Source organism: Ensifer sp. Root954 (genome assembly GCF_001429005.1).
Lineage (GTDB): Bacteria > Pseudomonadota > Alphaproteobacteria > Rhizobiales > Rhizobiaceae > Ensifer > Ensifer adhaerens.
The window spans coordinates 55,932-101,346 of sequence record NZ_LMJM01000048.1; the positions used below are offsets into that span (position 1 = coordinate 55,932).

At 58.2% G+C, this 45,415-nt stretch carries 32 protein-coding genes and 3 pseudogenes (1 of these 35 running past the window's edge); 10 read left to right on the top strand and 25 right to left on the bottom strand.

What is annotated here, in order from left to right:
* Positions 1–82 carry the 3' end of a hypothetical protein gene (locus ASE71_RS27630; RefSeq protein WP_244496880.1) on the top strand. The gene continues 101 nt to the left of window position 1, outside the view, so the window shows 82 of its 183 coding nt (coding positions 102–183); the start codon falls outside the window, past its left edge; the stop codon is at positions 80–82.
* A 3-nt stretch (positions 83–85) separates the two neighbouring features.
* Here ASE71_RS27630 and ASE71_RS37165 read toward each other — a convergent pair.
* The 6 genes and pseudogenes from ASE71_RS37165 to ASE71_RS27655 form a co-directional block, all read right to left on the bottom strand.
* Positions 86–190 (bottom strand): annotated as a pseudogene (locus tag ASE71_RS37165) (antirestriction protein ArdC); the annotation flags it as partial.
* A pseudogene (locus ASE71_RS35305) lies at positions 190–587 on the bottom strand (hypothetical protein); the annotation flags it as partial. The pseudogenes ASE71_RS37165 and ASE71_RS35305, both read right to left, overlap by 1 nt.
* 566 nt (positions 588–1,153) lie before the next feature.
* Complete coding sequence (locus ASE71_RS37675; RefSeq protein ID WP_060634988.1) at positions 1,154–1,552, bottom strand: hypothetical protein; 399 nt, start codon at positions 1,550–1,552, stop codon at positions 1,154–1,156.
* Positions 1,539–1,715: a hypothetical protein gene (locus ASE71_RS36570; RefSeq protein WP_029742947.1), complete on the bottom strand. Its 177-nt coding sequence runs from the start codon at positions 1,713–1,715 to the stop codon at positions 1,539–1,541. Before ASE71_RS36570 ends, ASE71_RS37675 begins: the two co-directional genes overlap by 14 nt.
* 15 nt (positions 1,716–1,730) lie before the next feature.
* Positions 1,731–1,943: a hypothetical protein gene (locus tag ASE71_RS36645; protein ID WP_156400721.1), complete on the bottom strand. Its 213-nt coding sequence runs from the start codon at positions 1,941–1,943 to the stop codon at positions 1,731–1,733.
* A 63-nt stretch (positions 1,944–2,006) separates the two neighbouring features.
* Positions 2,007–2,318 carry a DUF736 domain-containing protein gene (locus tag ASE71_RS27655; RefSeq protein WP_060520075.1) on the bottom strand — a complete coding sequence of 104 codons (312 nt, stop codon included), beginning with the start codon at positions 2,316–2,318 and terminating at the stop codon, positions 2,007–2,009.
* Positions 2,319–2,769: 451 nt separating this feature from the next.
* On the opposite strand from ASE71_RS27655, the gene ASE71_RS27660 reads away from it, so the two are divergent.
* Positions 2,770–2,973: a hypothetical protein gene (locus tag ASE71_RS27660; RefSeq protein ID WP_060520073.1), complete on the top strand. Its 204-nt coding sequence runs from the start codon at positions 2,770–2,772 to the stop codon at positions 2,971–2,973.
* 220 nt (positions 2,974–3,193) lie between these two features.
* On the opposite strand, the gene ASE71_RS27665 is transcribed toward ASE71_RS27660, so the two are convergent.
* Positions 3,194–4,045 carry a DUF932 domain-containing protein gene (locus tag ASE71_RS27665; protein WP_060520160.1) on the bottom strand — a complete coding sequence of 284 codons (852 nt, stop codon included), beginning with the start codon at positions 4,043–4,045 and terminating at the stop codon, positions 3,194–3,196.
* 934 nt (positions 4,046–4,979) lie between these two features.
* Here ASE71_RS27665 and repA point away from each other — a divergent pair.
* The 3 genes from repA to repC all read left to right on the top strand — a co-directional run bounded on the left by repA (position 4,980) and on the right by repC (position 8,682).
* Positions 4,980–6,242 (top strand): plasmid partitioning protein RepA, encoded by a 1,263-nt coding sequence (gene repA, locus ASE71_RS27670; RefSeq protein ID WP_089045425.1) that lies wholly within the window; start codon positions 4,980–4,982, stop codon positions 6,240–6,242.
* Positions 6,239–7,255: a plasmid partitioning protein RepB gene (repB, locus tag ASE71_RS27675; protein WP_060520071.1), complete on the top strand. Its 1,017-nt coding sequence runs from the start codon at positions 6,239–6,241 to the stop codon at positions 7,253–7,255. Before repA ends, repB begins: the two co-directional genes overlap by 4 nt.
* Positions 7,256–7,467: 212 nt before the next feature.
* On the top strand, positions 7,468–8,682 hold the full coding sequence (repC, locus tag ASE71_RS27680) for a plasmid replication protein RepC (RefSeq protein ID WP_060520069.1): 1,215 nt from the start codon (positions 7,468–7,470) through the stop codon (positions 8,680–8,682).
* Between the two features lie 1,201 nt (positions 8,683–9,883).
* Here repC and ASE71_RS27685 read toward each other — a convergent pair.
* Together ASE71_RS27685 and ASE71_RS27700 are read right to left on the bottom strand one after the other, a co-directional pair.
* Complete coding sequence (locus ASE71_RS27685) at positions 9,884–11,719, bottom strand: PAS domain S-box protein (RefSeq protein WP_060520159.1); 1,836 nt, start codon at positions 11,717–11,719, stop codon at positions 9,884–9,886.
* Between the two features lie 560 nt (positions 11,720–12,279).
* Positions 12,280–13,194, bottom strand: a complete 915-nt coding sequence (locus tag ASE71_RS27700; RefSeq protein WP_060520067.1) for a recombinase family protein — start codon at positions 13,192–13,194, stop codon at positions 12,280–12,282.
* An 897-nt stretch (positions 13,195–14,091) separates the two neighbouring features.
* Between ASE71_RS27700 and ASE71_RS27705 the strand changes: the two genes are divergently transcribed.
* From ASE71_RS27705 to ASE71_RS27715, 3 genes are all read left to right on the top strand, one after another.
* A complete protein-coding gene (locus ASE71_RS27705; protein ID WP_060520065.1) occupies positions 14,092–15,600 on the top strand; it encodes a metallophosphoesterase in 1,509 nt (502 codons plus the stop codon).
* A gap of 40 nt (positions 15,601–15,640) precedes the next feature.
* Positions 15,641–19,906 (top strand): trypsin-like serine peptidase, encoded by a 4,266-nt coding sequence (locus ASE71_RS27710; RefSeq protein WP_060520063.1) that lies wholly within the window; start codon positions 15,641–15,643, stop codon positions 19,904–19,906.
* A 217-nt stretch (positions 19,907–20,123) separates the two neighbouring features.
* Positions 20,124–21,809: a hypothetical protein gene (locus tag ASE71_RS27715; protein WP_060520061.1), complete on the top strand. Its 1,686-nt coding sequence runs from the start codon at positions 20,124–20,126 to the stop codon at positions 21,807–21,809.
* An 8-nt stretch (positions 21,810–21,817) separates the two neighbouring features.
* Here ASE71_RS27715 and ASE71_RS27720 read toward each other — a convergent pair whose 3' ends face one another.
* The 7 genes from ASE71_RS27720 to ASE71_RS37465 form a co-directional block, all read right to left on the bottom strand.
* On the bottom strand, positions 21,818–23,542 hold the full coding sequence (locus ASE71_RS27720; protein WP_082566383.1) for a UvrD-helicase domain-containing protein: 1,725 nt from the start codon (positions 23,540–23,542) through the stop codon (positions 21,818–21,820).
* Positions 23,539–25,395, bottom strand: coding sequence for an ATP-dependent nuclease (locus tag ASE71_RS27725; RefSeq protein ID WP_060520059.1), 1,857 nt, complete (start codon positions 25,393–25,395; stop codon positions 23,539–23,541). Before ASE71_RS27725 ends, ASE71_RS27720 begins: the two co-directional genes overlap by 4 nt.
* Positions 25,396–25,612: 217 nt before the next feature.
* Positions 25,613–26,503 (bottom strand): hypothetical protein, encoded by an 891-nt coding sequence (locus tag ASE71_RS27730; protein WP_060520057.1) that lies wholly within the window; start codon positions 26,501–26,503, stop codon positions 25,613–25,615.
* 25 nt (positions 26,504–26,528) lie between these two features.
* The gene (locus tag ASE71_RS27735; RefSeq protein ID WP_060520055.1) at positions 26,529–27,824 is read right to left on the bottom strand and encodes a HEPN/Toprim-associated domain-containing protein; all 1,296 of its coding nucleotides are present in this window, start codon (positions 27,822–27,824) and stop codon (positions 26,529–26,531) included.
* 3 nt (positions 27,825–27,827) lie between these two features.
* Entirely contained in the window at positions 27,828–28,778 is a 951-nt protein-coding gene (locus ASE71_RS27740) for a nucleotidyl transferase AbiEii/AbiGii toxin family protein (protein ID WP_060520053.1), read from the bottom strand.
* A complete protein-coding gene (locus tag ASE71_RS27745) occupies positions 28,768–29,613 on the bottom strand; it encodes a type IV toxin-antitoxin system AbiEi family antitoxin domain-containing protein (protein WP_060520157.1) in 846 nt (281 codons plus the stop codon). The genes ASE71_RS27740 and ASE71_RS27745 overlap by 11 nt, the downstream gene beginning before the upstream one ends.
* 397 nt (positions 29,614–30,010) lie before the next feature.
* Positions 30,011–30,145, bottom strand: coding sequence for a hypothetical protein (locus ASE71_RS37465; RefSeq protein ID WP_274533439.1), 135 nt, complete (start codon positions 30,143–30,145; stop codon positions 30,011–30,013).
* A 304-nt stretch (positions 30,146–30,449) separates the two neighbouring features.
* Here ASE71_RS37465 and ASE71_RS37170 point away from each other — a divergent pair.
* A pseudogene (locus ASE71_RS37170) lies at positions 30,450–30,605 on the top strand (restriction endonuclease); the annotation flags it as partial.
* Positions 30,606–30,804: 199 nt separating this feature from the next.
* On the opposite strand, the gene ASE71_RS27755 reads toward ASE71_RS37170, so the two are convergent.
* The 9 genes from ASE71_RS27755 to ASE71_RS27795 form a co-directional block, all read right to left on the bottom strand.
* On the bottom strand, positions 30,805–31,578 hold the full coding sequence (locus ASE71_RS27755; protein WP_060539267.1) for a matrixin family metalloprotease: 774 nt from the start codon (positions 31,576–31,578) through the stop codon (positions 30,805–30,807).
* The gene (locus ASE71_RS35320; RefSeq protein ID WP_082566381.1) at positions 31,575–32,816 is read right to left on the bottom strand and encodes a S1 family peptidase; all 1,242 of its coding nucleotides are present in this window, start codon (positions 32,814–32,816) and stop codon (positions 31,575–31,577) included. The genes ASE71_RS27755 and ASE71_RS35320 overlap by 4 nt, the downstream gene beginning before the upstream one ends.
* 157 nt (positions 32,817–32,973) lie before the next feature.
* On the bottom strand, positions 32,974–34,812 hold the full coding sequence (locus ASE71_RS27765; protein ID WP_060520045.1) for a cytochrome c: 1,839 nt from the start codon (positions 34,810–34,812) through the stop codon (positions 32,974–32,976).
* Between the two features lie 2 nt (positions 34,813–34,814).
* Positions 34,815–36,005, bottom strand: coding sequence for a catalase family protein (locus ASE71_RS27770; RefSeq protein WP_060520042.1), 1,191 nt, complete (start codon positions 36,003–36,005; stop codon positions 34,815–34,817).
* Between the two features lie 30 nt (positions 36,006–36,035).
* The gene (locus ASE71_RS27775) at positions 36,036–37,835 is read right to left on the bottom strand and encodes a di-heme-cytochrome C peroxidase (RefSeq protein WP_060520040.1); all 1,800 of its coding nucleotides are present in this window, start codon (positions 37,833–37,835) and stop codon (positions 36,036–36,038) included.
* A gap of 58 nt (positions 37,836–37,893) precedes the next feature.
* Positions 37,894–39,249 carry a peptidoglycan-binding domain-containing protein gene (locus ASE71_RS27780; RefSeq protein ID WP_113588675.1) on the bottom strand — a complete coding sequence of 452 codons (1,356 nt, stop codon included), beginning with the start codon at positions 39,247–39,249 and terminating at the stop codon, positions 37,894–37,896.
* Between the two features lie 38 nt (positions 39,250–39,287).
* Entirely contained in the window at positions 39,288–40,511 is a 1,224-nt protein-coding gene (locus tag ASE71_RS27785; protein WP_060520035.1) for a S1 family peptidase, read from the bottom strand.
* Complete coding sequence (locus ASE71_RS27790) at positions 40,511–41,359, bottom strand: hypothetical protein (protein ID WP_060520033.1); 849 nt, start codon at positions 41,357–41,359, stop codon at positions 40,511–40,513. The genes ASE71_RS27785 and ASE71_RS27790 overlap by 1 nt, the downstream gene beginning before the upstream one ends.
* Positions 41,360–41,364: 5 nt before the next feature.
* Positions 41,365–42,915: a DUF2272 domain-containing protein gene (locus tag ASE71_RS27795; RefSeq protein WP_082566380.1), complete on the bottom strand. Its 1,551-nt coding sequence runs from the start codon at positions 42,913–42,915 to the stop codon at positions 41,365–41,367.
* 494 nt (positions 42,916–43,409) lie between these two features.
* On the opposite strand from ASE71_RS27795, the gene ASE71_RS27800 reads away from it, so the two are divergent.
* Positions 43,410–45,113 (top strand): phospholipase D-like domain-containing protein, encoded by a 1,704-nt coding sequence (locus tag ASE71_RS27800; RefSeq protein ID WP_060520031.1) that lies wholly within the window; start codon positions 43,410–43,412, stop codon positions 45,111–45,113.
* Positions 45,114–45,415: the final 302 nt, after the last annotated feature.

The following is a 45,415-nucleotide window of genomic DNA, read 5'->3' on the forward strand; positions in this document are numbered from 1 at the left end:
CATCATCGCACAAGGTCTCAAGGAGCCGTTGGATACGGATCAGGCGGCCGCCACCGGTGGTGACGGCCGCGCTCAAGCATGAACATCATGCCGCTGCCTTCACTTCCGCCTCTGGCTGCAACGAATGCATGAAGCTGACGGCCCGCTGCGCGTGAGCCGCCGCCTGGAAAATCGCCTGTTTGTCGTTGGCACTGCGCCCTCCGCTGCCATTCTGAGCGCGTGGGACTGGACCTCCATGTCGGCCGCGAACTCCCGCTTGCGTTGGGCGGCGCTGTCATAGCCAACCGGGCCATCGAGGTCCTCGTCGCGGGCATCGTTGGACGCCTTGGCGGTGGCGTCGCGCGGCTCGGTCACGGCGCGGGAGTAAAACTGTCCAGCGCCGTGCGCCGATCCGACAAAGGTCCCGACGATGCGCTGCAGATGGATCTGCATGGCCTTTTAGCCCAGGCCTTCGGAGAGGCACTTGGAAGTGTGGATGATCAACCGTTCATGAAGGCTGCGGATGCCATCGCTGTCGACGACTGCTGTCCGAAGCTTTCGGCGATCTTCAATGCCTGGGTGGCGTGGGGGCAGGAAAGGCGGACCATTGCGAGGGTGGTGCCGCGGCGAGGTTGCGATGACCTGGTGTTGGCAATCCGGTTCGGGCCCGATATCAGTTCCAGACCGAGAGAAGGCGACATGGCCAAGCGCGGCATGCCGACCGAAACCGGGCAAGTGTAGCACTGGCGCCGTCGTCTCAGGTCCGCCTATTCCCGCCTGTACCTCACAGCCGCATGATCGCGATACTCAAGCTCGCCGATAACCTGCTTGCCTGTTTGCAACGGCGTCGAGTTCCCGCCATCATTCGAAGGTCAGCAGATGCGAGAGACGGAGATTGGATCGGCGCCTTTCCGGCTCCGGACCTTCACCGTCGTCGCCTGTCTTTCGGCAGGCTCCGCAATCTGCCGGGTCAGGGCAATCGAGATGCCGCTGCGCGTCATCGTCGCAAGCGGCCGACGGACAGCGACAGCACTCACGAGACAGGTAAAGGCGCTGGATGCCGTGACTATATATCCAGCACCAGATCACCAATGCGGGCAACGGCCAAAACATCCGCGCTGCTGGAAAACTCCACCCCCGTGGGTGATGCGATGTTCGATTGAATGGCGGAGGGTCATGCTGCAGCCCTCTTATCGATGTCATGATCATTCTTCTCGTCGGCTGGTAGAACTGCATCCAGTGGATCGCCATCGACCGCGTCGTCGTGATCCTCTTCGGCGGGATCGTGCCCATCGCCGACGCCACATTCTGAGGTCCCGCGCCAATGATATCGGTCGCAGCGCCGGCGCGGACCCAGCTCGTCGGCTGGCGGCGCGAAGCGGCCCAACGCATGGACGAAGTGCTCGTTTGCGAAATGCTCGACGAGCGCCGCACGGGTTTCACGTACCTTCGGCCGGGGCTGGACGGACGCCTCCGCGCAAGAGCCTTCCAGCGCCTGGCGCGACAGGCATAACAAGAACTCCTCCGAACCCATGTTCGGCAGAAATTCGTCGGGAGGCTCAATGAGCCGCAAAGGGATAGAGCTCGTGGATGACCTCAAGGTCATCGCCAGCGTCGATCTCGTCAGAGGGAAGGACGCCGTATTCGCCGTCGACTTCGAAGACGGTGACCGGGACCATCAGGTCGCGGGAAAGCTGGAACGCGTGGGCCTGTGCAAGAGAAAGGTCGTGCGACATATGGAAGGCTCCATCTCAGGAGCGGGCCAATTCCCGATCGACGGCGTCCTGGCTCAGGGCCGGATCTCTTCGAATGCCGGTCATTTCATGCTGCGCTTCAGATCGAAAATCTGGATCATAGCGGTCGAATTTCGACCGCGAAATTGCAGGATTCATCAATGGACCAACGACGCCAGGAAGCAGCGCGCATTCCTGATTTCGGCCCGCGTTGCCCAATGTACTGTTCAATGGTCATTGTCGGCTCCCGGCGTTGGAAGAGGGGCCCCGCCTGGCGGCGGGGCCTGCTGCTTGTTAGTCCCAGTTCGGGCGCGACCAGATCAGCTGGTAGCCATCTTCACCTTCACCCCCCGCAAGTGTCGCGTAGATCGGAGCAGGAAAGCTTGGATCATCGAGTTTCACCGAGAGGTAGTCTTTACCGGTCTGCTCGGAGCTCTTCTGCCAGGCCGCGCCGAACTCGACGTTGCCGGCATAGATGCGGAAGTGGGGGCCCTTGTCGGAGGGAGATTCGATCCGGGCGATGCGAGCCTTGACGTTGAGGGCCAGGGTGCGGATCGAGCCGTTGAAGCCATTTTCAGTGGAGGTGAAAGTGCCGATGGTAGCCATGTCGAAGTTCCTTTCTGTTTTTTCGGGCCGCGCCCTTCGCGGCCTCGATGGCTGTCGAAAGGACCGGGGACGATCGGACCGCACCCATTGGGCCGCAATGAAATGGAGGACGGCAAGGGACACTTTTGTTGGTTGGCGGGGAATGGCGGCCTGGGCCGCCAGGGGCAAGAAAAGTGCGCTTGCCGTTGCGGGCGGACGATCGAGGCGTCAGCCGTTTTCCGGTCAGACACGCCCCATCGAGCCCGCGCAGGGAGCGGCCCGAGGCACGGAAGAAACATCTCCATGGCAACGAAGCAGGCCAACACTGATCAAAACGTTCGGCGGTCGTCCACAACCTGCGAATGCCGCCGGAACCGACTTTCGCCGTTACTGTCTCCATCCTCGATCAAGGCCCAGCTGCCAATCCCGTCGCGCGAATTCGTTTGATCGCGACCCGTCCAATGGTGGAGACATGCGCCAGCAGACAAGACCGTTCATCGTTGAAATCAAGCAGTCCAGAAAGCCGCAGAACAAGGCGCAAAAGGCTTCGATCTGGGGAAAAATGGACCTGCGCGTGACCGACGAACCCATTGCAGCCATTCCGGCAGAACAGGGCCCGTCCGCGGCCACCGATGTCGTCGCTCACCGTCAGAGCGAGCGTCCTTCAGTTGCCTGATGGATGCCCATGGGCGCTTGTCCCAATCCAGCGTTGCTGCACATCCAGTGCCAGACCGACCAGGCAAACTGTCCAGGTCGACGCGAGCGTCCTTCGCGCTGGCGTCTTCCGGGTGGGCAGGGGAGTTTGAGGGGCGGGGCTTTGGGGCGCCCCTCAAGGCACGCGATCGTCTCGCGTCCAGATGGATACCGGACGCGAGGAGATCGATCGGCCGAGAAGGTCAGCGGCGGAGCAATGCGGCCATTCTCTCACCAATGAGCCAAAGAGCCTTGTTGAGCTTGATGTCCTGATCGATGCCGTTAATCGGTCGAGACGTCGATCGGCGCGCTCTGCCGAATTCATCACGCCTTACACCACGCAATCCACCTTTAACGCTGTTCTCCTGAACGACATTCCACACGGTCCAAAGGTCTTCTGCCCGGTCCTCGATGCGGCGTGGCACCAGCAATTGCTCCGGTTTGATCGGGTTTGTCACCGACCCTTCGGTGTCGCCAAAACGAACGAGATGTGCAGCCTCGGCCAGGACTTCCCTTGCCTCACGCCCCACTCTTAAGCCTGACCAGTCCTGCGGCGCCGCCAGAGTGCGCTCCGCCTCCCCAAGGACGCGATAGGTGCCCTCGATCACCTTGCCTTGAACATCGCCGCAGTGTCGGACTTTGATCGCGTCGATCGTTCCCGTTTGCGCAACGAGCGAGTTGAGGCAGCACACCCGGAAAAGCCCTGCGAGCAATTCGTATGCACTCGTTCCGTCATTTGCATTCTTGAGCAGGATTTCGCAGACGGTATCGCCGACGTGATAGATATTGCCATCATCGAGACGGCGAAGCCGGATGAGGTGCTTTGTAAAATTCGCCTTTCCTTCGGTGCGGCTAACCGATTGGCGCGCTCCGACCGGCATGAACCCCTCCTTTGCAAGAGCGCGCAAAATCTCGATTGTCGGGATCGGCTTGAAGCGCTCGGAGCGGCTCTCGTGCGCTGAGGTGGCAAATATCGAAGGTGCAAAGCCACGCATCTCGTCCTCGGTGAGAGCTCGACCGGTGTCAAATCGGGCAGTTTTGGCGTAGATGCTCACTGTCATTTCTCCTTTTCCCTTAGACCGCGAAGCAGGGCCGCGTCCTGCTTCCCGGGGCCGCGCGAGCGGTGGGGACGGAGGGGAAAACAGTCTTTGCGGGGAACCGCCTGCACGAAAGCGGAAGCGAAGGAAGGTGGGCGAAAGACTGTTTAGGGGAGAGAAGGGACAAAGACCCTCGGCCCCCTCGACCGATCGGAGTCGATCGGTCAACCAACAATGAAGCGTATCGGAGCTTTCAGCATAGCGCCGCTTCAGCGGGAAAGCGGGAATTCGCGTCACGCGAAGGGCGGGAAAAGGCCGCCGCAGGAGCTTTAACATAGTGGCCCGAAGGGAAAGCGGGACCGACTGCCCCCGACCGTAGCGTTCCACCAATCAGGCACGTGAAGCCCTCGCGTTGGCAGCGCACTCTCGAGCATTCACGCGTGCGGGCAAAATGCTTCCTTTGACGCGCGTTGCTGAAACTCGGGGACAATAGCTGCGTCCGACCAAGCACGGACGAACGTCGGAGAAGGCTAGGACTGGAAACCGTTCGAGCGTGAAAACGCTCCCGAGATTTCGTTGCATTTAGTCCAGGGGGTGAGGTTCGGCGGGGAAGATCGTCTCTCCCGATCCGGCAATCACATGCACATGCACAGGCACAGACACAGGCACAGGCTGTAGGCAGCGGGCGTTGATAATTCCTGTCGCATTGCCGACACTGATTCGGGTGACAGGAGGACAACGCAACGGTGATTGTCCTGCAACTGACGGCGTCGAGCTTAACAAATGTGTGCGCAATTTCAGCCGCCGGGAGCGTTGCGTTTGGGAAAAACACACGCGATTCCAACGACTAGCGCGGGTTTGGTCACCGAGTCGTCACAATCGACGTTAAAGCTTTGTTAACCCTATAATTCTGGACGGTTCAGGAGAATCGTGTTCTATCTCTTGGCGGATAATGGCCGTCAAACCGGTCTTTGACCGCCAAGAGGGAAAAATGGCGATAGCTCAACGCGCAGAAAATGACGTTCAACTCAAGGAAGACGCAGCCGCAAAGATCTTGCGGCACGCCGGTCTTTTGTCGAACCAGCTGCAGCAACTGCGGACACGGATGTACCCGCCGAGGTCGGAAAAGGCCTTGAGGTCGTTTCTCACGAACGAAGTCTCGAAGCTGACGTCCATACCGGATTCGACGCTGAAGCTGATGTCATCGGAAGGGCGCGGGCCGACGCCGGGCCGCCTTGAGAACAACCATCGCGTCTACACGCTCGCACAAATCAACGAACTGCGAGAGCTGTTTGCCAAGCAGAAGCCTGCCGAAGCACTCCGCTTCCTGCCGCGCCGCCGACCGGGTGAGCACCTCCAGGTGCTGGCGATCGCGAACTTCAAGGGCGGCAGTGCCAAGACCACCACGTGTGTTCATCTGGCGCATTACCTTGCCCTCCATGGTTATCGCGTCCTCACACTCGATCTTGACCCCCAGGCATCGCTGTCTGCAATGTTCGGTGCGCAGCCGGAAATCGATGTCGGTGCGAACGAAACGATCTACGCAGCGCTTCGCTACGATGACGCCGAGCGGCGACCGATCAAGGACATCATTCGCAAAACCTATTTCGATGGCGTCGATCTCGTTCCGGGCAACCTTGAAGTCATGGAATACGAGCACGAAACGCCTCGTGTTCTGGCAAACAAGTCGAGCTCTGGCGCGATCTTTTTCGAACGCCTGAAGCTTGCCTTGGCAGACGTCGAACAGGACTACGACGTCGTCATCCTGGACACCCCGCCCTCCCTTGGCTTCCTGACCTTAAGCGCGATCTATGCGGCAACCAGTATGGTCATCACCGTCCATCCTGCGATGCTGGACGTGGCATCCATGAGCCAGTTCTTGCTGATGATGGGCGATCTGATCAGCGTCTTGAATGAAAGCGGTGCCCAGCTCGACCAGGATTTCATCCGATATCTCGTGACGAGGCATGACCCGAACGATGCGCCGCAATCGCAGGTCGTTGCGATGTTGCGACATATGTTCGGGACAGACGTCCTCTTGCCGACCGCCATCGAAAGCACGGCCGTCGAAGCAGCGGGCCTCGCCAAGCGCTCGATTTACGAGCTCGAAATGGGCCAGATTGGTCGTGACACCCATAAGCGCGCCCGTGAAGCCGTCGATTCGGTCAACGAGGCCATTATCCGCCTTATCAACGATAGCTGGGGGCGGACATGAGCAAGTCATCTCGCAAATCAATTGTCGCGAGCTTCGGTCTGCTGTCGCAAGAACTGGAGAACAAGCTCGCGGACGATCCGCAACCTGCGCCACCAGCCCCGTCGCCGCGCGTCGGGGCTGGCGTTGTCGGCGCGGCGCACCGCGCGATCGATGACATCAGGGCAGAGCGGGACCGTTTGAAGGCAATCGTCGAAGCCGGCGGCGGAACGGTCCTTGAGCTCGATCCCGCGCTGATCGATCCTTCCCCCTACCCGGACCGATTGTCGGATGATGACGGCAGCGATTTCGAGACGTTCAAACGCTCGATCGAGGCCGAGGGCCAAAAGGTCCCCATCCAGGTTCGGCAGCATCCCTCGTCTGCAGGGCGCTACCAGATTGTCTACGGTCACCGGCGTTGGCGTGCTGCCAAGGAACTTCTGCGGAACGTTCGCGCGCTCGAGGTCGACATCTCCGATCTCGATCTCGTCGTCGCACAAGGCATCGAGAACGCGAGCCGGCAAGATCTGACCTGGATTGAGCGCACATTGTTTGCATCGCGGATGGATGACGCCGGCATCAAGGCCCGCAACATCTATGCGGCACTGTCGATTGCGGATGCAGAACTTGCTCGAATGCGCGGCGTTTATCGAACGATCCCGGCAGACGTGATCGAAGCGATTGGGCGTGCCCCCAAAGTGGGTCGGCCGCGCTGGATAGAGTTTGCAAGAACGATCGCAAGCGATCCTGGATCGCTTGAGGTGGTGCGGAAGGTGCTCTCGCATGCACGTGAACGCGGCTCCCTATCGGATCAACGCTTCCAGCGTGCTTTCGAGGCAATAAAGCCCTCGAGCCCTGCGCGGGAGGACAGCCGTGACCTTCTGGACCATGCAGGATCGAAGCTCGGCTCTTGGAAGATTTCGACCAAGGAGCTTCGGATTTCTGCAGATGGCCCGCTCGGTCAGGACTTCGTGAAGTTCGTCGGCGACGAATTGCCGGCTCTCATCGAACGCTTCTCGCGTGAGCGTCAAAGCTAGACGTTATAGACAAGCTGTCAGCTGGTCTATTCGACAAGGAAAATACGGAAAGGAATACCGCAAAAGAAAAAGGCCCCCTTAACGTTGCCGTCGTGGAAGCCTCTCTCATATCTGGACAATCTGAGAATCGCATTTCCACGAATCCCAGTCAAGAGTTTTTGGCACCGAATTGGGTGAGCGGACATCTTTTGCCTTCTGAAGGGTGAAGGAAGATGCAAAGTGGAAGTGTAACGACGCCTTTTGGGCGGCGGCCGATGACGCTTGCGCTGTTAAAGCGACAAAAAGCGTCCATCGAGATCCGGCCGAACAAATCGGCCGACAAATGGAAAGTGTTCCGGGATGCCTGTGAAGCCAGGGCGCATCTTGGGCTACAGGATCGTGCTCTTGCCGTCCTTGACGCGCTTTTGAGCTTCTATCCTGAGACTTATCTCCGACAGGGAGAGTCTCTCATCGTTTTTCCGTCGAATGCCCAACTGTCGGTGCGTGCGCACGGTATTGCCGGCGCGACGCTGCGGCGGCACCTGGCAGCGCTTGTTGATGCCGGACTGATCAATCGCAAAGACAGTGCGAACGGGAAGCGCTACGCCCGCAAGGACAGGGCTGGCGATGTTCAGGATGCTTTCGGTTTCGATCTTTCCCCACTTCTCGCCCGATCGGAGGAACTTGCGCAGTTGGCGCAGCAGGTGGCCGCCGAGCACGCCTTGCTTCGGAAAACCAAAGAAGCGCTCACGATCCGTAGACGCGACGCCCGCAAGCTCATCTCAGCAGCAATTGAAGAAGGGGCGAGCGGCGATTGGAGAAAGATCGAAGGTATTTATCAGGCTCTCGTTGCCCGGATACCGCGATCCCCAACCATCCATGACCTGACACCGATCCTCGACGAGATGGAACTGCTTTGCTCGGAGATCGTCAATCAATTGGATATTTTGGATAATTCCGGAAGTTTGAGCAGCAATGATGCTCAAAATGAGCGCCACATACAGAATTCACATACCGAATCCTTATATGAACTTGAACCTAGCTCTGGAGAGGAGCTGGAGGCAAAATCCGAACCAGCAAAGCGGGTGGTGAACGAGCCGATCAAGGCTTTTCCGCTCAGCATGGTAATGCGAGCCTGCCCCGAGATCGCACTGTATGGCCAGGATGGAGCCATATCGAACTGGCGTGACCTGATGTCCGCTGCCATTGTGGTGCGTTCGATGTTGGGAGTGAGCCCGAACGCCTACCAGGACGCTTGCGATGTGATGGGACCTGAAAATGCAGCTGTTGCGGTTGCTTGCATCCTTGAGCGGGCAGGACACATCAATTCGGCCGGAGGTTACCTGCGCGACCTGACGACAAAGGCACGGCGTGGCGAATTCTCCCTCGGGCCGATGCTGATGGCTTTGTTGAGGGCGAATGGATGCTCGGAGCGGCGCGTTGGATAAACCCCGGGCTATCATCTGTCTCGATGTGAGATCGAAATCTGTCCGCGAAACGAGGCTGATTTATTCCGAGATCGAAACGGACCTGATGACGAGAAACGGCTTCTCCCTTGGTATGGTGAGCGCGATCTCAAATGGGGGGGCAATTCCAGCCTGGTGAGGTCAGCATCTGTCACTTAACTAGCTCGTTCGACCATTGGACATTGTGGGGTTCAGGCTCCATGGAGGCTGCTCGTGTCTAAGGTGAAAAGCGTGACTTTGTTGGTCGTTCGCCCCACCTTCCCTTTCACTGAGCTGGCTACGATCCCATGCCAGGAAGTCGATACAGATCGTAAGCATCTGCTGAACACAACCCGGTCCCGGTTCTTCTGATGGCGGTGTTCGTGTGGGCAGCGGGTGGGGCAAAGATCTATCGCCACGTTGACGGCAGAGTGGTGGCGTGAGCTCGGTTTGGGTTGCGGGCAAACCTGACCGGCGTTTATGGGCGTGTTCTCACCTGGGAGATTGTTTCTCTGCGCGACGTGAAGCATTCATCGGTGCCGTCTATTGACTGATGTCGTGGATGAAGCGGGGCTCCGGTTGAGCCGGTTGATCAGACTGGCCGTTGAGAAACCCTGACAGCTGTCAGGGTTTTTGAATGTGAACGTCCTCAACCGTGACGAAGTGCCGGACGCCTTGTGCATCAGATCGCAAGTTCGGGGGCACCTACTTAATGTGCTCCCCTGCACCGTTTGCCGCGTGAATTCCATCAAACCCTGACAGCTGTCAGGGTTTTGGGTTCTACGGTTCCATGGCTTGGACTGGTCACTGGGAGCTCAGTTGTGAGGCCGTCGCTGGCGAAACACTCGGCGCCTTGCGCAACGTCTTGCCGAAAAACACTGCGCGTCGGCGCAAATGGGAACGGTAGAACACCTTAAAGCCGAACAGCAGCCCGCCGCTGAGAGGGACCGCTTTTTGGATTTCTTTCAGCATGAGCGACCGGGGAACAACTGCGTGCGCGGGTGCAAAGGCATTGGGAAGCGCAGGTGATGAGGGCTTATAACAAGGCGCCGCGGAGCTTCTGGAAAGGCTACCTGAAACTATCGCCGGCTAGCCCCGTGGCGATGACACCGGCGGTGAGGGAAAAAAGAGGCCGGCTCGGGGATTAATGCGATCGCGCACCCGATCGACGATCATGGCAGGAAATGCACCTCGGGCTTCGAGTTCAATGAGAGCTTGGCTGCTGATCCCATTCGCCAAGAAGATTGGCATCGACCTCGCATACGACGCCCTTTGGGTCATAGGTAATTTTGACCGTGCCATTGAGTTCGGCGGCCAACAGGCTCTCAATGAGCCGGGATCCAAAACCTCTGCGGGTCGGTGGGGTCACAGGCGGGCCTCCGGTTTCCTCCCATCGCAGGAACAGTCTGGCGGTAGACTCGGTCCCGGCTTGTACTGTCCAAGCGATCGAGACGTGGCCCTGGTCGACCGCGAGTGCGCCGTATTTGGCTGCATTCGTGGCGAGTTCATGAAGCGCCGGGCAGATCGACACGACCGCCCTTGGAGGGACCTGGATTGAAGGACCGGTGACCGCAAATCGATCCGGAGAATAGGGTGAAATCGACTGTTCGACGATCGCCCGTAGTTCGGCCTGCTCCCATCTCCCGTGGGTCAAAAGATCATGAGCGCGTGCCATCGAAGATAGCCGCGCCTCGAATGAGCGCACGTCCGCGGCATCTATTTGGCCGTGGCCAAGCGTTTGGCGCGCGATCACAAGGACAGTCGCAAAAAGGTTCTTTACCCGATGGTTCAGTTCACCGACGAGGACGCTTTGTAGGCGTTCTGCGTCTTTTCGGGCCGAGATGTCATGCGCAATCTTCGATGCGCCGACGATCACGCCATAGGCGTCATAGATCGGTGAGACGCTGAGGAGGACAGGGACGCTTCGACCGTCCTTGTGGAGTCTTGCCGTTTCGTAGGGCTCGACCTTCAGGCCGGCGCTGACCTGGCGCAAAATTGCAGGCTCCTCACCCTGGCGGTCCTCAGGAACCAAGACCAGGACGGATCGGCCAATGACCTCGTCAGCCGTATATCCATAGAGCCGCTCGGCGCCAGTGTTCCAACTCGTGATTTTCATGCCAAGGTCAATGCCAAGGATGGCTTCGTTGGACGAAGCGATGATCGCGGCCAGGCGACGCTCGACGTCCTGAGCGCGCTTGCGTTCGGTAATGTCGACGATGATGGCGCTCGCTTGCTGGAAACCGCCATCTTTGTCGCGAAGCGCCGAAACCGAGTTCGCCACCCAGACCAAACTGCCATCTTTTCGCCGAAGACGGCTCTCCATCTCGAAACTCTGGCCGCGTTCAGCCACCGTTTTAAAGAGCCGGTCTGCCTCGTCGATGTCTCCGGCAATACAGATATCCCGCATTCGCATCGATAAGAGCTCGCTTTCGCTATAGCCGAGGATCTCGCAGAAGCGGTTGTTGACCAGGAGAAAGCGGCCCGTGAGGTCTGTCTGAACGATCCCTGCTGCGGACTGCGAAAAAATCGCCCTCAGTCGCTCTTCGCTCGCCTGCAATGCACTCTCGAATTTCACCCGGTCCGTTGTTTCGTTGACGATGCAAAGAACCCCACGAACGCGGCGTTCCTCGTCGCGGACGGGAGAATAGGAGATGTCGAAGTGGACTGTTTCCGGGTAGCCGTGGCGTTCGATATAGAAGGGACGGTCCTTCGCAAAGACCGTCTCCCCGCCGTCGAGGACACGTCGAAGCAGGGGCTCGAGATCACTCCAGAGTTCACCCCAGTTTTCTCGGGCAGGGCGTCCAAATGCGCGAGGGTGCTTGTCACCGATGGTGGGCGCATAGGCTTCGTTGTAAAGGGCGACGAATTCTTCGCCCCAAAACAGCACGATCTGGGCCTGCGCCGGCAGCAGAATATCCATTGCGGCGGTGAGACAGTTTGGCCAACGCTTCCTGGGGCCGAGAAGGCTGGCCTCCCAGTTGTAGGTTTCGATCAGGCGCTCAATTGTCCCAGCTGCTGTGAAATCGTTGATGCGCTTCAGGGCCAAACTCCTCACCGATATGGGCGTGCACTTCAACCTTTTGAGACGGTTGGGTCAACAAGCAAAGCGAGGGAACCTGCTGGTCACTTTGATTACGTTTCGGATCAGATCCGCGCCTGGAACGGCATGGACCGTACCCCGTGGTTTCGTGCTGGAACGGAGGTGGGCGCTGTTCGTGAACCGATGATCATTCATCAGACTGCGGGTGTGCCCGGATAACGAATGATCCCTGCGCTGCCGTGGCTGTCGGCGCTCTCAGACATTGTCCTGGCGGCGACTTGCTTGGCGACCGCGCCGCCCTGGGTAGGCCAGACGTTGTCCTTGTATGGCCGGAGCGTATCAGGAGGGATGGGAGGCGAGGGAATTGCCGCGGCACAGACCCAGCAAGGGGGCTCGCGCTAGTCTGTAAGTTCGGCATCGCGCAGACCGTCCACTCGATCACTGGCGGTTACGGAAGCAGAGCGGGTTCGGGAGTGAGTGTGTCACGTCAGCCAAGGGCTCGCCGTCGCAGAAATTCCGTAGGCAGAATGTCGGCAATCGCGCGCCTGATAGAATGTGCCTCAGCGGCGGATGAGGCCGAACCGGTGGGCCTCATCCAGCAAATCTCGGACGGAGGAGGGGATCCATTTTCTGCCGCCGCCCTTCGGCCGCTCTCCCAGTTTGTCCAGCTCGGCGGCAATTTCGCGAAGCGACAGATCGGGATCGGCGATCGCGATCGCCGCCACCAGTTGCATTAAATGGTCTTCGGGAGCGCGACGTGGGGATCGGGCGAGGAGATCATTTTCTGCGAGCTTTGCGCGGACCAGGCGATGCACGGCGCGACGAAGGCGTTCGACGGTCCAGTCCTGGCCACGTCGGTTGAGAACGCGAACGACATTATCCCAACTGTGCTGAGGCCTGAGTTGTCGCACCATCGGAAGCCACGCCTGTGCGGACGCGATCAGCTCTTCGAGATAGAGCTTCTCCCGCGCCTTTGAAACCGCCGCAATCGCCTCCGGCCGCCGTTCTCGAAGACCGGGGTTTCCAGGCAGCCTGCCCCGAGCCTTCGCGGCCTTGATGCCCGCTTTGGTTCGCTCGGCGTTCAGCGAACGCTCAAGCTTTTCGACGGCATCGAGGACCGCAAGGGAAAACATGCCTTGCGGAGTCGAGGTATCGATCGGATCTTGGATTGACCGAAAGTGCACCCCGCGATGTTGAAGATCCCGGATGACTTGCAGCAAATGGCTCACGGATCTGGCCAGGCGATCGAGACGGACGACGACGAGGACGTCTCCCGAGGTGAGCTCGCCCAGCAATTTGGTCAAGACAGGCCGAGCGCGCGAAACCCCGGTGCCATGTTCCTGATAGATCCGATCGCAGCCGGCGCCCCTCAGCTCGTCCAGCTGGGTATCGTTGGCTTGGTCATCCGTCGACATGCGGGCGTAACCGATTAGTCGCTGCAGGGGTTGGAAATCAGCTGTTTGTTGCTTCGCCATCGCGCCTTCGAACCGTCACTTCATTGAGGATAATAAAGTGTGTGAGAAACAGGTAAGTTGCAAGCGTGTTTTATAGTGAGAATGGGAGGCCATCAGACGCAATATAGAAGGGAGGATGGTAAGACGATCGTAAACGATAGCGAAAGGGCTCCAGTGGGCTTCTGGGGTGAAATCTCGATAATTGGCAGCTCCACAAGAGGTCGCAAGGCGTCGTAACTCATTGGAAGGAGAATATGGAGAATAATGCGAAGCGGATAGCGCACACACTGGACCCGCCCCTTCGGTCAGTCCATTCTATCTCGCAGGTGATTCTCCCCGTGCTGATCCGGGGACTGAGGCTTTGCGTTTTCGGAGCGGTCACTATCCATACCTGAAACCTATCGATAGTGAACGATGGCGTTGAATGGCGTCCGAGTGACGGAAGCGTCAGGTTATATCGCTTCCAGTTGAGAAATTTATGATGTTAAGGCATATGGTTAACCATATGATAAAGAAAGTCGGGGTGCGATTCAATGGCGCGTAACCGGTCGTGGCTTCCGGTGCGATCTTCACAGTCGAGACGTATCGCTCGATGACGGGTGATTGGAAGGCGATGTTCGGGGGCGGTGCATCGTCGTGTCAGCCAATCGGAGCAGCGGTACCGGGCTGCCGCTGTGTGACGAGCAAATTGATGGGAGCGGCCCGACGGTCACCGTCTCAGAGCAACCCGCACAGATCAGACACCAATGCAGCGCGGTCGTCGGAGCCACGGGACACAAAAGATTGTGCATTCGGGAGGTATTAATCTGTCCCCCATTGCACATTTTCGGCTCCAGGGTGACCTTATCAAGGCGCGAATATTGAAATTCGGACAACCCACAAAAGCAGGATTTGTCTCCAGATACAGAGAAACCCGCAATGCGCCAGGTTATTGTCATCTCCGATCTGCATCTTGGTGGCACTTATCCCGAGCCATCGCGCCAGGGCAGCCGTGGATTTCGGCTCTGCACACAGGCCGAAGCGATTGCTCGGTTCATTGGCCGGCTGGCCGATGAAGTCTCGGTGAAGGCGCCGATCGAACTCGTGCTCAATGGCGATACCGTCGATTTTCTCGCAGAACGAGATGGTCAGGCCGCAACCTGGTCAGCTTTTACGACAGACCCTCAACAGGCTGTCGACAAGTTCAATTTGATTGTCGAGCGCGACAAGCCCGTATTCGATGCGTTGGGCGCGTTCCTCGCCGCCGGAGGGCGGTTGACCATCCTCCTCGGCAATCATGACGTCGAGCTCAGCTTTCCGGCCGTGCGCGCGGCGCTTCGCGCGGCGATTGGCGTTAAGCCAAGCCACGACTTCGAATTCATCATCGACGGCGAAGCCTACGTTGTGGGCGATGCGCTGATCGAGCATGGCAATCGTTATGATGCCTGGAACCAAATTGACTACGACGCTCTGCGGCGTCTGCGCTCGCTCATGTCGAGGGGCGAAAGCGTTCCCCTTAAATATCGGTTCGAGCCACCGGCGGGCAGCGAACTTGTTGCGACGCTGATGAACAGGATCAAACAGGTTTATGCCTTCGTTGATCTCCTCAAGCCAGAGGATGGCGCGGTCGTTCCGATCCTGCTGGCCCTGGAACCAGGCTTCATCAAGCGGGCGGGGCAGATCGCTCGATTGTGGTATCGCACCAAGAGCCACGGGCTTGAGGGGTCCTCGTTACCAAAAATGGGAGGCGACATTTCCGCGAGTGGGACATTGCACTCCGATGTGCTTGGCCACGACATTGGGGCCAGTCCTGGGCTGGACCCGATACTCGGCGAGCTCGATGACGACGCGGCGCTCCGCAGCGTCATAAGCGGGGCACTCAAGGGAGACGCAAACGCCTTCATGGCAGCCATCTCCGAAACGCCGGAACCGGTCAGTAGCGCGCTGGCCGGGGTCGAAATTTCCGCTACAGAGGCGAGCATTTTCGCGAAGGAGACGGTGGCTCCACAAGGCGGTCGCCTGTCCGATGGCAGATTGCGGGCACTACTGCTAGCCATGCGAGCATTGCAAAAGGCGGATGGGTTCGACGAGCGCCGTGAGACAGCGAGCGAATATCTCAATGCGGCTCGCAGTCTGGCTAAAAACGATATTCGCTACGTCATCTTCGGACATACCCATCAGCCAAAGCGTGTAGATCTCGGTGGCGGCCGCTGGTACCTCAATTCCGGGACTTGGGCCGATGTCCTCCGCTTTCCTTCCGACATTCTTTCCCTTCCCGAGCAGGATGCGCTTCCACGGCTGCGGCAGTTCGTCGAGCAGATGCAGTCCGGCAGTTTCTCCGACTGGGCGCTTTTCCGCCCGACATACATTCGGCTGCGCATAGGAGACGACAACCGCGTGACGGATGCCGCGCTTTGTTCCGGTCTCGACATCGAACCAAACCCTTAGGGGGCCTTCGCATCGAGGCAGAGCCGATTGGAGGCCGTGGATGGACCAGAAAACCCGCGATGCGATAGCAAAGGTCACTGTAACGCGGCCGGATGGGGCCGGGCGCGGCACAGCGTTTCTGATAACGAAAGATCTGGTGGCGACGGCACTCCATACGGTCGCAGACAGACGCGAGGAGATCCCCGCTCCGTACGGACCTATCGTCCTGGAGTTCCCAGGCCATACCACGCAGGCGGAACTTGTCGGCTACGACAGGGAGGCGGATTGCGCAGTGCTCAGATGCGTCAACCCACCTCGGACAGCGCCGCTACAGATGCGCGGCCTCGGACGCTCCGGTGATCCATGGCAGACATGGGGCTATCCCAATCTGCAGTCGCTCAACGGGCTGGCTCTTGATGGTGAGGTCACCACCACCCACGGCGAGCTGTACGGCGAAAAGAACATCATTCAGCTCTTCTGCAATCAGTTGGCTGCGGGCCTCGGGGCCGACGCTCGGGGGCTCTCGGGAAGCCCCGTCCTGGCGAACGATCGGGTTGTTGGAATCATGCGCTTTGCGTTGGGGCCAGACGAGCGAGTGGCCGGTGGCGTTTTGTATGCTTGCCCGATCTGGAAGCTCCACGGCGTCGCGGGCCTTGTCGTCGAGGTGGCCCCCGTGGTCGGCCCAGGGAACACCGATGATGATCTTGCCGCTGTGATCGGCAGCAACGCCCGGCCCTACGCCCGAAAGGTCAAGGAGTTCGTCGAGATCACCCGCGGCCCCGTCGATTGTCCGGCGCCCTATGCCCGGCGCAACACTACGCTTCGCGAGTTGCAGACGTGGTATCAGTCGAGCGCGGTACCGAGGTTTCTTATGATCGGCCCCGCGGGCCGCGGAAAGAGTGCCGTCCTCGTCGAATGGCTCCTTGAACTCTCGAAGGCCAAAGCCGGCGCGCAGACGCAAACGCACATCGTCTTCGTGCCGATCAGCCTGCGTGTCGGCACATATATGCCTGTCGTATTCTTCCAGATGCTCGCCTCTCGGCTCGCCGCGATTGTCGGACGAGAGGTCAAGAATGAACAGTTTGATGCAGCCATCTACTACGAGGGGCTCTGTGGCCAACTCTGCGACGAGCTCATTGCCAATCAGGCCGATGTTCTGATCGTCGTAGACGGGGTGGACGAGGCGCTCGAGGGAAGCTTCCGGGCCGACTGGTTTAGCGGCCGCTCAGAGTCGAGTGTGAAACTGGTTCTCTCTGCTCGCGAGACCCTCGATAAAGGGGGTGGTCAGTTCTGGCTCAACAAGTTCGGCTGGCAGGCGAACCGCAATGTCGTTGTTCACCAGTTGCCCCTCCTGGAGCACGCTGCGGTCAGGGAGCTTGTCTCAGGCCTTCCCGCAATCGGCAGCTCTGCGGAACTCGTCGAGCAAATCGCCGCGCGTCTCTCGGCTCTCACCAAAGGCGAGCCGCTGCTGCTCAGATTCTACGCGGAGGACCTCCTTGAGCAAGCACCCTTTCAGACCGATGTCCTGGAATTCCTCCAGGATGCGGCGCCGGGGCTGAGCGGCTACTTCGACCACTGGTGGTCCTTACAACGCACGGCTTGGAGAGACGAAGGGGTCAGTCCCGATGTCGAAAAGCTCAATGCCCATCTGGGCGCCTTGGCGTGCGCCTTTGGCGCGCTAGGTGCTGACGATCTTGGCCGGATCGTCGAAATTGCCCATGGCCATAAACCCGCCTCGGACATGAAGGAGACCTTGTGGCCGCTTCGCCGCTTTGTCTTAGGCGACGGGCAGTCGCCGGCCAAAGGCGGCCGCGGCTATGTTATGGCGCATCCGGGCTTGCGCGATTTCTTTCTGGAGAGGTTTTCGGGGGCATTCGTCGAGCGAATCCGCGAGGCGTTTGTCGAATGGGCCTCAGGCATTGCTGCCGACCTCAATTCCGGCAATCTGGCCCCATCGAAGGCGTCGACCTACGCGGTCTCGTTTCTCACCCAGCATCTGGATGAGATTGGCGCTCCGCCGACAGAATACTTCCGGCTGTTCGATCTGGGCTGGGTGCAAGCGTGGGAGCATGCCGAAGGGAGCCTGCGTGGCTTGTCGCTCGACATAGAGCGGGCAGAGCGCGCGGCGATGCGCTCACCAGGTGGCATGGCCTACTCCTACCGATTGCGAGCGAGGCTGCTGCTGTGTTCGATCCGCAATACCTCACGTGTGCCTCCGGAACTCCTGATCGCGGCTCTTGATCAACAACTCCTTGGGTGGCGAGAGGTCGAGGGACGACTTGGTCTGCTGGTGGGCTTCGCGAAGGTTAGAGGCCTGGGTGACCTTAGCCGGCGGATGCCGGACGATGAACGAGATCGTGTTCTAGGAATCGCGCTTGAAGCGGCCGATCTACTGAGCGATCCGCAGGACAGGGCAATGGCTCTTGCTGCTGTCGCAAGCCATCTACCTGAGACGGACGCCGAAACTGTGGAGTTGAGAAGTCTGGAGGCAGCCGGCCAAATCAGGATGCTGTCGTTTTGGTACGACGCGATGCGCTGGATTATTCCGAAATTCCGGCACCAAGCCCTTTTTGGCCTCTATCGAGTACTCCAGCTGGCGGAGGAAAAGACAGAGAACTGGGAATATTTCATCGAACTACTCCCGAGGGTACCAGAAAGCGTCAGAGTTGACGCCCTTGATCTGGCTCGCCGCCGGCTCGACGGTCCGGCAACGGGCGAGAGTTCAGGCTACCGGCAGTCTGCCGACGATATCTCGATCTATCCCCGCATCTTGCTAAGCCCGTATTTCGGCGTCGCCTCAGCCGAGCAACTGCGAACCTTCCTGACTGCGGCTCGGTCCTTTGACCGTGCCGCCATGACAGCTCTGGCGCTTTCAGCGCTGTTGCCTTTTCTGGCAGAGGATGGTCGGGAAGAGCTCATTGACGAGATCGTGGACACAGCGAGTTCGACAACTAGCAAACTCTTCCTGTTGGAATGCATAGGGTTGGCGCTGCCGTATGCTCAAGGGACGCAAAAGGAGACACTGATCAAGAGGGGATGGCAGATCTGCAGCGACGAAACCTTCGATCACGACTATCTATTGGCTATCTTGCCGTATGTTACCGAGGCGATGCGCCTTCAGGCCTTCAATGCGCTGCTGATTGCCGACAAAGAGTGGAGATCAAAGTCATTCGAACTCCTGGCAGCAAGTCTATCGGTTGAGCAGATCCAGTCGGCCTTGTTGGCACTTCGGGCAAATCGGGATGGAGGAATGGCGTCCGCCACACTTCTCGTCCTCGCTGGTTACCTTGACCTTGAGGATGGCGCACGCGACAGGCTTGAGGCGCGGGTGCTGCCTGAACTTTCCAGTGATGAGAATATACATCTGTTGTGCTCTGCGATCGGAGTCTCGAAGGCTGTAAGTCCACAAACACAGGCTTGTGTCGCTGGATCCAGGCTTCTCCTACGGGTCAGCGACCGGATAGAGCAAAGCGTCAACGCAAATCTCGTGCAGTGCTTGCCGCCGCCTATCCTGCGCGACCTGTTCGATCGGATTTCTTCGCAGGATGCGCGTGATCCCTATTACTTCCGTCCTCGTGCTTTGGCCGCGATCATCCAACATATGGACGAGGGAGAATGCGGCGCACGCGTGAACGTCGCCTTCGAGGAGCCGGATGATTGGATAAGGGCATTATTGAGTAGCGCATTCGCGAAGCGCCTCTCAGGGGCGCAGCAGGCGGCAGCTATCCAGACTGCTCTTGAGGCAATGGCATCGGCACCACTGCCATATTCAGGACGCGAAGCTGCTCTTGCGGTCGAAGCATTTGGACAACTGATCCAAGCTTCTTCAGCCCCAGAAGTGTGTACCTTGGTGGATGCCAAAATAGCCGAGCTGGTTCGGCAACGGCCGATCCCGTGGGCAAGCGCCTTCGCGCCGGTCATCGATCGGCTCACTGGAGAGGATAGACAAGCACTCTGGTCGGAGACGGAGTGTCAGCTGCTCGGGGAGGAGCACCCGTCCATTTGGCCGAACAGGTACATTGACGCGTTGCAACTCGCATCTCCCTCCGAACAGGCGCGGATTCTGGCGGCCTGTTTCGGCACATTCACAGACTTAACTGATAATCCCGATCACTTCCTGTTCGTTTCAGAGGTGGTTGGCGAATTGCCTGACCAATATGACTCTGTAGTGATCGAGCAGTTTCTAGCGAATTGCGATAAGCCTCGGCGTGATCAGCTGTTCAGGGGCCTCCAATCACTCGCACCGGTCTTGGCGCGCTTGGAAGGCCCGTCCGGCATACAGAATCTTGCTGATGGAATCGAGGTGGCCCGGCGCTGCTTCCCCTAGATGGGACCACTCAGCATTCGGTCTGTGGCTTCAAAACAGGTCGTTGAAGTCGGTGTGACAACGCGACCGTGACAAAGGCGCTTTGCGCTGAGGTTAGAACGGGTGGTCAAGCGACTGATATTATAACGGAATTTTTCTCGTTTCGACGGACTCGAAAACGGAGGCGCCGTCCTGTAGTATAATTATAAATAGCGGAGTGTGACAGCGAAGGACCGCCATGTTTTCCGTTGAATCAATTCTGCTAGCCGAGGGGCCGGCCCTGTCGTCGGAAATCGCCCGTAAGCTCGTCGCCCAGGGATGCTCGGCCGATGTCGCTCGCCAACGGATAAGCCGCGCCGGCTCAAAAGTGCGCCGCCTGAAGGGGCTAGTTTTTCCGCGCAACGCCCGTTTCCTCTATCACGCCAAGCACGAGGGAACGGAGCAATACTGGACGGCGCTGTCCCGCGACATCCGGGAGGCCAGCCCGGCCTACGGCCCGGCGCTGGCCGCGCTCCAGGCACGCGATGGCATCGTCCCGCTGGAGCAATTCGCAATCATAAGCGGCTCGCCCATCCGTCAACAGGGTCAGGTCTCAAGCGAGACGGTACTGCAGCGCCTCGAAGCTGTTCACCTCATCGAGCGCGGCGAGATGCAAGGCGTGGGACCTGTCGTAACCCTTCGCGCCGACGGATATCTCGGCCGCCCTAATTTCCAACGCCTGCGCGCCAGGCTTGTCGTCGAGAATATGCTGCTTCTGGCGTTGCGAGACTGGGCCCGCCGTCTCGGTGTCGCAAGCTATGACAAGATCGAAATCCGCGGAGAGACCGATCGCCTGCCGACGTTCGGCACGTTTAATTGGGATCTCTGCGGTCCGTCCTACTTGGTCCCGATGGTCCGTCGCCAGAAAGATGGACGGCCGAAGCCTGGCTTTCTGGTCGGTGATGTTATCGCGGGTGCCGCCGTCGACGAGCACGCTATCGCCGCCTTCATCCGCAAATTCAACTTGTCATCCTATCTGAAAAATCTCCCGCCCTTCATGCCGATGCTGATGGCCGACGGCTATACCCAGGAGGCCTTCAATCTCGGTCGCTCCCACGGCGTCATGTTGGCGACACCGAAGAACCTGTTCGGTCGAGATGTTGCTGTCGGACTTGCTACTCTGCTCGAGACGTTAAGCAAGGCGGCCGCCGTCGCGGTTGCCAAACCGGAAGTCATCGGCGAGCTGTTCGACAAACTTAGCGGCATCTCCGGTGCGGATCGCAACCTGCGTGGATCCCTGTTCGAGCTTGTCGTCGGTCATGTCGTGCAAGCCCGCTTCGGCGGCTCAATCGATATCAATCACCTGATCCGCCTCGACACCTTCAAGGCTGAAATCGACGTCCGTCGGGTCGTTGCTGGTGACGTCTGGATCTACGAATGCAAGGGTTACCAGCCCGACCACATGATCGATGCACCGGAGGTCGAGGAATGGCTCTCGGACAAGGTGCCCGGGATCTATAGCGCTACGAAGGCTGAGGACCGGTTCAATAGCTCGACCGTGCATTTCGAGTTCTGGACAAGCGGCGGCTTCACCGACGCCGCGGTCGCCGCGCTTACGGCGGCCCGCGACAGAACCAAACGCTACGCGATCGGCTGGAAATCCGGAAAAGAGGTCAGGAGCGAACTCGCGAGGTTGTCGTCATCCGGAATGACCGCGATGTTCGACCAGCACTTTCTCAAGCATCCGATCGCCGTCTTCGATCGACGACATAATGGAGCCGGCGCCATGGCTGATCTCAGCATCGATACTGCTGTTCCAGACGATCCCCACGAACCGGTCGTGCCGGCAAAGCGCAAGAAGCCGTCACGTCAGGAAATCCGCGCCGAAGTCGAAGCCGCCATGGCTTACGAACGGATGCCGCCACCCATGCCGGCGGGCGAATAGCGGATGGGCTAGAGTGCGATAAGGTCGACCGAGCCGCCCATCCCAACCATCAAATCCCGGAGCCGAGGGGCCTGCGTCCGGGGCAGAGCTATCGCCAACAGGCGCTGAGCCCGAGACGCTCCCACATAGATCTTGCGCGCTTCCTCGTTATCGATCGCGCCATCCCCTGTCAGGAAATCGACGATGCCCTTCGCAGTGCTCGGCGACATCACCACGCAGATCGCCGGAAACTCCATGCCCTTCACGCTATGGATTGTCCGCGCGGCGTGGCCAGATGGGGGCGCGACCGACAATGCCTTGTCCAGATCGCCATTGCGGCGAAGCCGCTGATTGATGGACAGCCCCCCTGCAGGCAGCAACGGCGCGAGCAGACGGCGCGCCTCATCGTGCCACGCCTCGGCGGTCGCGAACCGCTCCGGACTGAACTTAAGGGCCTGCGCTAACGCCAGTGCGGCGGGCCGCCACGACTCCGGGCTGACTTCAGCATCCGCCAGATGCTGGTGATAGGTCCTTCCGCCCATGCCGCCACCCAGTTCGAGCATGATGCGATGGATGGCGACAAGGGCCTCCTTGCGACCCCCAATCTCAAACGAGAAGTGAAAATCGCTCACCGCGATGGCAAGCCTATAACTCAGGTCGCGAATGCCCGTATCCTGGGGATGTCCTAGCGCGTTCGCGCCCGTCCGTCGTGTCGCCGAAACGACAGGGCAATCCTGCGCCTGAAACCCCATCGCACGGACGAGCTCTTGGAACTTCGTACCGATGGTCGAGGGGACGCTCCTTCCTGGATAGGACAGGATCTGAACTGCCTGCGGTTCGTCGCGGTACTCCCCCATGGCTTCGTCGATCGCAGCGCGCATATTTGGCGCCCGTAACGCCACCACGCCCTTCGTGATGTGCGTGCTGGATCGGAAGTTTCCGCTCATGGGAAGGCGCTCGGCTTCGCTGAATTTCTCCGCGAATTGCGCAAGCTCGCGCGTCACGCCGCCGCGAAAGCCGTAGATCGCCTGGTTGGGGTCGCAGATCACCTTCACGGGCACGCCGGCTGCCCGCAACCAGTCGATGATCTCCAAATCGGCAGGATTGCAGTCCTGTGCCTCGTCAACGATGAGCTCAAGGAAGCGCGCCGCAAGCGCCCGTCCAATGACGGCACCCCGCGCAGGATCGCGCAATCGGGCGAGCGCCATGGACCGGGCATCAGTGAAATCGAGTTCGCCGCGCTCCAGGAAGCGCGCTCGCGCGTTCCGTGCAGCTGTTTCATGCGCCCTGAGGTTCCCGCGAAAACCATGGCGCAGAAGCAGTGCCGGGATTGCCGTGCCCGTTGCGCGATCGAAGCACTCCAGTGGCAGCGCCTGTGCTCCGGCGAAGGGCTGAATTATGCGATCATCCTTATCCGGGATGAGCTTCGGCTTCGCGGCGCAGCCGTCGATCCCGAAGGGTGCGATGAGGAACTGCCAGAGAAACGCATCGAAGGTCCCGATGAAATGGGGAAAGGCTGGCGTTTCGACCAAGCCCTCCCGGCGCAGCCGATCATCCAGCTCTGAGACCGCAGCAATCGTGAAGGACAGGAAGGCGATAGCGCGACCCGTGGCCCCACCGTTCAGAAGCTTGCGCGCTCGCTCGACCATAACCCGGGTCTTGCCCGCCCCCGGACACGCCGCGATGAACGCAGAACCGGGATGCTCGATCACGCGATTCTGCTCATCAGTGGGCTTGAACGGTGCGGTGATCATTTCACGAGCGCATCGATGGCGGTCTGCAAATAGGCAGGTACTGTGAAGGCCGCCCCGTTATTGATCTCCTCGGCGACCAGCTGGGCAAAATCACCTTTGCGCGTCGACTCGAACAATTTCTGAATCGCCACCGCCTGCGCAGCTCCGGCCTGCCCGGCCGCAGCGTCCCATTTGTCAGCGGAGCGCGGGTGAAGCTTGACATAGGCCCCCTTCAGGAGAGCCCCGTTTCCGGCCCGCACCAATTCCGTCTCAAGCGAATAGTCGTTGATGACAACCTCAAGGAGATCGCTCGCGCCGAGCTTTGCACCGACCGCCTCCAGATCGCGCTTGCGTCCGGCGCCTGGCGTCATTGCCCCTTCCGCAACTTCGCCACCGTCGCCGTCCGTCAAGACGACGAGCCGATCCGCGATCCGCACTTCATTGTAGGGAGACAGGAGCAATTTGGCGTAGGGCTCAAAGTCGACGCCATCGATCGGGACGAAGACCGCCGACCGAAACAGGCGGAGCTTCTCCGGTTCGGCCTTCAGGACGACCTTCTTCGCGATGACCGGAAGCAGAAGCGCCTCAGCAATGCCCTCTACGAGAAGCACGCGACCACCGAACAGGAGCGCCGATTTGGTCACGTCGAGATAGCGATCGACCTTACGACGCTCGACGGGATCGAGTTCCAACGCCGTGAGCGGAATGCAGCGCGTTTCTCGTCTCGGCCTGCCCACCGGCATCACCGGATTCGGCTCGATTTCCGGCATGATCTCGGCGGGGACGCCGGCGAGCGCATGCGGCTCTTCCTCGGCAACAGCCGCTTCGGCCACAGCCGGCGCGGGAAGGAACGAACGGAAAAAGACGAGCTTTTTGCTTTCCACCCACGCCGACAGGTTCGGCGAATGGGTCGCTACGATTACCTGCAGCTCACCCGCGGGACCGTGGTTATCAGCGCGTGGCTTCCGCGATTTCTCGGCCTGCTCGTCAAGAAAGCTGAGTACAGCCGCCTGCAGCTGGGGGTGAAGATGAGCCTCTGGCTCCTCGACTAGGAAGAGCGTCAGATCAGCGTCGTTGACCTTCTCGAGTTCTACCGCGATCGTCGCCATGTAGAGCAGGTTCGCGTAGCCATGGCCGGAATAGCGGAGGTCTTCGGGTTCGATACCGTGATCGGCGAGCTTGAAACGGAGGTCCCGCGCGATATCGATGAGCTTCTCGTCGTTCGCGAAACCCAGAGATGCGGCTTGGCGACGAACGCCAGCCGTCAGCGCGCTCAGTCCGACTTCGACGGCGCCCCCGACCCTGCCGAGGATTTCAGATTCCGCGCCGCGCCGAAGCGCCTTAGCCAGGGCTTCCGGTTTTTCCCCTTCGAGGAAGTGGTTCAGAAGTGCGTAGATGCGAGTTGGATTGCCCGACGCCAGTGCGCGCTTCGCATCACGCAGAGGCGGCAAGTAGACATGCCGGATCATGTCATGACATCCGGGCTCCGGATTGCCTTGCTGATGCCCGCCCCACAAGACCGGACGCTCGGGGAAGCGGCCCGTGGTCTCATCATATTTGAGACCGAAAACGCAGCCCAAGATTGCGGCGTCGGTCGCCGCTGAAATCATCCGGCCTTGTTGCGCCGGGTTCAACTCGGTGAAGGTCGCGGTTAGCTCGAACTTTCTCTCGTCGCTACCAAATCGGATGTCCGTCGTCTCGCAATAAAGTTCCCGGCGCCCACCAAGCGGCGCCGTCAAAAGCCGTATCGCATCAATGGCGTTGCTTTTTCCGCCGTTGTTTTCTCCAACAAGGATCGTCAGATCCTTGCAAAGTGGAATTTCGGACTGACCAAAAGAACGAAAATTATTGAGACTTAGATTTTCGAGATACATGCGCCCTCCGGTCCAGCGGGTACTACCGACCGCGCGAATCTTTATTGTATTTGAGCAAAGGAATAGGCGGTCGCCAATAGTGCCCCGCTCCGAACTTGGCGAGCAAGGACGTTGCCAGAGGAGCGACTGCGCAATTGAGGCCGATCTCGCCCGGTCTCAGATTGCTGAGCCGAGGCACACCAGGTCCCTCGCACCCCGCCCGTTGCAGGGCGCGCGACTATGGTCCGGTGACTGAAACAGCGGCGAAGCGCGTTCCTTTCAAGGCGGCGATGGTCGCGTCTCTATTGCCGTCCGGAGCGACATGGACGCCGGTCAATTGCAGATCGCAAAAACCATTTGGCTGGTCGATCGGGATCGGCCAGTAGTCGGAGGTGCCATCGTTTCGGGCGAGGTCAATACCCTCCGGATGCCGTTTGACGAGAAGCCGGACCTCGTCTTCCATTGCAACGGTCCAATCCAGATAGAACGCGCCGGCGCGCGAGATTGTCCAGGGATTGAACGGAGGCTCTCCTGCAGCTCGCAGCGCATCGTTTATTTCTTGTAGGAGTGTCATCGACCCACCGGTTTCGTAGTAGATCGGCCGAAGCGCGGCGGCGGGTTTAGGTGAAACTTTGAGTTCGAGACGTACTCCGGTGCCCCCGCCAAATGCTCCCCACATCAGCAGAGGATCCTTTGGAGGAATCCGCGTCGGGGAGGCATAAAACAGGTCATCCGACAGGGTCTTACAGAGCTCTTCACCCTGTGACGGGTCTAGATAGCCATCAAGTGCGTGGGTCTTGGCGAATGCCTTGAGCTCTCCACCCTGGCCAAGCCGGTTGCGGACCGGATAGAGCCGAAGCTCGCCCGAGGAGACAATCCCCTGAAATCCGCTGAACCCGGTATAGTGGTAGACAGTGCTCGGTGTGGGCTCATGTGGAAACATGAAATCCAAAACGGCTGCCGAAAGGCGGGCAGGTTGGGGCGTGAGTTCGATGATCACCTTCTCGCACAGGTGAAAGTCCATGCGGTTCATGGACACCACAATTCCATGGCGAGCGAGAACGCTGCGGAAAACATCGACGATCCTGTCGCGTCGGGCCAACTCGACAAGAATCGGTGCTGCCGTCATGTTTCGTCCTTCTGAGGCCTTGAGGTCAGTGCGGGTCTGCCGCGCTTAGCAGGGAAGCCGCGGCAACCATTGCATCAAGTATCTGATTGAGCTTGGAGACGTCATACTTCCCGGACGGCAATTCTTGAGCGTCCTGCTTCATGAAGTGGCGGTCATAGGATTCCTTGTGCTCCAAGGCGCCGTGCCACAATCCTATCTCGCGCTTGAAATTGCTCCAGATCACCTGCGCCGGCGGATAGTCCGGCAAATTTAGGTCGAGGTAGCATTCGATCGCCGCAGCGCGACCGTTGATATCGCAGTTGCTGAGCCCCTCCGGGCCAAGTGCGGGAAAGCTCCTCAGTTCTTCGATATCAGGCAATACCATGCTTCGCAGATTCGCCGGCATCTTCAACTCGTTGAGCTTCCGGTAAGCATCGATCCCCTCCGCATCGTTGTCGAGCAGGAAGAGCACTTGGTTCTGGATGTCGATCCGGACCAGCCCCTCAGCAAACCGGACCAGATTGCCGGTGCCCCAAAAGTGATGCCGCTCATCGCCATCGATAAAGCGGAAGAAATCTGCGACGTCAGGCCGAAGCAGCTCGAGCGCGCGACGCAGAATGCGAGCATCTGACGCGCCTTCTGTCGCGACCAGGATCGTCTGTTGTCGATCCGCGCCGGCGACAAAGGCCCTTCGCTCGACCCAACCCGCAGTCACGATATCGCCGAACTGCCATACCACCTCGGCTTCCGCATTCCGTGGATCCTGGGCGAAGATCAAGAGCATCGAAGCGGCGCTGAGGATGCAGACCTTTGCCGACAGGTAGCTGGCCTCGGACCAATACGAGTCAGAATTCTCAGTCCAGGGAACACGGGCAAATTCCTTCGCGTGCGAGGCAAAGCGCCCTTGTGCAACGATGTCGCGATCCTTGGTCTCGTACTCCACATAGCCCTGTGCAAGGCTCGCCAGGGGGAATTGATTGGCGAGCGCGCAGAACTCCTCAAAAGTGAGATACTCCGGCGTCCGTCCGTCTGACACCATCTCGATAATGCCGGCTGCGTCGGCCGCGACAGCCTCGTACTCCGATCTGGCGGTCGCCAAGCTATGGCCAAGGATCTGCAACCTGGGAACGAGACGCGACAGCGAGCGAACGAAGGAGAGCTCGCTTTCCGCGAGTTCGCCTTCCTCCTCAGGATGAGCGGCGTAATAATCGTAATCTATGCCGTCGCACGGCCGACGCGCCAAATCCTCGCTCTGAAAAAGATAGCCGTAATCGGGCCCCATATGGTTCTTGGCATAGGAGAGGGAAACGCCACTCACCTTGAGTTCAATCGAAGTGCCCATAGGTCAGCTCTTATCGCTCCCCGAATCCGTGTGAATCTGTGACACGATCTCCTCGATCTCACGCCGCTGCTCGGTGTGCTTCCCTGGGTTCTGAGTTTTCAGCTTTTCGAGGTTGAGCAGCTTCCAGCGGACGGCCGGCAGCTCTGCCGCTTGTGGCAGCCCGATCGCTTCGAAATCTGGTTCGCCGTCGTGCAGTGACAGCAGGAAACGCATCGGTTTGTCGTCGAGCCGTGCGAGGATATCCGCCATCATCCGGGTCCTCGCTGCCTTCAGATCGTCGAGGCCGACGGGCTCGATCGTCATCCCCTCGAACTCCTTCAAGAAGGCTTCGTCGAGGTCTGCGAGCGAAGGCCTGACCAACTCGTGCGGCGGGCGCCCTGAGCTGGCGACATAGATCAGGAAAGTCCGGAACAGGGCGTCGGTCAACCCCTCGTTTTCATAGAGGAGCTTCACATCGAACAGGTCTCGTGGATGCTGCCGGTCCACAGCCGCGTGCAGCTTTCCGCCGAACAGGTCCTCGAACGAGACGACCTGCATCTCGGCGAAACCGAATGCGTCCTCGACGGCCGCGCTCACACGTCGGCGTTCGGGCGGATGGACCGTTCCTCGCGCAACGGGTGACGTCTCGATCTTGATCTCGGCATTTCCCTGACGGACGAGAACGCGCGTGTCGTTGTTTCCGCCGCCGGCGATCCGCTGGACGCTCACACCGCGCAGATTGCGCATCAAGTCTTCGCGGATGTGTTCCAGTGTCGTGTCGATGTACTTCAGCGTCGTTTCACGGTCCTCGATCGGCAGGTAGGTCAGGTCGATATCGACCGAGAGCCGCGGCATGTCGCGATAGAAGAGGTTGATCGCGGTCCCGCCCTTCAGGGCGAAGGCCTCGTGACGGGCGATGAAAGGAAGGGTCCGCACCAGGAGATCGACCTGGCGCATGTATTGTTCACGGGCCATCCGGGGCCTCCTTTGGTATCAAGTGGGCCGGGACTGTAATGCGATAGATCGGGTGCAGCCGGCCGCCCGGCGTCAGCGCCCGGTCGCCCTTGCCGAGATCGACGGATGAGATGTCGATGTGCCGGCGCCAGGCATGATTGTGCTTGTCGGCAAACACGAAGAAGAGGCGCTTGGTTTTGACGCTCCGGCAGAGGGTGAGGAGCGTCGTCAGCAGTCTCGGGCGCAGATTGGCGAGGCTCTCGAACGCCACGTCCACCTTGTGGAAACTTTCTCCCTTTGGGACCTCGTCGAGCATTTCGAGGATCGCGCGTTCGGGAGAGGACATCGGCATCGGCCAGCGCCACGGACTCTGTGCCAGCTCCGGATCCTCGTCGTTGGATAGGTCGAAATCTGCGTTTTCGACGCCGACCACTCTTTCGCCGAACAGGACGTTGCTCCTGGTCTTCACCTCCGCGTCCGTCCGCAGCTTCGATAGCCATGGCGGGATATCAGATCCGTACAGATAGAGGGCGAATTCGCCGCCGAACGACAGGTAATGAGCATGTCCCCGCAAGGATAGCGAGCTCGCCCCGCCGACATGAAATTCATGCCGCATGAGCCAGACGGCCGAGAGCAGGGGTATTTTCCAGCCTCCGACGGCTTCTGTATTGGTGTCCGAGGAAAACGGGCGGCGATACACACCCGACATTACCGGCTCAAGCCAGCCCTGTTTGACATAGCCTGAGACGGACTGCCGCGAGATAGCATGACGCGCCATCCACCCCGAATCCACGAGGAAGCCAGGGGGGACTTGCTGGAGAAGCTGCTTTAGCTTTGTCTCTGATTGTCCACTCATGTTTGACATCATGGCATAAAGTTAAAGTTCGTGCGACTCCAACTTTACAGGGCGCCAAATTTGTCAATTCAGGATTGACCGCATGCGTCGGTCTCAAAGTAGAGGTTTGGTGGGCGTTCCCTGCAGACCCGTCTGTCGGCATAGATAAAGCCCCTGTCGGCTCTTCACCCATCCGGGCAGCCATCCCTTGGTGCTTGATCAATAGGCGTGGTCTGAAAACTTGGCGGTGAGCAAATCGAACAGTCGGCGGTTCGATTCCCCTCAAGGCGAGGTATAGGAGACATCGGGACGGGAGGCATGTTGCCGGCTTCTGGTCGTCTCAGTCGGTTAGAGAGTTCGCGTGACTGCCCTTGATCCGTCTAGTAAGCGTTCAGCCAATGGGATGCCCACAACAACTTCATTTCTGTGTACGGATATCGAAAATGGCCATCGCCGCCCCGCCGGTGATCCAGGCCTGATTGCCATCCGACGAGAAGCCAAGCGTTAGGCTTGCCCCAGCCTGGCTTCCGAAATCGTTGAAGAACATAGCCATCAGTCATCCACAACGGCGACGTATTCATGGTCGCCAGGCATCGTTATCAGAGCATATTGGTCATCAGGGCTGATCGCAGGGAGGAGCATCTCGATCGAGCCGACGATCCAACGGCTGCGGCCTCCTATCTCGATGCGGTGAAGGGGCTGCTGGCCAAGTATCGATACGACACCTCGTTCGACTTGGCGAAGCGAGGCTTGAAGCTGGTGTCGCAACCGTCCGAGCGCTACGAGCTAACCCTGGCAAAGGCTGAGACGCTTGAGCAACTTTGCAGGATGCGCAAAACTCTGTCAGCCTATAAGGTCGGACGTTCCGCCGCCTCGTCGTTCAGGCCTACGACAAACGCTGTGCAATCACTGGCCTCAAGCTTATCAACGGCGGGGGACGCGCCGAAGTCGATGCCGCGCGCATAAGGCCCGTCGAGGCGAAAGGACCCGATATCTTAAAGTCGCCTGTCAGCAATGCGCCCTCATCTCGACTGTTGGGCATATATCCATTGTAGTGCCCAAGACGCAGACTCGCCAGTCGCACGCAATGAAGACACGATAGCCCATTTCTCTAGCTCTGCAATGCTCCCTAGGAGCTCAAACCGGCGACGGGTCATAAGAGCCTCCAAGTCAGCGCCTCAGTGAAGCAAACGCGGATTATGAGTTCGCGGCCTAGATTGCGGCTCCATACATCTTTTGAATGGAAAGGACGTCGCCATCACTTAGTTTCCAACCACCCGTCTTATAAATCCGGTTACAATAGTTCATTATCGAGCCCGGATCCCAAGGTGTGAGGTTGGTATCACCGTACGCCCCCTGTGGATGCTCAATGCATTCCCCTGGCGTATCGTTTCTGTTTTGCTCATGTGCAAGACCTAGCGCATGGCCAAACTCATGCACGGTGATGGCCAACACGCATTGTTCTAAGTTACTATCGCTTTTCACACACCACTCATCCGGAACCCATTCTTGCATCTCAAAGTTTAAGGTTATTCCTTGAGCCACCTTAGAGAGCTTCCGACCGAGAAACTTGGCTACGGGGCTCACATCGGCCACGTGGATTCTGATTGCTTCGCTGTTAGCATCGCACTTTCCCCAGCCCAAAAAGTAAACCGGCGCGACGGTCGACCATGTATCTTTGACAATCTGTCTCACCATAGACCGCCAACGTTTATTTCCCTCCGTGAACTCCTCCCAGCAGACGGAAATTCTAGTTGGCTGGCCTGGAAGGTGGGGCCATCTATCTTCCATAGCGCCATATCCGAAAGGCTCGTCGGACGGGCCAAGTCGGCTTAATTTGGAGTCATAGCCCATGTTCAAACTGGATAAACCGGGAGGGAACAGGTTTTTCCCAGCAACCGCACTGGGGCAGGCCGAGAATACCATCCATGCAAAGAAAAGATGGCGAATGGGCAGGAACAGAGTGGAGTTGTCGGGAACCATCATTCGGACCCTCCCTGCGACTCGAGCCTTGCAAGTATGTTTCTCAGCTGTTCGGAAAGTTCATGCATGTTCTGTTCGAGTTTATGTTCAATTTTCTCTAATTCTTCTGGTGAAGGCCGGGATTCTGTGGCTGTAATTACTTTAAGTTCGTAAAATTTTCCGTTCCAAATGCTACGGACTTCATGAAAATTAGTTCTGTATTCTTGATTTGCAATCGAATCTATATCCTGAGTAAATGATAAGATATTTTTCCCGCTGCCGGAATACTTGGAATCGTATTCCATCGTCGCAACTATGGCAGCTTGCAAGCGAGACGCAGACTCCATAAGTTTTTCTCTGACTATGAGCCAATTTTCTTGCGTTGGATTTGATTTATACATCACCAACATCGGCAAGATAATGTCGCCTTTTTCAATGATATCCCAATTGATAGACTTAAGTATGTCTCTGATTTCATTTGCTATCTCTACAGATGGCCGATCACCTGCTTCGCAGCGTTGTTTGGCCTGAGCTTCCGCTAAAATTTTGCTTATAAAGCGCAAGGGCAGAACGAAATTGTATCCCTGAAAATTGTTCTCACGAATTCCCGAAATACTCATCGCGAATACTTTACCTCGGGACGTAAGAACCGGCCCCCCACTCATGCCGGGATTAATATCTATCCCTACTGGATACTTAAAGGCCACCAGATTGCCCAACCGATGACCAGGCGCCGCGACGAGCGGCAGACCGGCGGGAAAACCAAAAGCAAACAAATTCTCGCTTTGTTTTGGCTCCGACGCGCAGACCTCAAGGAATTCTTGATCATTTCCATCCACCAGGTGTAACAATGCAGCGTCTTTATCTACGTCTATTGATATTAGGTCGAAGCCCTTTGGCGAGTTTCCTGATGACCCTATTCTGCCTTGGAGGAACGGCACGTCGTCTCGTGGTATTAGTTTCTTTTCGATGTCAGTGATGTCTGATTCTTTATAGAAAAGGTGCGCCGCCGTTACAGCAAAACCATCGGGCGAGACAAAGAAGGCCGTTCCTTTATTATCGACAGGAGATCCTGACGAAGTTTTTCCGTTCACCTCAATCAAAATAATCGCTTGTTTTGAGCGACTTTGTGTGAACGCATCAGGATCGAAATTTTCTTGCGCGCAGCCAAGTCCCGCCGAGGATATCCAGTACAAAAATACCAAACAACGAGTTACCGTGTGATCCATTCGCACGCGAAATAGTCTGAATTGTTTTGTCATGGCGCGCTACCATCGGCAAATGGCAGCGCCTCGCCCTTATCCATATCGGATAGGCTTTCAATGAGGGGCACTAGCCCTCTTTGTTTCGGCATGTACGTTTTGGAGGAAACGTGATCTCGCGGATATCCACAGTCGGCCATTAACACCGCTCCTCTTGTCAGAGAGTCTTGAGATATTCTATCAGATCGGCTGCGCCCTGCGGGTCGTCGGTCCAGTCGAGCTTGTAGCGCTTGCCATCACTTTCGACATCTCTGTCGTGGCCTCGGTGGTTCAGCGCCGGGAAGTCGGTGGTGTCGAAGGCTACCTCGCCATCGCTCGCCGGCTCTTGCCAGAAAAAGCCCATGTTCTCAGTGTCATAATCGAGGCGTCCGCGGACGAAACGGTCCGGCCTTTCGCCGGGGATCAGAAGTTGGCGCATCGTGGGCACGGAGCCGTTGTGCAGGTAGGGCGCGCTGGCCCATATGCCGCGTAGGGCGGTGGCGTTGTAGCCACGTTGGTTGACGGGCGGCCGCATGATCGCGGTGCCAAAATTCCTTAAGGACACGCCATGGTATTCGGCGCAGGGCTTGACTTGCCCGCCAGACATATCAAGCGCCAGTTCGGGCGGGCAGAACGTGGTATACATTTGTCGCGCTGACAGCATCAGCGTGGTGCTGACAACTTGGCTACGAGAAGGATCGGTACCAAGCTCGCCATACACCGCGCCGTTTCGCGGCTGGTGGCAACCGGCACAGTTCTCAGTGAAAAGCGTTTCGCCGCGCTTTGCTTTTTCGATCTCGATATCGAAGGGATATGGCGTCGCTGGCAGGCCGCCCAGCAATTGAGCCGCAAAGGCGGGTACGCGAATGTCCGGATCGTTCAACCCCATCGTCGTCGACGCGGCCAAATTGCGAAACATCGGGATTGGGATGTTGCCGTTGTACTGTCCGCCGCCGTTTATCAGTTGCTTCTTGCTAGGGTCCCATTCCACCGCGCGGGTATTTTGCTCCCAAACCGGCATGAAGTCGGTGATGCCCGGATGATCGGGAAGGATAATAGAACCTAGCCATGCACCGACCCGCTTCTTTAACTTCTCGTAGCCATGGGTGGCGCTGACTCCAGTGGCGTCGGCCATTCCCGGCAGACCGGTTAGCATCCGCTGTTGGTAGCCAGGATAGGTCTTGTCGAGGTAGTCGCCAAAGGCTCCAACAAAGCCCTCGGTATAATCGGCGAAGCGCGTGACATAGCGGCGGGCATCGGCCCGGAACAACGCCACCTGGTGTGCCTCGTAGTTGGCATCGTAGGTGCGCTCCCCGTACGCCCAGTTCTGATAAAAATACGTCGGCGACGATTCCACGGCCTTATCCAACGCCACCAGAACGGCGGCGGTCAGCTCGTCGATCTGCTCGCCGCGATCAGTCTTGCCGCCATATAGCTTGCGGATCGTGCGAGCGGTCTCGGCATAGTACTTGACGATGTTGAAGCTGCCATTCACCGCGCCGTCGATAAAGATTGTCTCACCGCTTGCATCAGTTACGCGGCCAATATGGCAAGCACCGCAGGTGAACGACGTCACGTCGACTTGGTCCGCAGGCGCCGTCGGGTCTAGGCCAGAAAACCCCACCCCCCGCGGCAGGAAGGTCTGTCTATTGCGAGGATCCATGAATAGACCGACTTCGGACAATAGTTTGTCGCCGTCTTTCCATTGTTCAGGCGCGAGCAACGGCAAAAGCCGTAAGATGATCAGCGCGGTGCCGTCGGTTTGCGAGAAGGGAAAGTCGGCGAACCAGTCGAAGGCAATTTTGTTTTGCTTAATGTAGGTTTCTTTGGCGGCATTGCGCTTGGCGCGTTCGATTGGCCAGTCGTCAGGCGTAGGTTGCACGTGAGGCTGACCATTGGGCGGTAGAAGCGCGACACCGGTGTGATCGAAATCGAGATAGCACTTAGTGGCGTAGAGCCCGCCTCCCGTGAAGGCCGCGACGACGAACGTGCCGCAGAGAATTCGTGCGATCGACATGATTATCTACCGTCCGTTGGCAATCCCGTTGAAAAAGTTGCGTCGTTCATACGGTGGCGAAGCTCGGCGATCGCCTGATAGACTACGCGGCGGGTACGGCTGATCATGCCGAGCGGACGATGGGCCGGCAGGCTATGCCATGGGTTGAAGCTAAGGTTCTCACAATAAGTGTTGCGCGCGGCCGTGTTAAAGGTTTGCTGGTGGATGGTCAGCACGCCGATGCGCTGGAACGGTGCCTCGGATTCGGACCATTCCGGGATTGCGTCCTCGACGCTGAGACCAGTATTGCCGCGGCGCTGAATCATGAATTCCATTTGGTAATTCGCCTTGGAAAGGGTGGCGACAAGTGCGGCACGAAGGAAATTGGGGTCAGCGTTCGGCGGGATGGTGCTGGACGTGGGGCCGAGCGGTCGGGCCGAAAATTTGACCGCCTGCCGACCCTCGCCTTCGCCAAGTTGCGACGGGACTACCGACCAGTAACGGGTCTCGAGCGGATTGGCGATCTTCTGGCGTAGCATGTGGAAGGCATTCATGCTGCCTTGCCAGCCCAGATATGTCGGGACAGCTGCTAATCGGAGGAACGAGCCGCTATCAACCGCCTGGAAGAAGCGGGTATAGTCGCGGGCCGAGTTGATGAAAAAGAAAGGGCTGGATATCAGGATGAAGTCCTGCGCATCAGGGTTGCCCGGATCGGAGAACAGCTTGTTGCCTGGCACGCCGAACAGTTTGATCGCCATGCCGCGGGTATCGCCGTTGGTATCTGAGGCGTTGGGGTCAGGAGAGCCGTTTGAGAAGCGCACTACGGCATCGTAGCTGGCGCCAGACTGTATGATGCCACCGATAAGCTCGGTCGGCAGAAGGGCGTCTAAAGCGAGCGTGGCGGTGACGCAACCATGTGCTTTCGGATGAGCGTCGCGGCGAGCGGTGCCAGCTGCGTAGTCGATTTGGACCTTGCGGGCGAGTTCATTGATTAGTTCGGCCGCGGCTAGGATTTCGTCGGGCTGTAGCACCTCACCCAGATACGCGTCAGGCCGGGGATAGATCGCTTCCAGCATTTCGCCGCGATATGCCTCGAGATCGAATGCTTGGGCATTCATCGGTAGCAAATCCTGCGTCTCGGGATAGAGGTCGTGGATCGCGAAGGCCGCTAAGGCCAGTACGATCAGCCCGTAAAGGATGTGCCTTCGTTTCATCAGTCCCCCTTCGCCCGGCGACTCTGGACATCATTCCTGTTTAGACTTCAGATATTCGAGAAGCGCCCAGCGGTCAGGGTCCTCGAGGTTGCCGACGCCGTATTCGTGGCCCCTGTTGCTGTTGCCCTCGATTAGCTTGCCACTCGCGTCCTTCACCCGAAAAATCGAGGCTTGGCCGTTATCAGGCTTTTCGGTGACATAGCCGACGTTCTTTGGATCGTAGGTCCGGTTGCCGACCCAGAACTCGGTCATGCGCTGATCTGCCGGCAGTAATAGTTGCCACAAGTTTGGCACCGAGCCGTTGTGGAGATAGGGGGCCGTCGCCCAGATGCCATCAAGCGGTCGAGCCTTGTAGGCGAGTATGCCGACGTTCGGCGTGTTCATGCAAAGCTGGCGGTCGTTGAAGCGAGGGTCGAATGGGCTAGGCGCTGCGTTGACTTCAGGCAGCCGCTCGATCCCGGCGAAGGTTAGCCCGACTTCCTTCAGTAAGTCGAGCTTGCTGCCGACCAGTGCACCACGGACCGTTGTGCCGAGCATACTGAACACTGGTGCCTTGTCGCCCAGGATATTACCCTCAAGATCCTTTGCGCCTTTCAACGGGCCGGTAGGGCCGTTATAGACATAGGCGTTGCAGGCCATCCATATGTCGGTGAGGTCCTCCGGCGGGGTGTTGATCAGCGGAATCATCCGTTCGGTCGGCTGGCCATCGACTTGCATGTCTGGGGTCAAGTGGCAACTGGCGCAGCGATTGCGGAAGACGGTCCGGCCGCGCGCCACTTGCTTTGGGTCGAGGTCTTCAAAGGCGTCGGGCCAGGCTGGCGGCTCCAGCTTCTGTAGCAGGATCTCCATTCGCATCAGATTGCGGACATCGACCGAAGAGTCATAGCCAATTAGCCCGCTGAGCAAAGATTTGTCTTTCAAGACGATATCGCCGAAGACGCCAAGCACTTCGCCGGTATTGCGGCCCAGGGCACCATATTCGACCCAGCCAGCGCCGATCTTGATGCGGCTGTTGGTCACCGAGCCGTTGTATTGGACCCGTTGCTGCTTCCAGATGTTCCACAGAAACGGGTAGCTGACCGGCGCGTTCGAGGCATTTCCGGCGTTCACCGGCGCCTGTGCAAACATCAACACCCGGTTGAGGATATGGCCCACCGCGTCAACCCGTCCATAGCCATATTTTAGTGGCTTCTGGTTCATCTGGTCGGTCTTTTCTTCCCAGGCGAGCAGCGAGGTGAAGGCCGCCTTCAGCATCGCGGCATTTTCTGGCGTGTTTCGTGGACCCAGGACGTCGTCGACAAAGCGCGTCCAGCGGTCAGCGTTGCTCAGCGTGCCTTTCATCGCCTTGTCGAGTCCCTCGACGAAGCTCTGGTAGTCGAAGAGACTAGGAGCGCCGTCGACTATATTGATCTGTCCCGCGACCGTGTAAGCGCCGGTATGGCACGCGGTGCAATTGAGGCCCACCCAAGGCTCGGCGGTTGTGTCGCGGTCGCCCTGGCCTTTGTACCAACGTAGTTTGGAGAAGCTGAAGTCCCTGTCCGCCTGCCGATCGATGGCCATGCCAATCGGATAGCTGCTAGCGCCCCCATCCGGCGGCGGCAAGAGCCCGTAGGAAGTGAGGTTCTCGATCGAGCTGAAGGGCTTGCCGTCCTCCATGACCAACGCGTCTAGCCAGGTCTTCGGGATCAGTCGCGAGCCCTGTGTGCCGTAATACATGGCCTCGCGCTCATCCTCCGTCCATCCCTGCCGGACGTTCTGGGCACTTGCGGCGCCAGCTGTCAGCGCCAAGAGGAGGGCGGCAGGGGCGAGGAGTTCGGGGCGCACTCTCATTTTGACGTTCCTTTTGGGGTTGACCGCGCTGACTTGCATGAAAGCGGTGCTACTGCGCTTAGAATGCCTGAAGCGTTTCGAAGGCCCTCTTGAGGTCGCGGTTGATGTCGATGGTGACATTGTTGCTGCGCTCAAACCGGTTGATGGCATCCAGGGTGCGGACACCGATTTGTCCGTCAATGGGGCCGACCGAAAAGCCCTTCTCAACCAATAGACGCTGCAGCGTCCGCGCCGCTTCGGTCCCGGTCACTTCGCCGCCGCCAGCATCAAACCGAGTGAGCGTGTTGGTTTGTGCCGAGACTGCGTAGCCATGCTGTCCCGAAGTCGTCATAAGCAGGCGATCTGGCGCCTCGTCCAGCAATAATTGGCCCACCTTTTCCAGCGTCGGCGGTTTGGCCTTGGGATTCACGGCGAACTGCTCAACCTGGCGCGAGTTGCGGTTACCGATCAAGATCACACCCATATCGCAGGAACTGGCAAGCAGGCCGGAGTTCACCTGCACCTTGGTGTCGTTATAGTATGGAGGGTTGAAAGAGCCCTCATTCTTGAGGTTGGTTTCGCTCAGCGAGACGATGTCGAGCGATTTAAAACTAGAGGCTGGGTCATACGTGGCCAAAAAAAGCTTACCGCTCGAGGCAACCAGGAACCAGGCTACGGCCTCGCCGGTGAGGCACGGGCGACTGGACAGGTTGGCCATCATAGGCACCGGAGCTGGATCGTCGAAGTTGAGGCTGCTCAGCTTGACTCCGGCCCCCTGGCGTTGGGTCGCGACCGCAATCAGCGACGGTGGTAGTGCGGTGTTAACGAACAGCGTCCCTCCTTCGGCAGTGCCGTCAAACCAGGCCTGGGCCACGCCGGTTTGCGCGTAGACGTCGGGCAGCGGGTCAGGCAGTGGTCTCGGTTCGCCGGGCCGCGACATGTCGAAGGCGATCACCGCTCCGGGGGCAGCTGATCCAGGAAGGCTGCCGACGACGAGGATGCCGCTCTTCGTTATCGTCAACGAGGGATGTTGCATCGGTACGCTGACTGTGATCCCGCCGACCGGATTGAGATCGGTGTTGAGCACCTCGATCCGAGTGAGGCCATTTTCCAGCGTCCCGCTCACGAACAACAGTGTCTGGTCAAAATTCGCCACCATGGCGCTGGGGACGATATCTAGATCCCGCGTGAAGCTGATTTGCAGCGTCGTCGCATCGAGGCGGAGGATCTTTCCTTTGCCGTCGGTGGCGCTAGCGGCGAAGACCATGTCATCGAAAGCGATGACGGCCGCCGGCGCGAAGGGCAGTGCCTGCGCGGCGCCACGGGTCAGCAGGCCGGTAGGGGTGAAATCATTAATCACGCCCGCCGCCGGAAGCGGTGCTAGTCCTGCGGTCGCCGCCAATCCCAGCAATACGATAAGTCGTCTCAGATGCATATTGGGCTGCCTTTCCTTGAACACCGCGTGGTGGGAGGCTATCTCTGGAAGTTCCAGCTGAACTTCGGTTCAATGATCAATTCGGTCTGGAAGAATGTTTGGCCGGTATCCGCGCTAATTCTGACGACTACGTCGCGGAACGGATCCCGAATTGTGGCGGGGCCGCCCTTATTTAGGATCACATCGGTCAGCTTTTTCTTGAACTCGTCCATGACGAAGGTGCCGGTGCGTTCTTCCGACTCGAGAGATTTTCGCGGCAGTGTCTGGGTGCTCCAAGTCACTTCCGGCTGTGCGGCGCTGGCATTGCCGGCGCTATCGCTACCGAACGTGTAGGGTTGGATTTTGACGCTGATCTGATCGATCTGAGGGCCGTCGCTGACGATCTTATGGTACTTGATCACCAACGTGCCGCGGTCGTCGTCGGTCTCGGCGGTCCAACTGAAGCTTTCCTTGATCTCGTCGACTGATTTTTCAATGTCGTCGATCCGGGCATTCAAGGGCGGGCTGGTCCTGGTTGCCTTGCCAAGCATGGTCGTCAGCCGTGCTACCTCTTCCTGCAACTTTTTCATCTTGAACTGACCGATCAGTTGAAAGGAATACTCGATCGGGATCATCAGCGACAGTCCATCATCCTCTCGCGCCGTGGCGCTGAGGATGCCGACGACAATGGGCGTGCCGCCTCGGTCGATGTAGACTGGGCTGCCACTGGCGCCGGATTTGGTGGTGCCGTTCAACGTCCAGGCGAAGGCGGCCATAGGGTTAGAGGTGCTGTTGAAATCGAGTGCCCGTTTTCGATAGCCGGTGATGTCGAATCCCGAGGTAAGTAGGGCCGGCGCATTCAGGTCGACGTCCTTGCTGTCGCCAATCTCAAGCGAAGGCGGCACGGGGATGCCGTTGTCGACTATCGCTCGCAACAACACCAGATCAAGACTGGCTAGCTCCGAAACGTAGACCACTTGGACGGTGCCGGTGCCAGTGCCTTCGAATTTCGCCTTGATTGAGGCGTTAGCGGCATTTGCTTTTTTCAGTTGGTCGAAAAGATGTGCCGTCGTCAGAATGTAGCCATCCGAGCCGACGAAGAATCCGGTACCGTTACCACTTACCTCTGTGCCGGTGAACGGCCCGATGCGGGCAGTTCCAGTCGTCGTCAACTGAACTAGGCTGTGTTCCACCTTCTGGTGCAATTGCTGTTCGGTGGCCTGCGCGGGCGCCGTGGCCAAAACAACCATGGAAACCAAAATGCCTGTTAGGAAGGGTCGCATCAAACTGCCCCATAAATCCTTTGAACGGCTGCGATGTCGAAGCCGCTCAACTCACCATTGTTAAGGAAAATATCGTTGCAATAGTTCATCACGGAATGCGGATCCCAAGGCGTCATGCCAATGTCAGTGCCGTTGTCCCCTTGCGGCCGCTGCGACCTTTGGCAATCGGCGGGCGCGTCGGGCCGGTTCTGCTCGTGCGAAAAGCCGATCGCATGGCCGAACTCGTGCACGGCACTAGTGCGGATGCACCACTGCCGTATATCCTCGGAGGTCAAGCAACCCGGTTCGGTGACGGTGTAGGTGAAATTAAGCACCATGCCGTCCCTTAGCTTATCAAGGTTCTTGCCAAGCTTCAGCACATGTGGACCGTCATCTTTGACAGCGATTCGGATGCCAACCGACTCCTCTTGACAGGCACCCCAACCCTCGAAGGTTAGCGCCGAGACCGCTTGCCAGGTCGCTTCGATGGTCCGTCGGACCAGGTCTCGGTCGGCGGCGAACTCATCGGAGAAGTTCTCCCAGCAGACGAAGAGCGTCTTGGTCGGCCATTTCGCGGCAAGATCAGGATAGGCGCGTTCAATGATGCTTCGCTTCTGCTCCTCGGTCAATTCCGAGAAGAAGGCTCCCGTATTTGCCCCTAAACCCAATCCAAACAACGCCCCGACCGATTGCTCCTCAATCAAGTCAGCTACACTTCCATTCAGATTGTCTCCGAAAAGCGAGCGTGTCGTAACCATCCGTTCCAGACGATAAGCGTCCTGCGCCTGCGCCTGCACCAAGCCCACTGAACCCAGATTAAGGCTTATGACGACTAATATGCAGATGCATCTGGCCATCCCCTCACTCATGGCCGCTAAAGTCCGGCCCTGTTTTTTAGAAGAGTAATGACTTTTTGACCTGGCTTGATGAAACCATCCGCGTCTAGGTCATACTCTTGGATATCGCCGCCCAACGAAACCGTGTCTCCAACATTGCCGCCGATGACCCGAACGACGTCAGGGGTAACCTCGACAACGACGTCGGAGTGACTGCTATACTCGGCGTGATTTTCGGCAAAGGAATATGTGAATTCTCCGGCGCCGCGGTTACGCTGAACGATGTCACCTAGTTGAGGTTTCTCCTCTGTAATACGGTAGCCCCAAAACGGTTTGTCTAACCGGTTGGTGACGCGTGCCTTGATGGCATTGTTCACAAAAACGGAGTGGCTCGATGCAAACTGGAAATTTTCGTAGGCAGGACCGGCGTTGCGCACAATCCAGGAAATAAACGCCGCCGACCACGGCACTTCTTCACCATTTGGATAGAGGCTGCGACCATCATATGGTTCACCGATCGCTGCCCACATTTCGCGAACATACCTATAGTATGGGTCCGCCTTCTCATCGGCTCGCCCTTTATCGAAACGCAACCACTCATTAATCGCTGAGCGTAGCAGTGCCTCGACCTCTGGACGGCCCGGTCTGCGTAGATATTTGCCGAAGACGACTCCTTCCTCTGTGCCGATCTTCACATTGCGCCAGTCATTTTCCGACGCACCACCGAGATCTATTACTGGCTCACCAATCGTAAGGTCACGGATGATGGTTCCATTTGGAGCAACGCGAAGTCGTAAACCCTCCGTTGTCACTAGCCGATTACTTCCAGCGCTCAAATCTGCGATGGCAATGCCAGCGCCGCCTCCCAACGTTGCATCGGCATCTCCGTCCCACGCGAGTGAGCCGTCTCCGGCGTCGTCCACCTGAAAGGCTCCCAATTCTTCGCGCGACACCCTCACCACATTGCGATCATAGCCAACACCGGAGCCAGGATGTGTCGCTTCGGGCGGCACTTGGCGCATTGCCCACCTGTTGGAGTAGAAGTATTGCTCGGTGCCGAGGAACAGCCGTGACATTGAAATCCACGGAATGGTGATCAGGCGTTCGGCCACTAATTTCGACAGTACTGCACCGCTGCCGTAGGCTCCGATCGCGAAGTCGCCGTCGATCTCGTCCTTAACTGCATTGAAGTATTCAAAGATCGGGCCGTCGATCTGCTCCGTTTCATAGTTGGCATCCACCGCGAACAGGATTGTGCTACCTTTTAGTTTCGGTTGACCGATTCGCTTTGCGAATTCCATGGCACTTTTCGCGTTTGCGATTCCCGCTTCCCGCGTGAAATTGGCGATGCTCCGACTACTGTCCTGGAAGACAGGCAGTATCCCAAATCCCTCTTTGGACAGGAATTTTGCTTCTTCAGGCGTGATTGTTTTTGGGCGGGCAGAGCTTGCGTAATAGCGAATGACGGTATCAACGCCATTTGATTTCAAATAGGATAAAAATCCTCGCCCAGCGCTATTGTTTAGGCGAACGCTAACATCTGCGGCGGACCAACCGTCTGCTCTTGCGAAATCTTCCGGGTATGACATTGCTCCCCCCTGAAAAATTTCTCGCCAGCTACTTTGTGCTCGCGGAAAGCAAGTGCTGATATTTCCATTCTCTTCAATGTAATTTCGCTTTTGCAATATACCGGCATCGCTGGACGCCAGAATACGTCGGCCTACTACCGACGATCTCTAACTGTGGAGACTTCCCTCTGATTATTAGCATGTACCGAAATTCACTGAATTTCAACCCTTAGTGTCGAATGGCTTGAGTTCCGCTTACCGGTAAGCCCGTAAATCGGGGGGGCATACGGACCGCTTTCAGTAGCGCTGACGCCACTTGCAGTGTGGTTTCTACATGCAGAATACCCTCGTCTCGAAATAGCGACGCGCTGCATTTTGGATGACTGGCTGCATTGATCCAACGATCACTTGAGATGGTTCCTCGGTGGGTCAAGTGTTCGAGTCCCTAGCTCGGTAAATTAGAGACTTGAAATACTACTAAGGATTGTTAATATCGACGGGTGGGGGAAACACGAATGCCGGAAATTACGCTTAAAGTATTTTCGAACGCCGACGATGTGCACCTGGTTTGGCGACATCGTGACGACATTCCGGGTTGCCTTGGTTTCGCCATTGAATGCAAACGCGGGGACGCTGCACCGAAATATCTTTCGAACCGGGTTGGCTTCGAGGACGACACTGAGGTTGACGCCCAAGGCGAGCGATTGACGTCACGTTCGTCGCAGGTCTGGCCGTTTCAGCGATATGACTGGACCGATCACGCGGCCGATCTTGGTGACGAGATCGCGTATCGCGTGGTTGCCAGAGTCTTGGGAAATGACGGCGCTCTGACGGACGGGCCGTCGAGTCCGTGGTCGGACGCAGTTACATTGAGTGCAGACTGCGGCGACGGTGTCAGCGTTCATTTCAATCGTGGCTATGTCCTGTCGCAGTTCATGGCGCGATACTTGAAGCGCAAGGGAATTACGCTCGCGCAGTTGAAAGAGACGGCGGTCGTCGTCAGTCAGCAGGTTGATCGCGAGGCCCGGGCTTTTCTCGGCGGTACATTGCGAGAGACGATGCTCAGCATGATGTACGAAGTGGCGGAATCGCAAACTTCTGAACTTCATGCGGCGTTGTATGAATTGAGCGACGAGGAGCTGGTAGGCGGGCTGGTTCGCATCGGCGACCGCGCTCACATCGTCCTCGCCAATGGCAGTGTCGATGAGGATGGGGAAGACGAGAATGCAGACGCCCGGGCGCGACTCAAGGCTGCGGGTTGTGTGGTCTACGACCGTTTCCTCGCGCCTCAAGCTTTGGCGCACAACAAATTCGTCGTCATCGGGCATACGGTCGGGAACCAGTTCTCCCCCGAAATTGTCTGGACGGGGAGTACAAACTGGACGCCGACGGGCCTGTGCACCCAGTTGAACAACGGCATCATGCTTAGAAACACTGATCTGGCTAAGCGCTACGAGGCGCAGTTCCAGCTACTTGCTGCGGCCGGCAATGGCGTTTCCGATGAATTGCTGACGTCGAACAATGATCCGAAGTTTGGCATTCCACTGGGCGACGCCACGGTGGATAACTGGTTCTCTCGATTGGGCGGTGAAGTCGACAACAAGGAGCTTGTGAAACTCGTCAAGGGCGCAAAGCAGGGTGTGTTCTTCGTCATGTTCCAGCCCGGAAACGAGCCTGTGCGAACGCTTCTGAAGATGCAAAAGGAGAAGAAACTTTATGTGCGCGGTGTGGCGACGCAATTCACCAGCACAGGTGCGGAAGACTTCAAGCTCCTGAAGGAGGATCTCGAGGAGTATTTCCTTGACGCCGCCCAGGATACGGGGGTCGGGAAGACGGTGGGGCAGTGGGCCGTCGAGGGCACGGCGGCGCAGTTTCGCACCTATATCGGTCACGCCATTACCCACTCGAAAATTCTGGTGATTGATCCCTTCGGCGATGACCCGATTGTCGTCACCGGATCGCACAATTTCTCAAAGTCGGCGAGCAGCAAGAATGATGAGAACTTTATCGTCATTCGTGGCCAGCGCGAGATTGCCATGCACTATGCGATCAACGCGATGCAGACATATAGTCACTACCGTTGGCGAGCATATCTGGAGGAATCCGAGCGCGAAGGTCGCGATCCTTTCCAGTATCTGTCACGTGATCCGAACTGGCAGCGCCGGCGCACATTTGGCGAGACCGAGCGCATGCTGGAGTTTTGGTTGCCGGAGGCATAGTGCTACCAGGATCCGGAATGCGCGCCGGCTACATGCAACAGGGTTGAGCGTTTCGGGAGTCGACAACAGTGGTGCATGCTGCAGCAACGACGACTGGTCGAAAAAAACGGCACGAGAATGTCCTGATTTAGTCCGACGATGTGCGAAAAGGCAAGCACGCCTAAAGACCTGTTGTGCCGCGCTTTGATACCATACACCTTGTAAGTGCACGAAACGTCAGGTCAGGGGGGCGAGTGACTGTGACCTTGCCCCCAAGTTTTATCCAGTTTTGAGTTTGCTCCAGCGGTTTTGGGTTGCTGTAT

Coding starts and splice junctions, on each gene's coding strand:
- ASE71_RS27730 (WP_060520057.1), bottom strand. CDS start 26,503: ATGACGGCAGCACCGATTCTTGTCGAGTTGGCCCGACGCGACAGGATC.
- ASE71_RS27770 (WP_060520042.1), bottom strand. CDS start 36,005: ATGAAACGAAGGCACATCCTTTACGGGCTGATCGTACTGGCCTTAGCG.
- ASE71_RS27795 (WP_082566380.1), bottom strand. CDS start 42,915: ATGTCATACCCGGAAGATTTCGCAAGAGCAGACGGTTGGTCCGCCGCA.
- repB (WP_060520071.1), top strand. CDS start 6,239: ATGAGCAAGTCATCTCGCAAATCAATTGTCGCGAGCTTCGGTCTGCTG.
- ASE71_RS27755 (WP_060539267.1), bottom strand. CDS start 31,578: ATGATGGTTCCCGACAACTCCACTCTGTTCCTGCCCATTCGCCATCTT.
- ASE71_RS27720 (WP_082566383.1), bottom strand. CDS start 23,542: ATGATCACCGCACCGTTCAAGCCCACTGATGAGCAGAATCGCGTGATC.
- ASE71_RS27660 (WP_060520073.1), top strand. CDS start 2,770: ATGCGCCAGCAGACAAGACCGTTCATCGTTGAAATCAAGCAGTCCAGA.
- ASE71_RS27705 (WP_060520065.1), top strand. CDS start 14,092: ATGCGCCAGGTTATTGTCATCTCCGATCTGCATCTTGGTGGCACTTAT.
- ASE71_RS27740 (WP_060520053.1), bottom strand. CDS start 28,778: ATGGCCCGTGAACAATACATGCGCCAGGTCGATCTCCTGGTGCGGACC.
- ASE71_RS27790 (WP_060520033.1), bottom strand. CDS start 41,359: ATGAGTGAGGGGATGGCCAGATGCATCTGCATATTAGTCGTCATAAGC.
- ASE71_RS27775 (WP_060520040.1), bottom strand. CDS start 37,835: ATGAGAGTGCGCCCCGAACTCCTCGCCCCTGCCGCCCTCCTCTTGGCG.
- ASE71_RS27745 (WP_060520157.1), bottom strand. CDS start 29,613: ATGAGTGGACAATCAGAGACAAAGCTAAAGCAGCTTCTCCAGCAAGTC.
- ASE71_RS37465 (WP_274533439.1), bottom strand. CDS start 30,145: ATGGCTATGTTCTTCAACGATTTCGGAAGCCAGGCTGGGGCAAGCCTA.
- ASE71_RS27710 (WP_060520063.1), top strand. CDS start 15,641: ATGGACCAGAAAACCCGCGATGCGATAGCAAAGGTCACTGTAACGCGG.
- ASE71_RS27785 (WP_060520035.1), bottom strand. CDS start 40,511: ATGCGACCCTTCCTAACAGGCATTTTGGTTTCCATGGTTGTTTTGGCC.
- ASE71_RS27655 (WP_060520075.1), bottom strand. CDS start 2,318: ATGGCTACCATCGGCACTTTCACCTCCACTGAAAATGGCTTCAACGGC.
- ASE71_RS35320 (WP_082566381.1), bottom strand. CDS start 32,816: ATGACAAAACAATTCAGACTATTTCGCGTGCGAATGGATCACACGGTA.
- ASE71_RS27735 (WP_060520055.1), bottom strand. CDS start 27,824: ATGGGCACTTCGATTGAACTCAAGGTGAGTGGCGTTTCCCTCTCCTAT.
- ASE71_RS27800 (WP_060520031.1), top strand. CDS start 43,410: ATGCCGGAAATTACGCTTAAAGTATTTTCGAACGCCGACGATGTGCAC.
- repA (WP_089045425.1), top strand. CDS start 4,980: ATGGCCGTCAAACCGGTCTTTGACCGCCAAGAGGGAAAAATGGCGATA.
- ASE71_RS27780 (WP_113588675.1), bottom strand. CDS start 39,249: ATGCATCTGAGACGACTTATCGTATTGCTGGGATTGGCGGCGACCGCA.
- ASE71_RS27725 (WP_060520059.1), bottom strand. CDS start 25,395: ATGTATCTCGAAAATCTAAGTCTCAATAATTTTCGTTCTTTTGGTCAG.
- ASE71_RS27765 (WP_060520045.1), bottom strand. CDS start 34,812: ATGTCGATCGCACGAATTCTCTGCGGCACGTTCGTCGTCGCGGCCTTC.
- ASE71_RS27700 (WP_060520067.1), bottom strand. CDS start 13,194: ATGGCGAAGCAACAAACAGCTGATTTCCAACCCCTGCAGCGACTAATC.
- ASE71_RS27715 (WP_060520061.1), top strand. CDS start 20,124: ATGTTTTCCGTTGAATCAATTCTGCTAGCCGAGGGGCCGGCCCTGTCG.
- repC (WP_060520069.1), top strand. CDS start 7,468: ATGCAAAGTGGAAGTGTAACGACGCCTTTTGGGCGGCGGCCGATGACG.
- ASE71_RS36570 (WP_029742947.1), bottom strand. CDS start 1,715: ATGTCGCACGACCTTTCTCTTGCACAGGCCCACGCGTTCCAGCTTTCC.